Here is a 56,901-nt window from a genome sequence, read left to right on the forward strand (position 1 = left end):
TGGTCGGCGGCCTGTTCGGCGGCGGAGGCGGCACCGAGATGCAGTCGGCGCTGGTGCGCATCGCCGCCCGCGCCCGCTACGGCGCCGTCGAGGGCGACAAGGTGTGGCAGGGCTTCCGGGCCCAGAACGACCCGGAGGCCGTGCTCACCCTGCACGACGGGCAGAGCTTCCCGTACGGCGCCGCCGCACCGGACGCCGCCAGCGTGGTGCTCCCGGACGCCGGCACCGCCCGGGTGGAACCGGTGTTCACCGACCCCACCGGCTCGGCCGCCACCACGACCGCCGTCACCTCCCGCTCCGCGGAGCTGGCCGCCGCCCTGTCCGGGCTGACCCTCTCCCGGCAGCAGCGGGGCATGTCCAACGCGGTCGTGGTCAACGCCGCGCACTCCGCCACCGGCCACCCGATCGCCGTCTTCGGCCCGCAGACCGGCTACTTCTCGCCGCAGCTGCTGATGGTGCAGGAGTTGCAGGGCCCGGGGATCAGCGCCCGAGGCGCCGCGTTCGCCGGGCTCAACCTCTACGTGCTGCTCGGACGCGGGCAGGACTACGCCTGGAGCGCCACCTCCTCGGTCCACGACATCACCGACACGTACGCGCTGCCGCTGTGCACCACCGACGGCAGCGCGCCGACCCTGGCCAGCAACCGCTACCTGTACCGGGGCTCCTGCCTGCCCATGGAGGAGATCTCGCACGTCAACCGGTGGAGCCCGACCGTCGCCGACGGCACGCCCGCCGGGTCGTACAAGCTCGTCGCCCGGCGCACCAACCTCGGGCTGGTCGCCTGGCGGGGCACGGTGGGCGGCCGGCCGCACGCCTTCACCCAACTGCGCTCCACGTACCGGCACGAGGCCGACTCGGCGATCGGCTTCCAGATGTTCAACGACCCGGCGCAGATGGGCAGCGCCGACGCCTTCGTCACCGCCGCGCACCACGTCGAGTACGCCTTCAACTGGTTCTACGTCAACTCCACCCAGTCGGCGTACTTCAACTCCGGGCTCAACCCGGTACGCGCCGCCGGCGCCGACCCGAACCTGCCGATGCGGGCCGCGTACGAGTGGCAGGGCTACGACCCGGTGACGAACACCGCCGCGTACGCCCCGCTGGCCGCCCACCCCCGCTCGGTCGACCAGGACTACTACATCAGCTGGAACAACAAGCAGGCCAAGGACTTCGGCGCCGCCGACGGCAACTTCAGCTTCGGCGCGGTGCACCGCGGCGACCTGCTCGACCGGCCGATGAAGGCGGCCGTCGCGGCCGGACGCACCTTCGACCGGGCCTCGCTGACCGCGCTGGTGCAGCAGGCCGGCCTGACCGACCTGCGCGGCGCCGAGGTGCTCGACGAACTGATCCGGGTGCTGGAGAGCCAGCCCGTCGCCGACCCCGCGCTGGCCACCGAGATCAGCCGGCTCAAGGCGTGGCGGCAGGCCGGCGCGCTGCGGGTGGAGACCGCCCGGGGCAGCAAGGTCTACCGGCACGCGGAGGCGATCCGCACCTTCGACGCCTGGTGGCCGCTGCTGGTCCGGGGGATGTTCCGGGCGCCGCTCGGCGCGGACCTCTACCAGTCGCTGGTCAACGCCCTGCAGATCAACGAGTCCCCCTCCGGTCACCAGCAGGGCGACGTGTCGAACCTGCCCAGCTCCGCCAACGAGGCCCAGGCGCACAAGGGATCGGCGTTCCAGTACGGCTGGTGGGGCTACGTGGACAAGGACCTGCGCGCGGTGCTCGGCGACCCGGTCCGCGGCGGGCCCGGCCGGACCTTCTGCGGCGGCGGTGACCTGGCCGGCTGCCGGCAGATCCTGCTCGACACCCTGCGCGCCGCGGCGGGCACCCCGGCGAGCACGACGTACCCCGGCGACGCCTCCTGCGCGGCCGGCGACCAGTGGTGCGCCGACGCGATCGTCCAGTCCCCGCTGGGCGGCATCAGGCACGCCACGATCGCCTGGCAGAACCGGCCGACCTACCAGCAGGTGGTCTCGTTCCCGGCCCGCCGGGGCGACGACCTGACCAACCTCGCCGCCGGCCGGCCGGCCACGGCGTCCAGCAGCGAGTTCCTGCGCGGCCCCGGCCGGGCGGTCGACTCCGACCTCGGCACCCGCTGGGCGAGCGCCTGGTCCGACGACCAGTGGCTCACCGTCGACCTCGGCTCGGCCCGGCAGGTCGGCCGGGTGGTGCTGGCCTGGGAGGCGGCGTACGCCCGGTCGTACCGGATCGAGGTCTCCTCCGACGGCGGCGCCTGGCGCGCGGTCTGGTCGACCACCGCCGGCGACGGCGGCACCGACGCGGTGGCGTTCCCGGCCCAGAACGCCCGGTACGTCCGCGTGCGCGGGCTCACCCGGGCCACCTCGTACGGCTACTCGCTCTGGGAGCTGGCGGTGTACGCCCGCTGACCGGTGACCCCGGCCGGCGCGCTGACCCCGCGCCGGCCGGGCGCCGGTCAGGCGAGCAGGATCTGGTCGCCGTCCACCCTGATCTGCTTGGGCGCGAGCGGCTTGGTCGCCGGGCCCTTCTTCACCGCGCCGTCGGTGATGGCGAACTGGCTGCCGTGGCAGGTGCAGTTGATCGTGCCGCCGTCGATGTTCGACACCGGGCACGCCTTGTGGGTGCAGATCGGGTCGAAGGCCTTGAACTCCCCCGGGCTCGGCTGGGTGACCACCACGCCCCGCTCGGCGAAGATCGCGCCACCGCCGACCGGGATGTCGGTCGTCCTGGCCAGCGGCGCGGCGGCGGTGTCCCGGTTGCCGCCGGCGTCCGGCGCGTCCGTCACGCCCGGCCCGCCGCTGGTCGGCGCGGTGCTCGGCGCGCCACCGTCGTCGCCACCGCCGCAGGCGGCCAGCGCCACCGACGCCCCCACCGCGCCGGCGCCGGCGAGCAGGGCACGCCGTGTGCGCGCGGCGGACCCGGTCAGCACCTGATCGTCACTCATCTCCGGCCTCTCTCTCGACGTGCCGCCGCCGGTCCTGATCGCGGCCGCACTCGTGCACACGCACCACTGTGCCGCACGGTTCACCGGCGCACCGCCGGACCCGGGAACGACGACGGGCGGGCCGGTCGCCCGGCCCGCCCGTGGTACGCCCTGCTCAGCGCGCCCCGGCCGGCACCTTCCGGGTCCGCGGCTTCGCCGCGCCGCCGTTGGCCTTGGCCGCCCGGGTGGTGGCCGCCCTGGCCCCCTTCGCCGCGCCGTCGAGCTTCAGCATCGGCCGCAGGAACTGCCCGGTGTGGCTCTCGGGCACCTCGGCGACCTCCTCCGGGGTGCCGGTGGCGAGCACCGTGCCGCCCCGGTGGCCGCCCTCCGGGCCCATGTCGATGATCCAGTCGGCGGACTTGATCACGTCCAGGTTGTGCTCGATGGTGATCACCGTGTTGCCCTTGTCGACCAGGCCCTCCAGCACCATCAGCAGCTTGCGGATGTCCTCGAAGTGCAGGCCGGTGGTCGGCTCGTCGAGCACGTAGACCGTCCGGCCGGTGGAGCGCTTCTGCAGCTCGGAGGCGAGCTTGACCCGCTGCGCCTCACCGCCGGAGAGGGTCGGCGCGGGCTGGCCCAGCCGCACGTACCCGAGACCCACGTCGACCAGGGTCTTCAGGTGCCGGTGGATGGCCGGGATGGCGGAGAAGAACTCCGCCGCCTCCTCGATCGGCATCTCCAGCACGTCGGAGACGGTCTTGCCCTTGTAGTGCACCTCCAGCGTCTCCCGGTTGTACCGGGCGCCCTTGCAGACCTCGCACGGGACGTAGACGTCCGGCAGGAAGTTCATCTCGATCTTGATGGTGCCGTCGCCGGAGCACGCCTCGCAGCGGCCGCCCTTGACGTTGAACGAGAACCGGCCCGGCCCGTACCCCCGGACCTTGGCCTCGGTGGTCTCGGCGAAGAGCTTGCGGACGTGGTCCCACACCCCGGTGTAGGTGGCCGGGTTGGACCGGGGCGTCCGCCCGATCGGCGACTGGTCGACGCCGACGACCTTGTCCACGTGCTCCAGGCCGGTGACCCGGGTGTGCCGGCCCGGGACCAGCCGGGCGCCGTTGATCTGGTTGGCCAGCACCGCGTACAGGATGTCGTTGACCAGCGTCGACTTGCCGGAGCCGGAGACCCCGGTGACGGCGATGAGCTGGCCGAGCGGGAACGACACGGTGAGGTTGCGCAGGTTGTGCTCGCGCGCCCCGTGCACCACCAGCTCCCGGCCCGGGGTCTGCGGGCGGCGCTGCCCTGGCGTCGGGATCACCTTTCGCCCCGACAGGTACGCCCCGGTGACCGACTCGTCGTTCTCCAGCAGCGCCGGCACCGAGCCGCTGTGCACGATCTTCCCGCCGTGCTCGCCCGCGCCGGGACCGATGTCGACGATCCAGTCGGCGACCCGGATGGTGTCCTCGTCGTGCTCGACCACGATCAGGGTGTTGCCCAGGCCGCGCAGCCGCAGCAGCGTCTCGATCAGCCGGTGGTTGTCGCGCTGGTGCAGGCCGATCGAGGGCTCGTCGAGCACGTACAGCACACCGACCAGGCCGGAGCCGATCTGGGTGGCGAGCCGGATGCGCTGCGCCTCGCCGCCGGAGAGGGTGCCCGCCGCCCGGTCCAGGGAGAGGTAGTCCAGGCCGACGTCGAGCAGGAACCGCAGCCGGGCGTTGATCTCCTTGAGCACCCGCTCGGCGATCATCTTCTGCCGGTCGGTCAACTCGATGCCGGCCAGCAGGTCGGCGGCCTCGCCGACGGAGAGGTTGCACACCTCGGCGATGCTCTTGCCGGCCAGGGTCACCGCGAGCACCTCCGGCTTGAGCCGGGCGCCGCCGCAGGCCGCGCAGGGCACGTCGCGCATGTACCCCTCGTACTTCTCCCGCGACCACTCCGACTCGGTGTCGGAGTGCCGCCGCTCGATCCACTGCACCACGCCCTCGAAGCCGGTGTAGTAGGAGCGCTCGCGGCCGTACTTGTTGCGGTAGCGCACGTGCACCTGGTCGTCGGAGCCGTGCAGGATCGTCTTCTGCGCCCGCGACGGCAGCGCCCGCCACGGCGTGTCGACGTCGAAGTGCTGGGCCTCGCCGAGCGCCTCCAGCAGGCGCAGGAAGTACTCCAGGTTGTGCCCGGTCGCCCACGGCTGGATCGCGCCCTCGCGCAGGGTGCGCTCCGGGTCGGGGATGAGCAGCTCCGGGTCGACCTCCTTCTTGGTGCCCAGGCCGGTGCACTCCGGGCAGGCGCCGTACGGGGCGTTGAAGGAGAAGACCCGCGGCTCCAGGTCCTCGATCGCCAGCGGGTGGTCGTTCGGGCAGGCCAGGTGCTCGGAGTAGCGCCGCTCCCGCTCCGGGTCGTCCTCGGGCAGGTCGACGAAGTCGAGCAGGACCAGCCCGCCGGAGAGGCCGAGCGCGGCCTCGACCGAGTCGGTCAGCCGCTGCTTGGCGCCCGGCTTGACGCTGAGCCGGTCGATCACCACCTCGATGGTGTGCTTCTCCTGCTTCTTGAGCTTCGGCGGCTCGGTGAGCTGGTGCACCACGCCGTCGACCCGGGCCCGCGCGTAGCCCTTGGACTGCAGCTCGGCGAAGAGGTCGACGTACTCGCCCTTGCGGCCGCGAACCACCGGGGCGAGCACCATGAACCGGGTGCCCTCGGCCATCGCCAGGACCCGGTCGACGATCTGCTGCGGGCTCTGCCGGGAGATCCGCTCGCCGCAGACCGGGCAGTGCGGCTCGCCGATGCGGGCGAAGAGCAGCCGGAGGTAGTCGTAGACCTCGGTGATGGTGCCGACGGTGGAGCGCGGGTTGCGCGAGGTCGACTTCTGGTCGATGGAGACCGCCGGGCTCAGACCCTCGATGAAGTCCACGTCGGGCTTGTCCATCTGGCCGAGGAACTGCCGGGCGTACGACGACAGCGACTCGACGTAGCGGCGCTGCCCCTCGGCGAAGATCGTGTCGAAGGCCAGGCTCGACTTGCCCGACCCGGAGAGCCCGGTGAAGACGATCAGAGCGTCCCGGGGCAGGTCGAGACTGACGTCACGCAGGTTGTGCTCGCGCGCGCCACGGATGATCAGTCGGTCGGCCACGGTGCGTGTGCTCCCGGAAGAAGAGAGTGAGGCGGATCTGTCCGCTCCGAGCGGGGTCTGAGCGGTTTTGACAGGCGCAGGAAGGCGCCTCGGCAACTCTAGCCCCGAGGTACGACAACTTCCCGCGCGCGCACATTCCCCCAGCTCACCCCGGTCGCGCCGGCCCGGGTGGGGTCGACGCGACCGCGCAGCGGCTCAGTGTCCGCCGGGTGACGGCGGCGACGACGGACGCGCCGTGCGACGCCGTCCGCCCCGCCAGCCGCCGCGCCGCTCGGCGGCGAGCCGGGTCTCCCGGCGGCGGCTCTCGAAAACCACCTCCCGCTGCAACCGACGCCAGCTCTCCCAGCGCCGGGCGGGCAGTTCCCCGCTCTCCAGCGCCTCGCGCACCGCACAGGCCGGCTCGGCCTCGTGCGCGCAGTCGGCGTACCGGCAGCCGGTGGCGAGGTCGGCGATGTCGGCGAACGCCCGGTCCAGCCCGGCGGCGCCGTCGAGCAGGCCCACCGCGCGTACCCCCGGGGTGTCCAGCACCGCGCCCCCGCCGGGGACCGGCACCAGCGCCCGCCAGGTGGTGGTGTGCCGGCCCTTGCCGTCGGAGCGGCGGATCGCCTGGGTCGGCATGACGACCGCCCCGGCCAGGGCGTTGACCAGGCTCGACTTGCCCGCCCCGGAGGGACCGAGCAGGCCGAGGGTGCGCCCCGGCGCGACGAACGGCCGCAGCGCCTGGAGGCCGACGCCCCGCTCGGCGCTGACCGGCAGCACCGGCACCCCGGGCGCCACGGCGGCGAGCTGCCGGGCCACCTGGGCGGGGTCGGCGGCCAGGTCGACCTTGGTGAGCACGACCAGCGGACGCGCCCCGGACTCGTGGGCCAGCGAGAGCAGCCGCTCGATCCGGGCGACGTCCGGCTCGGGGTGCACCGGCTCGACCACCGCGGCGGCGTCGAGGTTGGCGGCGAGCACCTGCCCGCTGGCGTCCTTGCCCGCCGTGCGGCGCACCAGCGCGCTGCGGCGCGGCAGCACCACGTCGACGGTCACCGGCCCGTCGGGCCAGGTGGCGAGCAGCACCCAGTCGCCCGCGCAGGGCAGGGCGGTCAGGTCACGGGCCGCGGCGGCCAGCACCGCCGGGCCGAGGCTGGCGCGGACGGGCCCGTCCGCGCAGAGCACGGTGCAGACGCCGCGGTCCACCCGGGCCACCCGGCCCGGTCGGCGGTCGGGGCGGCGCCGCGCGTACGCCGCCCGCTCGGCGTCGAGGCCGAGGGCGGCAAGGTCGATGGTCATCGCATCCTCATCGGTGTCGGAAGGGGGTGTGACGGTGCACGCGTGCCACGACCGGCATGCTCACCACCTCCGTCCGTCGTCTGCGGCGCCCGCGTTGCGCGACGACATCGGCCCGGCGCGTCCGACACCGCGCCGCGACCGAAAGCCGTCGGGCCGACGGTAGGGGGCCCGGCGACGCGCCGAAAGCGATTTCCCCGGCGACGCGGCGGCCCCGGTGCCGCTAGGGTCGGTGCGTGACCACGGATCCGCTGCTGCTGGCCGGCGAGGTGGACGACGCCACGGCCCGGCTGCTGCGTACCGTCGATTCCCTCGACGCCGCGGCCGTCGCGGCGCCCTCCCTGCTGCCCGGCTGGACCCGCGGCCACGTCCTAGCCCACCTGGCCCGCAACGCCGACGGCTTCGTCAACCTGCTCACCTCGGCCCGCACCGGCGAGCAGCTGCCGATGTACGCCAGCCCCACCGCCCGCGCCGCCGACATCGAGGCCGGCGCGGCCCGGTCGCCGGAGGCCCACCTGGACGACCTGCGTCGCTCCGCGCAGCGCTTCGCCGAGGCGGTCGCCGCCGTGCCGGCGCAGGCGTGGTCGGCGACGGTCGAGACGCGCCGCGGCCCGTGGCCGGCGGCGATGCTGGTCTGGGGCCGGCTGCGCGAGATCGAGGTGCACCACGTGGACCTGGCCGCCGGCTACCGGCCGGCCGACTGGCCACCGGCGTTCGCCGGGCACCTGCTGCACGAGGTCGCGGGCGGGCTCGCCGAGCGGGCCGACGCGCCGGCGATGGTGCTGCGGTACGACGGCAGCCGGCACGAGCTGGCGATCGGCGAGCGCACGAACGCGCCCCTGGTCACCGGTCCCCCGGCCGAGCTGGCCGCCTGGTTGATCGGCCGCAGCAGCGGCGACGGGCTGACCGTCACCCCGGACGGCGCCCTGCCGACCCCACCGGAATGGATATAGACACCGTCATGAGCTACACCGGAGACGTCACCGCGGGCGGCGCACCCGCCGTCCGCGAGCTGGGCGGGCTCACCGTCACCAAGATCTCGGTCGGCCCGATGGACAACAACGCCTACCTGCTGCGGTGCCGCGACACCGGCGAGCAGGTGCTGATCGACGCGGCGAACGAGGCGCCCCGCCTGCTGGAGCTGATCGGCGACGGCGGCCTGGCCGCCGTGGTCACCACGCACCGGCACATGGACCACTGGGTGGCGCTGGAGGAGGTCGTGGCCAAGACCGGCGCCCGCGCGCTGGTGCACGCCGACGACGCCGAGGGGCTGCCCATCGAGGCGGAGACCCTCACCGACGGCGACACCGTGCCGGTCGGTGACTGCGCCCTGGAGGTGATCCACCTGCAGGGCCACACCCCGGGCTCCATCGCGCTGCTGTACCGGGACCCGGCCGGCACCCCGCACCTGTTCACCGGGGACTCGCTCTTCCCCGGCGGGGTGGGCAACACCGAGCAGGACCCGCAGCGCTTCGGCCGGCTCATCGACGACGTGGAGCACAAGATCTTCGACCGGCTGCCCGACGAGACCTGGTTCTACCCGGGGCACGGCCGGGACAGCACCCTCGGCGCCGAGCGCCCGTCGCTGCCGCAGTGGCGCGCCCGCGGCTGGTGAGACGTCGCGGCGCCGGTCAGCCGGCCTGACCGGCGCCGATCACCGCCCGCAACCGCCGCCGGGTGCCCACCAGCACCACGCCGGCCAGCGCCAGCCCGACCGCCGTGGTGACGAGCACCGGGCTGCCGTCGCCGGGCAGCAGCCCGGCCAGCGACCGCGACGCCGTGCCCAGCGCCAGGTACAGGCCGGCCCAGAGCACCGCGCCCGCCGTGGCGCAGGCGGCGAACCGGCGGTACGACATGCGCAGCCCGCCGGCGGCCAGGGGCAGCAGGGCGTTGAACACCGGCAGGAACGGCGCGACCAGCACCATCCGCCCGCCTCCGGTACGCAGGATGTCCTCGGCGGCGGCCCAGCGGACCTCGCCGATCCAGCCGCCGACGCGGCTGCGCCGCAGCCGCTCGCCGTAGACCCGGCCGGCGGCGAAGCTCAACGACCATCCGCCGACGCAGCCGGCCACCACCGCCACGAGGGTCGGCGCGCCGGCCGCCGGGGAGCCCAGGCCCACCGCCGCGAGGATCGCCACGTCGCCGGGGACCAGCACGCCGAGCAGGGGTACGGCGTCGGCGAGCATCACCAGCCCCAGCACCCCCATCAGCAGTGCGGTGGGCAGTTCCCCGATCTGGGTCACGACATCCGGCATGGCCACGACGCTACGGTCGGGCCGGGCGGCGCACATCCGGCCCGATCCCCCACCCTGCCCTGATCCCGGCTCGGGGTCACCCCTGAGCCACCCGCCCGTCCGCCCACCCGCCGCGCCGCCGTCCGGCGCTCTGCCGACGTCTGCGGCGTGTCGCGGTGTCGGCGCGTGCCGAGCCCGCAACACGCCGCAACGGGTGGCCGCCCGGTGGCCGCCCGGTGCGGGGCGGGGCGGGTCAGCGGGGGCGGAGCACCTGGACCCGGCGCACCGGTGAGTCGACGGACGGCTCGGTGGTGGGCACCGGGTAGCTCGCCACCACCTCCAGGGCGTCGGTGGGCAGGTGACCCCGGTCGGGGTCGCCGACCAGCACGAGCGCGCCGGCGGACGCCGCGCGGCGCAGGAACGGCAGCACCCGGCCGGCGAGTTCACGGTCGTAGAGGGCGTCCCCGGCGACGAGCAGGTCGACGTCGGTCCCGTCGCCGTCGAGCAGGTCACCCCCGGAGGCCGTCACGACCACCCCGTTGGCCCGCGCGTTGACCGTGACCGCGGCCACCGCGTACGGGTCGATGTCGTTGGCGGCGACCCGGTCGGCGCCGGCCAGCGCGGCGGCGATGGCCACCAGCCCGGAGCCGGCGGCCAGGTCCAGCACCCGCCGTCCGGCGGCCAGCTCGGGATGGTCGAGCAGGTGGCGGGCGAGCGCCTGGCCCCCCGCCCACGCCGACGCCCAGTACGGCGGCGGCAGGGCGCGGCCGGCCGCCGCCTCCATCCGGGCCCACCAGACGATGGCGTCCTCGGCGAGCAGCAGCGACACCTCGGGGACGAACGGGGTGGGGACCAGCCGGAGGCGGTCCAGCCCGTCGCCGGGAGCGGCGATCTCGCGCTCCAGGACGGCCAGCGCCGCCGTGCTCGGTCCGCTCACCGGTCGAGCGTGCCGGACCCGACGGGCCGCCGGGCCGATTTCCACCGCGACCCGCGATGTTTTCTCCCGACGCCCTTGCGGCACTTCAGCCGGCAAAAGGGGGATCGGCCGGTTACTGTCGGGGTGGCACAGGGCGATCATCCGCCACGGCGGAGGTCTCCCGTCTTGAACAGGGAGAGATGCATGGCAACCGGCACGGTCAAGTGGTTCAACTCGGAAAAGGGCTTCGGCTTCATCGAGCAGGACGGCGGGGGACCCGACGTCTTCGTCCACTACTCAGCGATCGCGAGCAGCGGTTACCGCGAACTGCAGGAGGCCCAGAAGGTCGAGTTCGAGGTGACCCAGGGGCAGAAGGGCCCGCAGGCGGACAACGTCCGTCCGCTGTAGGTCCGTGCCGGTGGCGGCGGCCGTCGGGCCGCCGCCACTGCGCGTTCTGCGGCGTACGCGTGGCTCGCGCGCGCCGCTCGTGGCCGGTCAGGCCACCAGCCGCCGGGCCAGTTCGTCGGCGACCTGCTTGGCGACCGTCGGCGGGATCGCCGCGGCGATGTCCTCCGGCTTGAGCCCGGCGAGCACGCCCTGCACGATCGCCGGTTCGTCGGTGAAGTCCTTGTTCGACAGCGCGGTCAACGCGGTCTGCAGGGCGGTGAGCTGCGCGGCCAGCGACTTCAACGTCGGGTGCTGGACGACGAACGACGGGTTCGTGTGGTCCTCGCCCATGGACATGCGGGTGTAGATCTGGCCGATCGGGTTGCGTCCGTCCAGCACGGTCAGGTTCTTGTGGACGGTTTCCAGCCAGGCGTGCTCTTCGGGGGTCATGTCGTCGTCCTCCAGGAGTCCGATGGTGCTCAGGTAGCGGCGGAACAGCGGGGTCTGGTCCCGCTGCGCCTTGGTCGAGTCGCGGAAGAAGCTGAAGTGGGTGTGCCACAGGTGCGAGTCGTCGCCGGAGGTGCGCCTGCCGAGCCGGTCCCACCGGCGCACCGTGCGCCCGTCGGGTGAGTAGATGATCTCGCGGATGTCGCGGCTGTCCGGGGTGTTCGCCACGCACTGGGCCACGCACCAGGTGGAGAACGTGCGCAGGTCGTGGGTACGACCCGCCGAGCTGACCTGGAACAGACCGACGTCCAGCGCGGAGGCGTCGAGGGTCAACCCCGAGGAGTCCCGGGGGGACTCGACGACCGAGTAGTCGTTGGTCACCACCCGGTCCGAGCCGCAGTGGTAGCCACCGCGGTGTGCGGAGTCGCCGACGATGCCGACCTCACCCGGTTCGAGGTCGTCGGCGCGCACGGTGTCGGGGTCGACGTTCAGGTGGTCGAGCAACAGCCGGCGGACGGCCAGCAGGTTGGCCGGGGCCGTGGTCATGGGGTCCCCTTTCCGCAGCCGGCCCCGTCCTCGCCGGCTGCATCAGCATCAGTCAGGGGTCGGGCACGACGGTGACTCCACGTAGGTGCCGCGGGGTGGTGGTGCAGTCCCGACCGCTGGTGCACGTCGTCGGGCGATGGTCGAACGATATCCATGGAATCCCGGGAATCCCCAGGTCAGAGGCCCATTCTTCAGATGGCAGAAACCTGTGAGGCAGCTGGGACGCACGGTGTCGCCCGTGACGGGAGGGCAGCGACGACGGGACGAGAGCGACACAATCCGGTGCGGACAGTGACCGCACCGCCGGAGGGCACCGCGGCGGCGGATCAGTTCGCCGGACGGCGGGGCGGCTCCGGGCGGGCGGCCCGGACGGAGTCCCGGTGCTCCCGCATCGAGGCGACCATGGTGGCCATGAAGCGGTGCACCACCGCCAGTTCCTCGTCGCTGAAGCGGGCCATCACCTCGTCGGTGCGCCGGCCGAGGGGCCCGAAGAAGCTCATCGCCAGGGCGGCGCCCTGGTCGGCGTAGTGCAGCAGGACCTTGCGCCGGTCGGCGGTGTCCCGGTCGCGGCGGATGTGCCCGGCGCGCTCCAGCCGGTCGATCAGGGCGGTGACCGAGCCCGAGGAGAGGTTGAGCTGCTCGCCCAGGCGGCCCGGGGTGATCGGGTCGCCGGTCAGCTCGGCGTCCATCACCGCGATCAGGGCGTGCAGATCGGTCGGGTTGAGCCCGTGCAGGTTGGCGAAGGCGTGCCCGATGTGCTGGGCGTCCACCGAGTAGCGCCGCAGGTCGTTCGCGATGTCCGCGATCATCTGCTGGCGCGGGTCGTCCCGCCGCCGGTACATGCCGTGCGATGCCACGTCTGGTCGCTTCCCCCTGATCTGCTCGCCCGCAGGCAGCATAGTGCAGCCGGCAACAATCTCGCCTGTCGAGATACTCGACGAGTTGCCATACTATCCTTGCTGAGCGAGACTCTTGAGAGTCGAGATTTCAACGTCGAGGACCGTGAGGGCAGCCGATGTCTCTGTTCACCCGCGTCGCCCGTAGCCGGCTGGCCGCCTGGCTCACCGTGGTGGCCGCGATCGTCTTCGGGGCGGTCGTCTTCGGGCTGCCCAAGCCCGACAACCCCGCCCCCGTCTCCAGCACCGGCCTCTCCGTCGAGTGGCAGTCGACCCAGGTCGAGAAGCTCCAGGAACGGCTGCCGTCGAGCGACGCCCAACCGGCGATCGTCGTGGTCAGCCGCGACGACGCCGGCCCGCTGACCGAGGCGGACCGGGCCGCCCTCGCGGCCTCCACCGGCGACCTGGCCCGGCTGGCCGTCGGCGGGCAGGTCAGCCCCCCACAGGTCTCCCCCGACAGCACCGTCGCCCTGGTCGCCGTGCCGCTCTCCACCGCCGGCGGGCAGGAGCAGGTCGCCGAGCGGGTCGACCAGCTCCGCAGCGCGCTGGCGGAGCTGCCCGACGGGCTCACCGCCGAGGTGACCGGCGGGCCCGCCTTCACCGCCGACCTCACCAAGGTCTTCGCCGGCGCCGACACCACCCTGCTCATCGTCACCGCCGCCGTGGTGGCGGTGCTGCTGCTGATCACCTACCGCAGCCCGTTCCTGTGGATCGTGCCGCTGGTCATCGTGGCGGCCACCGAGCAGCTGACGCTGCGGGCCCTCGACACGATCGTCCCGGCCTTCGGCATCAACCTGGCCGGCGGCGCCGTCACCGGCATCGCGAGCGTCCTGGTCTTCGGCGCGGCCACCGACTACGCCCTGCTGCTCATCGCCCGCTACCGGGAGGAGCTGCGCCGCGAGGAGGACCGCTTCGTCGCCATGCGGGCCGCCCTGCGGCGCACCGCCGAACCCATCCTCGCCAGCGGCTTCACCGTGGTCCTCGGCGTGCTCACCCTGCTGCTGTCCGAGCAGGAGCTCAACCGTGCCCTCGCGGTGGCCTGCGCCACCGGCGTGATCCTCGCCATGCTCTCGGCGCTCTTCGTCCTCCCGGCGGCCCTGGTGATCTTCGGCCGCGGCCTGTTCTGGCCGTTCGTGCCCCGGGTCGGCGGCGCGGTGCGGGAGGGCCGGCTCTGGGGCCGCCTCGGCGCCGCCGTGGTCCGCCGCCCGGCGCCGGTCGCGCTGCTCGCCACCCTGCTGCTGGCCGGGCTCGCCGTCGGCGGGCTCGGGATCCGCACCGGTCTGTCCGAGACCGAGCAGTTCCGGGTCAAGCCCGAGGCGGTCGCCGGCGCCGAGACCCTCGCCAAGGCGTTCCCCGCCGGCACCACCCAGCCGGTCGCCGTGCTCACCGCCCCGTCGGCGGTCCGGGCCGTCACCGACGCCGCCACCGCCGTGCCCGGGGTGGCCTCCGCCCGTCCCGGCGAGGCCGGCTCGGGTGTCGCGCAGGTCGACGTCGTGCTGGAGGCCGAGCCGGGCACCCCCGCCTCGGACCGGACGATCGAGGCGCTGCGCGACGCCGTGGCCGCCGTACCCGGCTCGGCCCCGCCCGCCCTCGACGGCGTCGAGGCATTCGACGGCGCCGTGGTCGGCGGCACCGTCGCCGCCACGTACGACTCGGACGAGGCCAACGGCAAGGACCTGCGGCTGATCCTGCCGATCATCCTGCTGCTGGTCGGCGCCGTCCTGGTGCTGCTGCTGCGCGGACTGGTCGCGCCGGTGCTGCTCGTGCTCACCGTCATCGCGTCCTTCTTCGCCAGCCTGGGCGCGGCGTGGCTGCTCTTCGACCACGTGCTCGGCTTCCCGGCGCTGGACAGCGGGGTGCTGCTGCTCGCGTTCGTCTTCCTGGTGGCCCTCGGCGTCGACTACAACATCTTCCTGGTCACCCGGGCCCGGGAGGACGCCCGCACCGCCGGCACCCGGGACGGGATGCTCTCCGCGCTGCGGGTCACCGGTGGGGTCATCACCAGCGCGGGTGTCCTGCTCGCCGCGGTCTTCGCCGTCCTCGGCGTCCTGCCGCTGATCACCCTGACCCAGATCGGGATCATCGTCTGCATCGGCGTGCTGCTCGACACCCTGCTGGTGCGTACCGTGCTCGTGCCGGCGCTGGCGTTCCTGCTCGGCGACCGCTTCTGGTGGCCGGGCCGGATCGCCCGGGAGCCGGTGGCGGACGTCACGCCCGAACGGGAGCCGGTCGCCGCACGCGACTGACCGGTTCCACCGGGCGGCCGGGGCCGGGGGCGCGACGCGCCCCCGGCCCTTCGGCGTCGCGGGGGCCGGCGCCCCGCCGGTCGGTCACTGCCCGGTGCTGCTCCCGGCGCCCGAGCAGCCGGTGGCCGGGGCGTGGGGTTGCGCGGGGGCGGGCCCGGCCGCACCCGTGGAGGGCGGGCCGGCCGCCACCGCCCGGTCCCGGGTGACCCAGGCGATCACGAAGACGGCGGTCCAGGCGACCCCGAGCAGGACCGAGGTGGCCGTCCCGCTGGCCGTGCTCCAGCCCAGGTAGAGGCGGGCCCCGCCGACCACCGCGATGCCGGCCGCCGCCGCGGTCCAGGCGGCCACCGCCAGCGGCCAGCGGGCGTCGCGGGACAGCAGCCAGGCCAGCGTGCACAGGCTCGCCGCCGCCACCGCGTTCTGGGTCGGGAACACCACGGCGGGCCGGCCGGACGCGGTCGCGTCGGCCACCACGGCGAGCACCACCAGCGGCAGGAACGCCCCGGCCGTGCCGAGGACGCTGAGCAGGTCCGCCCGCCAGGGCCGGTGCCGCCAGGCGAGCCCGGCGGCGACCACCGTCACCAGCACGATGAGGAACGACCCACGCAGCACCGAGACCGTCGTGAAGGCCACCTCCACCGCCCCCGGGGTACGGCGGTCGGCGAACCAGTCGGCGATCACGCCGTCGACCACGGCCAGCCCGCTCCAACGCACCACCGCCTCCAGCAGCCAGGCGACGGCGAACCCGGCGGCCGAGAGCAGCAGCAGGCCGGTGGCGAGGTTGACCAGCAGCGCCCCGCCGGGGCCGACCTGCATGGCGATCAGGAAGAACAGCACGCCGTACCGCCCGGTGACCCAGCGCACCGGCGGTAGCGCGGCCGCCCGGGACAGCAGCGCCCGCACCGGGTCCGGGTGGCGTCCCAACCAACGGCCGGCCAGCACGATCGCCACCAGCACCACCAGCAGCGCCAGCACCACGCCGGTGGCCCGCCCGAGCAGCCGGGAGACCGTCTCGTACGACTCGCCGGCGAGGTAGCCCAGCAGCACCGAGCCGCCCACCCAGCTGACCACCCCGGCCACGTTCCACGGCGCGAAGCGCCGGTACGGCATCCCGGCGGCGCCGGCCAGCCGGGGCACCAGGGTGCGGGCGAAGGCCACCCAGCGGGCGGCGTACACGCCCCGTCCGCCCAGCCGGTCCAGCATCGCGTCGGCGCGTGACCAGCGGTGCGGGCCGACCCGCGCGCCCAGCCCGGAGGCGCGCAGCCGGGGCCCGTACCGGCGGCCGGAACGGAAGGCGAGTGTGTCCCCGATCACGGCAGCCCCGGTCATCACCAGCAGCGCCGGGGCGAGCCGTAGCGTCCCCGCGTACGCTAGGAAGCCGACCAGCAGCAGGGTCGCCTCTCCCGGCACCAGCAGACCGAAGATCACCGCGGTCTCGCCCGCGACGATCGTCGCGGCGACCAGGTAGATCACCAGGGTCGGCAGGCCCTGCAGCGACGTCAGCAGGTCATGCATCCGGTCCCCAGCACCACGGGGGCCAGCATGCCAGCCGTTGGAACGGTCGGGACAGCAGTTTCGGCAGAGATCCGGGCGATCTCGGGGGTGACCCCGACACGTGTCCCGGCAACCGCAGACAGGAGTATGGAGGGTATGCAGCTTCGCACCGACCTCCGCAACGTCGCCATCATCGCCCACGTCGACCACGGCAAGACGACCCTGGTCGACGCCATGTTGCGGCAGGCCGGCGCCTACGGCGCCCGTGGTGAGACCACCGAGCGGGTCATGGACTCGATGGACCTCGAACGGGAAAAGGGCATCACCATCCTCGCCAAGAACACCGGCGTGCGGTACATGCCGGCCGACGGGTCCGAGCCGGTCACCATCAACATCATCGACACCCCCGGCCACGCCGACTTCGGCGGCGAGGTCGAGCGGGGCCTGACCATGGTCGACGGGGTGGTGCTGCTGGTCGACGCCAGCGAGGGCCCGCTGCCGCAGACCCGGTTCGTGCTGCGCAAGGCGCTGCGCGCCCGGATGCCGATCATCCTGGTGATCAACAAGGTGGACCGTCCGGACGCCCGGATCAAGGAGGTCGTGGACGACACCTACGAGCTCTTCCTCGACCTGGACGCCGACGAGGAGCAGATCGACTTCCCGATCGTCTACGCCTGCGCCCGCGACGGCATCGCCTCGCTGACCCAGCCCGCCGACGGCGCGGTCCCCGGCGACAGCCACAACCTGGAGCCGCTGTTCCGCACCCTGCTCGACACCATCCCGCCGCCCGCGTACGAGGAGGACGCGCCGCTGCAGGCGCACGTCACCAACCTCGACGCCTCGCCGTTCCTCGGCCGGCTCGCGCTGTGCCGGGTCCGGCAGGGCACCATCAGCAAGGGCCAGACCGTGGCCTGGTGCCGCACCGACGGCAGCACCCAGCGGGTACGCATCTCCGAGATGCTGATGACCGAGGGCCTGGAGCGCAAGCCGGCGGAGACCGCCGGCCCCGGTGACATCATCGCCGTCGCCGGCATCCCGGAGATCATGATCGGTGAGACCCTGGCGGACGCGGAGAACCCGGTCCCGCTGCCGCTGATCACCGTGGACGAGCCGGCCATCTCGATGACCATCGGCACCAACACCTCGCCGCTGGTGGGCCGGGTCAAGGGCGCCAAGGTCACCGCCCGGATGGTCAAGGACCGGCTCGACAAGGAGCTGGTCGGCAACGTGTCGCTGCGGGTCCTGCCGACCGAGCGTCCGGACGCCTGGGAGGTGCAGGGCCGTGGTGAGCTGGCCCTGGCCATCCTGGTCGAGCAGATGCGCCGCGAGTCGTACGAGCTGACCGTCGGCAAGCCGCAGGTCGTCACCAAGGAGATCGACGGCAAGACCTGCGAGCCGGTCGAGCGGCTGACCATCGACGCCCCGGAGGAGTACCTGGGCGCGATCACCCAGCTCCTGGCCACCCGCAAGGGCCGGATGGAGCAGCTGGTCAACCACGGCACCGGCTGGATCCGGATGGAGTGGCTGGTCCCGGCGCGCGGCCTGATCGGCTTCCGCACCGAGTTCCTGACCGAGACCCGGGGCACCGGCATCCTGCACCACGTCTTCGAGTCCTACGAGCCGTGGTTCGGCGAGCTGCGTACCCGCAACAACGGCTCGCTGGTCGCCGACCGGGCGGGCGCGGTCACCGCGTTCGCGATGACCAACCTCCAGGAGCGCGGCCAGCTCTTCGTGGAGCCGGGCACCGAGGTGTACGAGGGCATGATCGTCGGGGAGAACTCCCGCTCCGACGACATGGACGTCAACATCACCAAGGAGAAGAAGCTCACCAACATGCGCTCGTCGACGGCCGACGAGACCGAGAAGCTGATCCCGCCGCGCAAGCTGTCGCTGGAGCAGGCGCTCGAGTTCTGCCGCGAGGACGAGTGCGTCGAGGTCACCCCGGCCGCGGTGCGCATCCGCAAGGTGGTGCTGGACCAGACCCAGCGCGGCCGGATGGCGGCCCGCCGCAAGCACGCCGGCTGACCACCACCCCGCCGCACCGGAGCCCCGGCCGTCCCCGACGGCCGGGGCTCCGCCGTTCCCCGACCGCGCCGCTGCGGCCTGATCCGGCCGACCCGTCGACCGGATCACCCCGCCTCCGTACCGGCCGCTGCCGGGGCGGGTCAGGCCGGCCTGGTGGCCCGGAGGGCGAAGAGGTCGGGGATCGGACCGGAGCCCGATTCGGTGGTACGGGTGAGGGCGAGGCCGGCGCCGGTGACCGCGTCGAGCAACTCGGCCAGGGGGACGTGCCAGGCACCCACGCGGGAGCGCACGCCGTGCACCGACCAGGCGCGGAAGCTGCGTTCCCGCTCGGCGTACCCGCCGTCGACGACGATCCGCTCCGGGTCGGACCGGTCGGCGAACGGGCCGATGAAACAGGGGTGCACCCCGACGTGGACGAAGCACCCGCCGGGCGCCAGCACCCGGGCCGCCTCGGCGACCACCGCCCGGTAGTCGGGGACGTCGGTGTGGGCGAGCACGCAGACCACCGCCGGCAGCGAGGCGTCGGCGACCGGCAACGCGGCGGCCTCACCGCGGGCCACGGGCAGCCGGGCGCGGGCGTGCCGCAACTGGCCGCCGGAGAGGTCCACGCCGACCGGGTCCCAGCCCAGCCGGCGCAGCTCGGCGGCGTGCGCCCCGGTGCCGCAGCACAGGTCGAGGCAGCGGCCCGACCCGTCGCCCAGCAGCTCGGCGAGCTGCCGGCGGACCCGGTCCATGTAGTCGGCGGAGGTGTCGGTGGCGAACTGCTCGTACCAGTCGGCGTGGGCGTCGTACGCGGCAACCGTCATGTCCGCACGCTAGACCCTCGGGTACCCTCGCGCCGCCCCGTCGCCGGCGGGATCGGCTACGGTCACCGGCATGATCTGGGACCACCTCGACGCCCGCCTGGACCGGGTGCCCGGCACCGTCTCCGCGTACGTGGGGCGGCTCGACGCGCCGCCCACCTGGACCCGGCAGGCCGGGGCCACCCACTACGCGGCCAGCACCATGAAGGTGGCGGTGCTGCTCGCGCTGCACCGCGCCGCCGAGGCCGGCGAACTGGACCTGGACGCCCCGGTCGCCGTGGCCAACGAGTTCGACTCCGCCCTGCCCGGCGCGCCCCGGTTCTGCTGCGCCCGGCACTACGACAACGACGAGGCGGTCTGGGAGCGGCTCGGCGACACCGCCCCGCTGCGCTGGCTCGCCCACCGGATGATCGTCCGGTCGAGCAACCTGGCCACCAACATCGTCATCGGGCACGTGGGCCTGCCCGCCGTGGCCCGGGCGTGGGGGCTGGCCGGCGCGCGGCACAGCGTCACCGGCCGCGGCATCGAGGACTTCGCCGCCCGCGACGCTGGCATCACCAACCTGGTCACCGCCGCCGACCTGGCCGCGCTGCTCGCCGGCCTGGCCGGCGGGGCCCACCGGCCCGGACCGCTGGCCTCACCGGCCGGCTGCGCCGCCATGCTGGACGTGCTGCTCGCCCAGGAGCACCGCGAGGACCTGGCCGCCGGGCTGCCCGAGGGCACCCGCATCGCCCACAAGAACGGCTGGGTACGCGGGGTGCGCCACGGCAGCGGAGTGGTCTTCCCCGACGACGCCCCGCCGTACGTGATCGCCGTCTGCACCACCACCGACCTGGCCGACGGCGGCCCGAGCGGCGAGGAGGTCGAGGACGACGCCTGCCGGCTGATTGCCGACGTGTCGGCCACGGTCTGGGCGGCCCGGCACGACCTCGCCGGCTGACCCGCCGCCGGCCGGGTCACTCCAGCAGGTTGTCCCGCAGCGCGGCGCGCACCTCGTCGGTGACGCCCAGCCCGTCGCGCAGGTACGCCTCGAACGACCCGTGCACCCGGCGCACCTCGTCGTACGCCGCGTCCAGGTACTCCGGGCGCACCTCCAGCACCGGCCGCACCGTCTCCGGGTCCAGCGTCGGGTGCCGTCGCACCATCGCCTCCAGCAGCACCTCGCGCAGGCTGCCGGTCAACTCGTTGTTGCGCAGGTAGTCGGCCCGGATCTCGGCGTCGTCGACGCCCAGCGCGGTCAGCAGCACCACCGCCAGCCAGCCGGTGCGGTCCTTGCCCGCCGAGCAGTGGAACAGCAGCGGCAGGTTGCCCGCCTCGGCGGCCAGCCGCACCGCCGCGGAGAACCCGGCCCGGGCCGACTCCCCGGTGACGAACCAGCGGTAGATCGCCGCCATCGCCGCCGGCGTCCCCTCCCCGGCCAACTCGTCGTACGCCTCCAGGTCGTGGCCGAGCAGCACCGCCGAGACGTACGTGAAGACCGGGTGCGCCGGGTCGTGCACCGGCAGGTGCACCACCCGTGGCTCCCCCACCAACCGGTCCGCCGGGGCGACCGCCATCTCGGAGGTGTCCCGCAGGTCCACCACGCAGGCCGGCGCCAGCTTGCCGAGCACCGGCAGGTCCTCGTCGGTCAACCGGCCCAGCGCCGGGGTGCGCAGCAGCCGGCCGGCGCGTACCCGGCGGCCGTCGGTGGTGCGCAGCCCACCCAGGTCGCGCGCGTTGGGCGCGCCCACCAGTTCCCAGTCCCGCCCGTCCATCTTCGGTACCCCTCCCCCAGTCCGGCTCCGTATAGGGTGCCGCACATGACGATCGCCGCGGTACGCACCCACCGGCTTTCCGCCCCCTTACACACGCCGTTCGTCACCGCGCTGCGGCGCACCACCACCGTGGACACCCTGGTGGTGGAGGTGCTCGACGACGACGGGCGCTCCGGGTTCGGCGAGGCGCCGCAGGTCTGGCAGGTCACCGGGGCGTCGGTGACCGGGGCCGAGGCGTGCGTACGCGACATGCTGGGCCCCGCCGTCGTGGGTCGGGACGCCGACGACCTGATGGCCCGCTGCGCGCAGGTGCAGGCGGCCGTCGTCGGCAACGAGTCGGCGAAGGCGGCGCTGGACGTCGCGCTGCACGACCTGGCGGCGCGGCGGCTCGGCGTACCCCTGGTGCGGCTGCTCGGCGGCACGGCGCTGCGCGTCCCCACCGACGTCACGCTGGCCGCCGGCGACGCGGTGGAGTTGGCGGCGGCGGCCCGGCAGCGCCGCGCCGAGGGCTTCGACGTGCTCAAGCTCAAGGTGGGCACGGACGCCGCGAGCGACCTGGACCGGGTCCGCGCGGTGCGGGCGGCCGTCGGTCCGGGTGTGCGCGTGCGGCTGGACGCCAACCAGGGCTGGACGCCCCGCGAGGCGGTCCGGGTGATCCGCGGCATCGAGGACGCCGGGCTCGACGTGGAACTGGTCGAGCAGCCGGTGTCCCGGTGGGACCTGGACGGGCTGGCCTGGGTCAGCGACCGGGTGAGCGTGCCGATCCTGGCCGACGAGTCCGTCTTCGGCGTGCGCGACCTGGTCGAGGTGATCCGCCGGCGGGCCGCCGACATGGTGAACGTGAAGCTGGCCAAGTGCGGTGGGCTGCACCCCGCGCGCACGCTGCTGGACCTCGCCCGGGCGCACGGCATGGGCACCGTCGTCGGTTCGATGATGGAGAGCGCGGTCGGCGTCGGGGCCGCCGCCAGCCTGGTCGCCGCGTACCGCACCAGCGCCGTGTCCGATCTCGACGCCGCGTGGTGGCTGGCCTGGTCGCCGGTGCGCGGCGGCATCCGGTACGACGGCGCGAGCGTCGTGCTGCCCGACGCCCCCGGCCTCGGCATCTCCTCGGTGACTGAAGTTAAAGTGCAGCAGCATGGTTGATGGTTGTTGGTTTCTTTCATAGGGTCGGGTAGGCGCCCGCAACCGGAGGTCGACGTGAAGCTGCAACCCGGCCGCGAGGCCGTCGTCCAGGTCTCCGTCGCCACACTGTGGGCCGACCCCGGCGCGGTACGTCCCGTCGACGGCCCCGCCCTCGCCGCGCACCCCGACATCCCCGCCTGGATCGCCGGGATGGACGCCGACCAGCGGGTCGGCGACTGCGTGCTCACCCAGCTCCTGCTCGGCGAACGGGTGCTCGTCACCGCGCTGCGCCCGGACGGCTGGGCGCAGGTGGTCGCCCTCGGCCAGCCGTCCGCGAAGCTCGATCCGCGCGGCTACCCCGGCTGGCTGCCCGCCGCCCAGCTCGCCCCCGCCGACGAGGCGTCCCCGGCCGGCGCCCCGCTGGTCGTCGACGCGACCGCCACCACGCTGCACACCGCGCCGGGCGGCCCGGCGGCGCTCGCCGGACTCGTGCCGGGCACCCGGCTCGATCCCGCCGGCCCGCCCACCGGCGGCTGGCAACCGGTACGCGTACCCGGACATCCGGATCCGCGCTGGGCGCCCGAGGCGGACCTGGTCGGGCTGCCGACCGGGCAGCCGAAGCCGACCGAGGTGCTGGCCCTGGCCGAGCGGCTGCGCGACGTGGTCTACATCTGGGGCGGGCTCACCGGCCACGGCATCGACTGCTCCGGGCTGGTGCACCTGGCGTGGCGCCGGTTCGGGGTGACCCTGCCCCGGGACGCCGACGACCAGGCCGGCGCGACCACTGCCGTGCCGTTGGGCGAGGAACGCCCCGGCGACCTCTACTTCTTCGCCCGGCCCGGCCGGCCCATCCACCACGTCGGCATCGTCACCGCCGCGCCCACCGCCGAGGAGCGGCGGATGCTGCACGCCTGCTACCGGCAGCGCCGGGTCCTGGAGGAGGCGCTGCCACCCGAGCGGGTGGCCACCCTGGTGGCCGTCCGCCGGGTCTGACCGGGACGACGCAAGGGGCGCCCTCCTGCTGGAGGGCGCCCCTTGCCGTCGGTGGCGTGGGTCAGCGGCGGGCGTCGGCCAGTTCCCGACGACGGTCCCGGGAGGACTTGACCAGGCTCGCCGCGGTGGCCGCGGCCAGGGTGCCGAGGATGACCGTCAGCGACAGCCAGATCGGGATGTGCGGAGCCCAGCCGACGTGCTCGCCGCCGTTGATGAACGGCACCTGGTTGTCGGCCAGCGCCTCCAGCACCAGCTTCACGCCGATGAAGCCGAGCACCACGGCCAGGCCGTAGCTGAGGTAGATCAGCCGGTCCAGCAGGCCGCCGAGCAGGAAGTAGAGCTGGCGCAGACCCATCAGCGCGAAGACGTTCGCGGTGAAGACCAGGTACGGCTCCTGGGTGATGCCGAAGATCGCGGGGATGGAGTCCAGCGCGAAGATCAGGTCGGTGGTGCCGATGGCGATCATCACGATCAGCATCGGGGTGAACAGCCGCTTGCCGGCCTGGTACGTGGTCAGCTTCGCGCCGTCGTAGTCCTTGGAGATCGGCAGCGCCTTGCGGCTCCACCGGATCAGCACGTTCTCGCTGAACTCGTCCTCGTCCGGCTCGCCCTGACGGGCCAGGTTGACCGCGGTGTAGATCAGGAACGCGCCGAAGATGTAGAAGACCCAGGAGAACTGGGAGATCAGCGCCGCGCCGGCGGCGATGAAGCCACCGCGCATGACCAGGGCCAGCACGATGCCGATGAGCAGCACCTTCTGCTGGTACTGCCGGGGCACCCCGAACCGGGCCATGATGATGACGAAGACGAAGAGGTTGTCCACCGAGAGGCTGTACTCGGTGAGCCAACCGGTGTAGAACTGCCCGGCCACGCTCGCGCCGGAGGTGAGCCACAGTCCCGCGCCGAAGAGCAGGGCCAGGCCCACGTAGAAGCCGACCCAGATGCTCGACTCACGGATGCTGGGCTCGTGTGGGCGTCGGCCGACGATGAAGAGGTCGACCAGGAGCATCGCCGTCATCGCGACGAGCGTTGCCGCCCACACCATTCCGGACACGTTCAATCCATTCCTCCGGCAGACACGCGGCGTCGGGCACACCGTACGCCCCGGTCGGGGCGGCGCGGGTGGCGACGCGGACTCTGGTGACTGTCGGAGGTCTCTTCCGCCGACGGCCCGGGGCGGGACGTCGACCGACGGAGCCGGGTCGGGTGCCGGGGGTTGGCGGTCGACCGTGCTGACGACTCCGTCGCGAGGGAATACTCCCCTCCTCGGCCGCCATTGTTCACCATCCGGGCGCGCAGGCGCATCTTCAGGCTCCCTCATTGCCGGCAGCATCACGTTCCGACACCGCGAGTCCGGCCATATCCCCTACGGCTTCCTAGGAGGATAGGCCAGGAACTCGGTTCGGTGGCGCGGCGCTGCGGGACCCGACGAACGCCGGAAACGGGACGCCGGCACCCACCCCGCCCGCCGCCTCCGTGGACGTGCGAGGCTTCGGACATGGTGCTTGAGGTCGCGCTCATCGACGTACTGCCCGGACACGAGGACGAATTCGCCGCCGCCTACGCGAAGGCGCACGCCGTCATCACGGCGGCCGAGGGCTGCCGGTCGGTCCGGATGACCCGGGGCATCGAGACCCCGACCCGCTTCGTGCTGCTGGTCGAGTGGGACTCGGTGCAGGCGCACGAGGAGAACTTCCGGGCCACCGAGGCGTTCGGGAAGTGGCGCGCGCTGATCGGCCCGCACTTCGCCGGCCCGCCCCACGTCGAGCACTTCGTCGACGTCCCCGCCTGAGCCGGAGTCGATCCACACCGGTCTTTGTCGGACCCCCGGGATACCGTGCGGCGCACGCGCGGCACACCGGCCCCGACGCGTTCGGGGGTGCCGGGTCCGGTGGCCCGCGCGTCGTGCAGCGGGCAGCCAGGCCCGGTGGCCTGCGCGACCGTGCAGCGGGCCGCCAGGTCCGGTGGTTTGTGCGGCCGTGCAGCGGGCCGCCGGATCCGATGGCCCGCGCGGTCGTGTGGTAGGTAGCCGGGTCCGGTGGCCCGCGCGGCCGTGTGGTGGGCCGCCTCAGCCGATCGACGGGGCGGAGGCGGCGTCGGGATCGGCGGACAGGTCCACCGCGTGATGTCCGTTGACCACCTCGGCCGCCCGCTCACGCAGCAGCGCCAGCGTCTCGTCGGCGCCGAGGGCGACCGACGCCAGCCACTCGCTCATCCGCTCGTAGCGGTCGACGTCGGCGTCGGAGACCAGCCGCACGTCGGCGGTCAGCGTCTCCAGCATGACCGTGCGCGGATCCGCCGGGTCGGGGAACGCGTAGCTGGTGTAGCCGGTCAGCGGATGCAGCCCGGCGCGGGGCGCGGCGGCGCGGGGCACCACCCGGACCGTGACGTGCGGCAGGTCGGCCACCGCGATCAGGTGCGCCAACTGCTCCCGCCACACCTCGGGCGGCAGGCCGCCCTGGTCGCAGACCCGCTCGTCGAGCAGCGCCGTGTAGCGGGGCGGGTCGGCGCGGCGCAGCACCTCCTGACGCAGCAGCCGGGCCCGGACGTCGGCCTCGACGTCGACCTCCGGGTGCAGCAGCCGGCCGGCGGCGATGCGCCGGCGGGCGTACCCGGGCGACTGGAGCAGACCGGGCACGACGGCCGGCTGGTACTCCACGATGACCGCCGCGCCCGCCTCCAGCTCGGCGTACGTGCGCTGCCGCTCGTGCATCTCGCCGAGGGAACGCCACCAGCCGCGGCTGGTCGCCGCGTCCCGGGCGATGACGATCAGCGCGTCCCGCTGCGGCGGCGGGACCTGGTAGACGTCCAGCAGGTCGAGCACGTCGGCGAGGTCGGGCCGGCTCTGCCCCAACTCGATGCGGGACAGTTTGGAGGTGGAGGCCCACCCGAGCAGGCCGCAGACCTGCTCCAGGGTGAGCGACCTCCGCCTGCGCAACTGGCGCAACTCGGCGCCGAGTCGCGCACGTCGAATGACCGGACTCGATGACAACGGCATCCCCGCCTCCCCACGACGGAGGGTACGCAGGACCGTCACACACTGCAATAGCTCGCTTGCGGATAGCGACCGTCCATCGTGTCCGGCGCCGGGTACCGGGTCCCGGGCGCCCGCCGCCGGCTCGTCGGCGTCCGGCCCACGACCGACGGCCGCGCCGGACGGACCCGCCGCCACCGACGGCACCGGACGGACCCGCCGCCACCGACGGCACCGGACGGACCTGCCGCGACCGGCGGCAGCGCCGGACGGACCCGCGCGACCGGCGACCGGCGCCGCCGCGCGGGGCCGGGTCAGGGCCGGTACGTGCCGAACGACCAGACGTTGCCGGCGAGGTCCCGGGCGGCGTAGTCGCGGGAGCCGTAGTCGGTGTCGAACGGCTCCCGGACGATCTCGGCGCCCGCTGCCCGGGCGCGCGCGCAGTGCGCGTCGACCTCGTCGAGCGCCACGTAGACCGTCCAGTCGTCGTCGGCCGGGCGTGGTCGGCGCCCGGCCCGCTCGCCGAGCATGATCATTCCGCTGCCGAGGACGAGTTCGGCGTGCGCCACCGCGCCGTCCGGGGCGTCGTGCACCGCGTGCACCTGGAAGCCGAAGGCGGCGCAGAGCCAGTCCATGGCGGCGCGGGCGTCGGGATAGCTGAGGACCGGATAGATGGTTCGCATCCGCCCACTGTGCCGCTCCGACGGTCAGCCGGGATTGGACGGATGTGACGTGGCCAGGCGCAGCGGGGTCGCGCCGGCGAACTCGTGGAACTCGCGGATCAGGTGCGACTGGTCGTAGTAGCCGTACTCGGCGGCCACCTCGGCGCCGCCGGGCGGCGGCGCACCCGCCGGCCGCTCACCGGTGAGCGCCGCGTGGGCCCGGGCGAAGCGCAGCAGGCGTGCCGTCGTCTTCGGGGGAAGCCCGACCTCGCGCCGGAACACGGTGGCCAGGTGACGACGGCTCCAGCCCAGCTCGGCGGCGAGCGCGCCGACGCCCACCCGCCCGGCGCTGTCGGCCAACCGGTCCCAGGCCCACGCCACGCGGGGATCGACCGGTGCGGTGGCGGCCAGCCGGGCGGTCAGCGCGGCGTCGAGCAACCGGAACCGCCCGGGCCACTGCGGCGTCTCGGCCAACCGGCGGCGCAGCCGGTCGAGCCAGCCGTCGGCGAGCCGGTCCACCGCCACCGCGCGGTTCGCCAGCTCGACCAGGGGCACGCCGAGGATCCGGCGAGCGGCCAGCGGGGCGAGCAACAGTTCCACGCCCGTGCCCACCCCCACGGTGCGGGTGGTGCACCAGCCGTCGAACGTGCCGGCCACGAACGAGTCCACCCCGTACGCGCCGCGCTCGGCGCACCGCGGGTCGACCACGTCCAGGGGCGCACCCCAGCCGAGGACCAGCACCACGAAGGCGCCGGCGGCCTCCCGGCGTACCAGGGGCAGCGCGGTCACCTCCCGATAGCCGAGGTACCGGTCGACGAAGGGGCGCAGCCGGATGTCGGGACGGCCGACGACCAGCCCCGGCTCGGCTCCGCCCCCGGCCGTCACTTCACGCCTGCGGCGTCCATCCCGCGCAGCTCCTTCTTGAGCTCGGCCACCTCGTCGCGGATCCGCGCGGCGAGTTCGAACTGCAACTCCCGGGCGGCGGCCAGCATCTGGTCGTTGAGCTCCTGGATGAGCTGCGCCAGGTCGGCGCGGGCCATCCCCTCCCGCGACGGGCCGGCGGTCGCCCGGCTGCGGCTGCGGGTCTCCTTGACCGGCGCCTTGCCCCGGGAGAGCTGCCGCACCGCGCCGCCGATCCGCGAGTTCTCGGTGTCCTCCGCCTCGCGGTAGATGTCGTCGAGGATGTCGTGGATCTTCTTGCGCAGCGGCTCCGGGCTGATGCCGTGCGCCTCGTTGTGCGCGATCTGCTTGGCCCGCCGGCGGTTGGTCTCGTCGATCGCGTCCGCCATCGACGGGGTGATCTTGTCGGCGTACATGTGGACCTGGCCGGAGACGTTCCGGGCGGCCCGGCCGATGGTCTGGATCAGCGACCGGCCGCTGCGCAGGAAACCCTCCTTGTCGGCGTCGAGGATCGCGACCAGGGAGACCTCGGGCAGGTCCAGACCCTCGCGGAGCAGGTTGATGCCGACCAGCACGTCGTAGTCGCCCTTGCGCAGCTCGCGCAGCAGCTCGACCCGGCGCAGGGTGTCGACCTCGGAGTGCAGGTAGCGCACCCGGATGCCGTTCTCCAGCAGGTAGTCCGACAGGTCCTCGGCCATCTTCTTGGTCAACGTGGTGACCAGCACCCGCTCGTCCCGCTCGGTGCGCAGCTTGATCTCGTGCATCAGGTCGTCGATCTGGCCCTTGGTGGGCTTGACCACCACCTCCGGGTCGATCAGGCCGGTCGGCCGGATCACCTGCTCGACGTACTCGCCCTGGGCCCGCTCCAGCTCCCAGGAGCCGGGGGTGGCCGAGAGGTAGACCATCTGGCCCACCCGCTCCAGGAACTCGTCGAAGCGCAGCGGCCGGTTGTCGGCGGCGCTGGGCAGCCGGAAGCCGTGGTCGATCAGCATCCGCTTGCGGGACGCGTCGCCCTCGTACATGCCGCCGATCTGCGGGATGGTCACGTGCGACTCGTCGACCACGGTGAGGAAGTCGTCGGGGAAGTAGTCGAGCAGGCAGTGCGGCGGGCTGCCGGGCAGCCGGCCGTCCATGTGCATCGAGTAGTTCTCGATGCCGGAGCAGAAGCCGACCTGCCGCATCATCTCGATGTCGTAGGTGGTGCGCATCCGCAGCCGCTGCGCCTCCAGCAGCTTGCCCTGCCGCTCCAGCTCGGCCAGCCGCTCCGCCAGCTCGGCCTCGATGTCGCGGATGGCCCGCTCCATCCGCTCCGGGCCGGCCGCGTAGTGGGTGGCCGGGAAGATCACCAGCCCGTCGACCTCCTTGACCACGTCACCGGTGAGCGGGTTGAGGTAGTAGAGCTTCTCCACCTCGTCGCCGAACAGCTCGATCCGGACGGCCAGCTCCTCGTACGCCGGGATGATCTCCAGCGTGTCGCCGCGGACCCGGAACGTCCCCCGCTGGAAGGCCATGTCGTTGCGGGTGTACTGGATGTCGACCAGCCGGCGCAGCAGTTGGTCGCGGTCGAGCTCCTGCCCGACGGCGACCCGCACCGCCCGGTCGAGGTACTCCTCCGGCGTGCCCAGACCGTAGATCGCGGAGACCGTGGCCACCACGATCACGTCGCGGCGGGTGAGCAGCGACATGGTCGCCGAGTGCCGCAGCCGCTCGACCTCCTCGTTGATCGAGGAGTCCTTCTCGATGTAGGTGTCGGTCTGCGGGATGTACGCCTCGGGCTGGTAGTAGTCGTAGTACGAGACGAAGTACTCCACCGCGTTGTGCGGCAGCAGCTCGCTGAACTCCTTGGCCAGCTGGGCGCAGAGCGTCTTGTTGGGGGCGAGCACCAGGGTCGGCCGTTGCAGCCGCTCGACCAGCCACGCCGTGGTGGCGCTCTTGCCGGTGCCGGTCGCGCCGAGCAGCACCGTGTCCCGGTCGCCGCGCCGCACCCGGCGCTCCAGCTCGTCGATCGCGGCCGGCTGGTCACCGGCGGGCTGGAACTCACTGACGACCTGGAAGCGGCCGTCCAGCCGGGGAATGTCGAGCGCCATGACCTCAACGGTACGCCGGGGGTCCGACACCGCGCGGCCACTACGGTGGGTCCGTGATCGGCTTCGATATTCGCGTTGTGTGGCACATCCCACCCGCGCTAGCCTGGATGCCGTAGGCCGCTCGCGGCGGCCGACCGGGCCGGTGGCCGGGCCCTCATCGGGCTCCCACCCCCGGCACGCGGGGTCGCAGCACCCGGACATCACCGGCGTGCGCACCCGAGCGTGGTCGCGCCCACGGCGCAGACCGGCCGCCGCGAGCGCCCCTGCGTCGTCACCCTCCGCCCCCGCCGGGCGTTTCTCCCTCGTGGAAACCTCTCCCGACCCACGTCGCCGTGGGCGCGGCCGGCGCCGCCGCGACCCGGGCCTGCGCGCCGCCCCGATCCCGCCCGACGTCTCCGCCGGCGAGCCGCCCGGCGACGAGGCGGGACGCCGCCGCACCACCCTGCTCGCCCTGGCCGTGGTCGCCACCGCCTCCGCCGCGGCCCTGGTGGCCGGGCTGCCGACCTGGGCCCCCGCCCCGGCGGGACCGGCCCGGGCGCTGACCGGGAGCGAGTCCGAACGGCTCGCCGCGACCCGGGTCACCAACTACCGCGACATCCGGGCCGGGGTACACCTCGTCGTCGGCGCCGGGCGGGCCCGCACCGACCTCGTCGGCTGGATCGACTGGGCCCGCCCGCTGGCCTACCTGGACGTGGCCGGGCCGGGCGCCGGGGCGGACCGGGGACTGCTCCAGGCGACCCCCTCCGTCGTCGTGCTCCGCCCCGACCCGGCGGCGGGACCGGCGTCGACTCCCCCGCCCCTGGACCCGCCGTCCGACCGCTGGCGGCTGCGCGACCTGCCCCCCGGGCGAGGACTGGCCGGCGCGCTCGACCTGCTCTTCCGCCTCGGCGCCCGGCACGCCGACCCGGTCGAGCCGCTGCGCCGCGGCGGGGGGCGCTGGGTGGGGCGGGAGACCGTCGGCGGCGAGCCGGTCGACGTGCTCCAGGCCGCGCTGCCCGCGCCCGCCCCGGCCACCCCCACCACCGGCGCACCCGCCCCGCCGACGGCCGGGGACGGCGATCCGCGCTGGTGGGTCGACCGCGACTCCCGGCTGCACCGGTGGCAGGGACGGCTGCCCGACGGCGCCCCGGTCACCGTCGAGCTGACCCGCCTCGACCGGCCCACGCTGCGGCCGGTCGAGGCGCTGGGCGGACGGGCGGCACTGCCCCGGACCCTCACCGACGAGGAGGGCGAGCGGCTGGCCGGGGTGCCCGACCGGTTGCGCGCCGAGGCGGGAGCCGCCGTCACCGTGACCGCCCCGCTCGGCGCCGCCGCGAACCTGCGCGGCTCCGGCTGGCTGAGCTGGTCCGCCGCGACGGCGTACCTGTCGGTGGCCGAACTGGACACCCTCGGCCGGCGTACCCTGCTGCGCCGCGACCCGGCCGGCTTCGCCCGGGCCGAGGTGCCGGTCGGGCCCGGCGCCGGCAGCGCCACCGCGCCGACCGGACCGCCGCTGCCCCCGCCGCCGGACGCCGGCTGGCGCCGGAGCGTTCGCCCCGGCGACGACCTCGACCTGCTGGTCGACACCGCCGTACGGGCGAGCGGTACGCCGCTGCGCCCCGGCGCCGCCGTGCGACTGCGCGCGGACCGGGTCGCCGGACGGGTGGTGGACGTGGTCGAGCTGCGCGTGCAGGGGCTCCGGCTGCGCTACTGGCTGGACCGGACGGGCCTGCCGCGCCGGCTGGAGCTGCGCACCCGCGCCGGGAGCTGGGCGCAGCTGGACCTGGTCCCCGGCCCGGTGCCGGCCGGCGTCGCACCGCCCCGGCCGGAGCCGTCCACCGCGCGGGCGACCACCGGGAAGCCCACCGCCTCGCCCCGCCCGCCCGCTCGGGCGCGCCGCTGACCGGTCCGGTGCCGGCCGTGCCCGGTCAGGGGCGCCAGCCGGTCCGGGCGGCCCACTCCTCGGCCCGCAGGTGCTCCTCGTCGAACCAGGGGTCCTTCGCGGTCGCGTACGCGCCGTTGTCCGGGGCGGCCGCCGCCAGCTCCCGCTTCACCATCAGGTAGGCGGCCCGCTGGTCGGGATCGGCGCGCAGGTGGTCGCGCATCAGCAGGGCGTACCGCCAGCCGGGCGAGCCGGCCACCCGCAGGTGCAGGTACGCCGGACGGGCTGGGTCGGCGCTGCCGTGCAGCCGCTTCTCCCACCGCCCCTCGCCGGCCGGACGGGGGTTGTCCCACCACTCGCCGGGCAGCCGGGGGAACCCGGCCCGGGCCAGGCGCTCGGCGAGCGGCCCGTCCGCCTCCTCGATCGAGTCGACGGTGAGCTGGATGTCGATCACGTCCTTGGCGGCGAGCCCGGGTACGGCGGTCGAGCCGATGTGGTCGACGCGCGGGTCCGCCGGGGCGGCGGCGTGCCGGATCCGGGCGGCGAGCCGGGCGTACTGCTGGGGCCAGGTGGGGTCCGGTCCGGTGAGCACCACCTGCTCGGGGCGCACCGCGCACCCGTGCCGCACGTTGTGCTCGTAGGGCAGCAGGCGGTCCTGCCAGAGGGCGTCGACCGCGGCGTGCAACTCGTCCAGGGTGCCGTCGTTGTGCAGCACCACGTCGGCCACCGCCTGCCGGCGGGCGTCGTCGGCCTGCGCGGCGATCCGCCGCTCCGCCTCGGTCCGGGACATGCCCCGGTGCCGGGCCAGTCGCCGTACCCGGGTGGCGACCTCCGTCTGCACGACCACGACCAGGTGGAACGTCGGGGCGAGCCCCACCTCCACCAGCAGCGGCACGTCGTTGACGACCACCGCGTCGGCCGGGGCGGCGGCGACGAGTTCGGCGGAGCGGGCCCGGACCCGGGGATGGGTGATCGCCTCCAGCCGGCGGCGGGCCGTGTCGTCACCGAAGACCAGGGCGCCCAGCGCCGCCCGGTCCAGCGCGCCCTGGGCGTCGAGCACCCGGTCGGAGAAGGCGGCGACGATCTCGGCCAGCCCCTCGGTGCCCGGAGCGACCACCTCGCGGGCGATCCGGTCGGAGTCCACGATCACCGCGCCCCGCTCGGCGAGCCGGGCGGCCACCGCGCTCTTGCCGGACCCGATCCCACCGGTCAAACCCACCATCAACACCCGACCAGTCAACCGGATCACCGCGCCCACCACAAACCACGCCCGCCGGGCTTCGCCGCTGCGGTTTGCGACGTGTCGCGGTGTCCAGGGTCGTGGGACACCGCGACACGCCGCACGTGGAGTGGATCAGGCGGCGGTCCGGGACAGGACGAGGGCCCCGTCCCCGCGGTCCGGTGGAACCGGATCGCGGGGACGGGGCCCGTCGTCGTCAGTGGCCGCTCCCGGCGCGGCGCGGCGTCAGCCGTGCCGGGCCGGAGTCGTCACCGGCTCACTTGCCGCCGGCGAGCTTCTCCCGCAGGGCGGCGAGCGCCTCGTCGGTGGCCAGGGTGCCGGCCGGCTCCTCGGCCTGCCGGCTCGGGGCCGTGCTGGTCGAGGTGGTGGTGCCGGCGGACACGGCCGGAGCCGGGTTGGCAGCGGCCTCGGCGTCGGCGGCACGGGAGGTCTGCACCTGCTTGGTGTGGGCCTCCCAGCGCTGACGCGCCTCGGCGTACTGCTGCTCCCAGGTCTCGCGCTGCTTCTCGTACCCCTCGAGCCACTCGCCCGTCTCCGGGTCGAAGCCCTCCGGGTAGATGTAGTTGCCCTCGGCGTCGTAGGTCGCGGCCATGCCGTAGAGGGTCGGGTCGAAGTGCTCCTCGCCCTCGACGAAGCCCTCGTTGGCCTGCTTGAGCGACAGCGAGATGCGGCGGCGCTCCAGGTCGATGTCGATGACCTTGACCATGACCTCGGAGCCGACCTGCACGACCTGCTCCGGGATCTCCACGTGGCGCTCGGCCAGCTCGGAGATGTGGACCAGGCCCTCGATGCCGTCGTCCACCCGGACGAAGGCGCCGAACGGCACCAGCTTGGTGACCTTACCCGGCACGATCTGCTGGATCGCGTGGGTGCGGGCGAACTGACGCCACGGGTCCTCCTGGGTCGCCTTCAGCGACAGCGAGACCCGCTCGCGGTCCAGGTCGACGTCCAGGACCTCGACCTCGACCTCCTGGCCGACCTCGACGACCTCGGACGGGTGGTCGATGTGCTTCCAGGACAGCTCGGAGACGTGCACGAGGCCGTCCACGCCGCCCAGGTCGACGAACGCGCCGAAGTTGACGATCGAGGAGACGACGCCCTTGCGGACCTGCCCCTTCTGCAGCTTGTTGAGGAACTCGGTGCGCACCTCGGACTGCGTCTGCTCCAGCCAGGCCCGGCGGGACAGGACCACGTTGTTGCGGTTCTTGTCCAGCTCGATGATCTTGGCCTCGAGCTCGCGGCCGACGTACGGCTGCAGGTCGCGCACCCGCCGCATCTCGACCAGGGAGGCGGGCAGGAAGCCGCGCAGCCCGATGTCGAGGATGAGGCCACCCTTGACCACCTCGATGACCGAACCGCGGACGACGCCGTCCTCGTCCTTGATCTTCTCGATCGTGCCCCAGGCCCGCTCGTACTGCGCCCGCTTCTTGGAGAGGATCAGACGACCCTCCTTGTCCTCCTTCTGGAGGACGAGGGCCTCGATGTGGTCACCGACCGAGACGACCTCGGCGGGGTCCACGTCGTGCTTGATCGACAACTCCCGAGAGGGGATGACACCCTCGGTCTTGTAGCCGATGTCGAGCAGGACCTCGTCCCGATCGACCTTGACGACGGTGCCTTCGACAATGTCGCCGTCGTTGAAGTACTTGATGGTCTCGTCGATCGCGGCGAGGAAAGCCTCCTCAGAGCCGAGATCGTCGTGGGTGACCCGGGTGGCGCTCGAGGGGGCCTCGATGCTGCTCGTCATGTGGGCGGTTGCTCCGGTCGGATGGGTTGTCACAGCAGGCGTGGTGTCGCAGTGACCATTTCGCGCCAACGGATCCGCCGCCGGGCACACCGAACGATCGCCAAGTGAAGATCATTAGTGGCTCCGGTGACCGCGCACCTGCTCCCTGCCGAGGCACACGATCCGCGAGCGCATCGTCTAGCCTACCCGCTGCATTACCACAGCGTGCAAGGCCTCCCGTCTCCTCGCGACCTCGCCACCTGCGAAAGCGGAGATATCGGCGGAAAAGCGTCACGACTGTCTCGTGCGTCACATCCGCCCCGGGAGGGACAAGGTAGCGCACCGCCGGCGCGGCCGCCGTCCGAGGTGCGCGGGGCAGGGCCTAGCGTGGACCGGGTGGATGACGACCGGGTGACCCGACGGCGGGTCGGCGACGCGGAGGCGCGCCGGGCCAACCGCGGCTGGTGGGACGCCGACGCCGACGACTACCAGGCCGAGCACGGCGCGTTCCTCGGTGACGTGGACTTCGTCTGGTGCCCGGAGGGGCTGCGCGAGGCCGACGCCCGGCTGCTGGGCGACGTCGCCGGGCGGCGGGTGCTGGAGGTCGGCTGCGGCGCCGCAGCCTGCGCCCGCTGGCTGGCCCGGCAGGGGGCCCGACCGGTCGCCTTCGACCTCTCCGCGGGGATGCTGCGCCACGCCGCGCACGCCGCCGCGACCACCGGGGTACGCGTACCGCTGGTGCAGGCCGACGCGCTGGCGCTGCCCTTCGCCGACGCCGCCTTCGACATCGCCTGCACGGCGTTCGGCGCGATTCCCTTCGTCGACGACTCCGCCGCCCTGATGGCCGAGGTGCACCGGGTGCTGCGCCCCGGCGGGCGCTGGGTCTTCTCGGTGACCCACCCGATGCGCTGGATCTTCCTGGACGACCCGGGCGAGGGCGGGCTCGTCGCCACCCACTCGTACTTCGACCGCTCCCCGTACGTGGAGCAGGACTCCCACGGCGTGGCCACCTACGTCGAGCAGCACCGCACCCTCGGCGACCGGATCCGCGAGCTGGTCGGGGCGGGCTTCCGCCTGCTCGACCTGGTGGAGCCGGAGTGGCCGGCGGGGCACGACGGGACCTGGGGGCAGTGGAGCCCGCTGCGCGGGCGACTCTTCCCCGGCACCGCCGTCTTCGTCACCGAGAAGCCGGCCTGACCCTCGACCGCACCGGTGGTCCGGCTCCGCGGTTCACGCCCCGGCGTGGAGTGAGCCGTTCGAGATCACGCTCCCGGTCGCCGAGATCACCCCGTAGCGACGGGAGCGCCGTTTCGGCCCACCGGACCCGGGTACGCGTCGACCATGGCCGAGAAGGAGTTCCGCAGGGGCGACCACGTCTCCTGGGCCAGCCACAGCGGCCGGGCGTACGGCGTGGTCAAGGAGAAGATCACCGAGCGGACGCACGTACGCGGACACGCCGTGAACGCGTCGCCGGACGACCCGCAGTACCGGATCCGCAACGACGACTCGGGCCGGGACGTCGCCCACCGACCGGAGGCGCTGCGTCATGAGCAGGAGTGAGGATCCCGAGCAGACCTACCGGGAGTTCACCGACGCGGTGAACATGAAGCCGGGCGAGCTGCGGACGTGGTTGGAGACCGACGAGTCGAAGCACGTCGGCTGGCGGAAGAAGGGCACCAAGGGCGGTGAGTCCGTCGGGCACGAGTCCGGCCGGAAGATCATCGACCTGTTGCGCCGCAAGCGGGCGGAGCTGACCGCCGCCGACTACAAGCACATGCGCAAGGTCGTCGGGTACGTGCACCGGCACATGGCGCAGCGCCCCTCCGGCGACGTCCGGGACACCAGGTGGCGCTGGTCGCTGATGAACTGGGGCCACGACCCGCTCAAGGACTGAGCCGCTCGACGTTCGCCGCGTGTTGTTACCGTGCCGGCGGTGACGACAGACACTCCGGCGCCACACCGTCACCCGCGAGCCGGACGGGTCGTCCTCGTGGCGGGCCTGGGTGCCGTCCTCGCCGCCGCCCTCTGGCTGGCCGCCACCGGGAACGGCGGCATCCGGTACAGCGCCGACCACGGGGACACCGTGCCGATGTGGACCAGGTGGATCCCGGCCCTGGTCGGGATCGCGCTGATCCGGCTGGTCCCGCCGCGTACCGACCCACGGTGGCCGGACCCGGTCGCGCCGTACCGCGAGGCGGTACCGCTGCTGCTGGCCGGGATCGCGTTCGCCGCCGTCCTGCCGCTGCTCGGCGGCGAACCGGCGTACACCGTGGGCAAGCTCGCCCTGCTGCTCGGCGTACCGGCCGTGGTGTTCCTGGCCGCCCGTCGGCGCCCGCCGCGCTGGCGCCCCGGGCCGGACCCGACCGGCGCCGCCTACCGGTGGGGTCCGGCGCTGCCGGTGGCCGGGTGGCTGGTGCTCAGCTACGCGACCCCGCTGGCGGTGCCGGCCAGCGACTGGGGGCGGACCGTCACGCCGGCGGAGCTGATCGCCACGATCCTGGTGGCGTTCGCCGTGAACGCCCTGCTGGAGGAGGTCTTCTACCGGCGGTGGCTGCAGACCCGGTGGGAGTCCCTGCTGGGCCGGTGGCCGGCCGTCGTGCTGGCGTCCCTGGTCTGGGCGGTCTGGCACGTGACCATCCAGGGCACCGGCCGGCTCGGCACCGACCTCGCCGCCGTGGTGGTCAACCAGGGCGTGCTCGGGCTCTTCCTCGGCTACCTGTGGTCCCGGTACCGCAGGATGTGGCCGTTGTTGGTCGTGCACGGGGCGGTCAACGCGGTGCCGATCCTGCTCGGCCTGTAGCCCGGTCACCCGTCCCGCCGCCGCTCCGACCGCCGCCGGCCCGGCAGCTCGACGGGCACGCGGTCGAGCGGAGACGGCCGCCCCACTGCCGAACGATCCGGGGCGGCGTGGACACCAGCCGTGGCCAGCAGGCCGGCCGCCCCGGCGCCGTCGTCAGTGGTCGGCGCTGTTCCAGTCCCGGCCTTCGCCGACCGACACCTCCAGCGGCACCGACAGCGGGTACGCCCCACCCATCTCCCGCCGCACCAGCGCCTCCACCGTCTCCCGCTCCCCGGGTGCGACCTCGAAGACCAGCTCGTCGTGCACCTGCAACAGCATCCGCGAGCGCAGGCCGGCGTCGCGCAGCGCGGTGTCGACGTGCAGCATGGCGACCTTGATGATGTCGGCCGCCGAACCCTGGATCGGGGCGTTGAGCGCCATCCGCTCGGCCATCTCCCGGCGCTGGCGGTTGTCGCTGACCAGGTCCGGCAGGTAGCGGCGGCGGCCCAGGATGGTGGAGGTGTAGCCGTCCTGGCGGGCCCGGGCCACCACCTCGTGCAGGTAGTCGCGCACCCCGCCGAAGCCGGCGAAGTAGTTCTCCATCAGCCCGCGCGCCTCCTCGGCGCTGATGCCGAGCTGCTGGGACAGGCCGAACGCGCTCAGGCCGTACGCCAGGCCGTAGTTCATCGCCTTGATCTTGCGTCGCTGGTCGGCGGTGACCTCGTCGACCGGCACCCCGAAGACCGACGAGGCGGTCGCGGCGTGGAAGTCCGCGCCGGAGTTGAACGCCTCGATCAGCGCGTCGTCCGACGACAGGTGCGCCATGATCCGCATCTCGATCTGGCTGTAGTCGGCGGTGAGCAGGCACTCGTACCCCTCCCCCACCACGAAGGCGCGCCGGATGCGCCGCCCTTCCTCGGTGCGGATGGGGATGTTCTGCAGGTTCGGCTCGGTCGAGGAGAGCCGGCCGGTGGCCGCCACGGTCTGGTTGAAGGTGGTGTGGATGCGGGCGTCGTCCGAGACCGACTTCAGCAGCCCGTCCACCGTGGACTTCAGCTTGGCCACGTCCCGGTGGCGCAGCAGGTGCTCCAGCACCGGGTGCGGGTTCTGCGCGTACAGCCACTGCAGGGCGTCGGCGTCGGTGGTGTAGCCCGTCTTGATCTTCTTGGTCTTGGGCAGGCCCAGCTCACCGAAGAGGATCTCCTGCAGCTGCTTGGGCGAGCCGAGGTTGAACTCCCGCCCGACCGCCTCGTACGCGCCCTGCGCCGCGGCCTTCACCTCGGCGGCGAAGTGCGCCTCCAGCTCCGACAGGTACTGCGTGTCGGCGGCGATGCCGATCCGCTCCATGTCGGCGAGCACCCGCATCAGCGGCAGCTCCACCCCGGCCATCAGCCGGGCGGACTGCTCGCCGTCGCGGGACAGCTCGGCGTCGATCGCGTCGGCCAGGTCGAGGGTGGCCCGGGCCTGGAGCATCAGGTTCTGCTCGGCCACGCCGTCGTCGCCCAGCCCGTCCAGGGTGAGCTGCCCGGTCTCCGGCGCGTCGACCCGCAACTCCCGGTGCAGGTAGCGCAGCGCCAGGTCGGTCAGGTCGTACGAGCGCTGGTCGGGGCGGGCCAGGTAGGCGGCGATCTGGGTGTCCCGGGCGATGCCGTCGAGGGCCCAGCCGTGCGCGGCGAAGGCGAGCACCGCCGGCTTGCTGTCGTGCAGCACCTTGGGCCGGGCCGCATCGGCCAGCCAGGCCGCGAGGGCCGACTCGTCGGCCGGCTCCAGCCGGGCCGGGTCGAACCAGGCCGCCGCCCCGCCGGAGGTGGCCAGCGCCATGCCGGTCACCGAGGCGGTGTGCCGCCGGTTGGGGCCGGTGTCGAGCTTGACCGCCAGCCCGACGGCGGTGCCGGTGGGGGCGTGTGTCGCCAACCAGCCGGCCAGCGCGCCGGGCGCGGTGAGCACCTCGCCGTCCAGGTCGAAGCCGGCCTCGGCCTCCGGCTCGACCGCCTCCAGGTACTGGTAGAGCCGGTCGCGCAGGATGCGGAACTGGAGAGTGTCGAAGACCTGGTGCACGGCCTCGCGGTCCCAGCCCTGCCAGCGGGTGTCCTCCGGGCGCACCGGCAGGTCCAGGTCGGAGACCAGGCAGTTGATCTCGTAGTTGCGGATCACGTCGGCCAGCCGCTCGCGCAGGCTGTCGCCCGCCTTGCCCTTGATCTCGTCGGCCCGGGCGATGACCCCGTCGACCCCGCCGTACGTGTTGATCCACTTCGCGGCGGTCTTCGGCCCCACGCCGGGGATGCCGGGCAGATTGTCGCTGGTCTCCCCGACCAGGGCGGCCAGGTCGCGGTAGCGCTGCGGGCCGACGCCGTACTTCGCCTCGACGGCGGCCGGATCCATCCGGGCCAGGTCGGAGACGCCCTTGCGCGGGTAGAGCACGGTGACGTCGTCGCCGACGAGCTGGAAGGCGTCCCGGTCGCCGGTGGTGATCAGCACCTTCATGCCCTGGTCACGGGCCTGGCAGGCGAGGGTGGCGATGACGTCGTCGGCCTCGTAGCCCTCCTTCTCCACCACCGGGATCCGCAGCGCGGCCAGCACCTCCTTGACCAGGCTGACCTGGCCCTTGAAGTCGGTCGGGGTCTCGCTGCGGCCGGCCTTGTACTCCGCGTACTTCTCGGTGCGGAAGGAGCGGCGGGAGACGTCGAAGGCCACGATGATGTGGGTCGGCTGCTCGTCGCGCAGCACGTTGATCAGCATCGAGGTGAAGCCGTACACCGCGTTGGTCGGCTGACCCGTCGTGGTGGAGAAGTTCTCCACCGGCAGGGCGAAGAAGGCCCGGTATGCCAGGGAGTGTCCGTCGACGAGAAGCAGGCGCGGCGTCGTAGCTGTCACGGCAGCGACTCTAGTCCGTACCGCCGACATCCCCACGACGGCGGCACCGCGCCACGGGACGGAAACCGACGGCGGACGCGGCCGGGCCGGAACGCCGCGCGGCCGCCCACCCCACCGGGGTGGACGGCCGCGACGGCACGACGACCTCAGGCCACGCCGAGGTACGCCTCCTTGACCGCCGGGTCGTGCAGCAGGTCCTGCCCGGACCCCTCCTTGACGATCCGACCGGTCTCCAGCACGTAGCCCCGGTGGGCGCGGGAGAGCGCCTGCTGGGCGTTCTGCTCCACCAGCAGGATCGTGGTGCCCTGCTGGTTGATCTCCGTGATGATGTCGAAGATCTGCCGGATCACCATCGGGGCCAGGCCCATCGACGGCTCGTCCAGAAGCAGCAGCTTCGGCCGGCTCATCAGCGCCCGGCCGACGGCCAGCATCTGCTGCTCACCGCCGGAGAGCGTGCCGCCGGGCTGCTTGCGCCGCTCGCGCAGCCGCGGGAACAGCTCCAGCACCTTCTCCAGGTCGGCGGCGATGCCGGCGGAGTCCCGCCGGGTGTACGCCCCCATGTCGAGGTTCTCCAGCACCGTCATGCCGGGGAAGATCTGCCGGCCCTCGGGCGACTGGCACAGACCCCGGACCACCCGCAGGTCGGCGCGGAGCTTGCTGATGTCCTCGCCGTTGAAGGTGATCCGGCCACCGGCGAGCGACCGGATCCCGGAGATCGCCCGCATGGTGGTGGTCTTGCCGGCGCCGTTCGCGCCGATCAGGGCCACCACCTCGCCCTCGTTGACGGTCAGGCTGATGCCGTGCAGGGCCTCGATGCGGCCGTACGACACCGTGACGTTGTCCAACTCAAGCAGCGTCATCAGCGGACTCCCCCAGGTACGCGGCGATCACCTTCGGGTCCCGGCTGACGTCGGCCGGTGCCCCTTCGGCGATCTTCCGGCCGAACTCCAGCACCACGATCCGGTCGGTCACGCCCATGACCAGGCGCATGTCGTGCTCGATGAGCAGCACGGTCAGCCCCATGTCGCGGATCCTGCGGATCAGCCCGAGCAGCTCCTCCTTCTCCGCCGGGTTGAAGCCGGCGGCCGGCTCGTCCAGGCAGATCAGCTTCGGCTCGGTCGCGAGGGCCCGGGCGATCTCCAGGCGGCGCTGGTAGCCGTACGGCAGGTTGCGCGCCGCGTCGTTCGCCCGGTCGGCGATGCCGACGAAGCGCAGCAGCTCCATCGCCTTCGCCTCGGCCGCCCGCTCCTCCAGGACGTGCCGGGACAGGCCGAAGGTCTTGGCGAACGACCGCCGGATCTGCTGCCACGTCCGGAAGGGTTCGGAAGTGGCGGTGACCTGGGGCAGCTCGTGCGGCTTGGGCTTGAGCCGGGGCACCCGGAACAGCGCCCCCGGCACGCTGGTCCTGTGCCGGGAGTCGGTCCCGACGATGACGTTCTCCAACGCCGTCATCTCCGGGAACAGGCGGATGTTCTGGAAGGTCCGGGAGATGCCCATCCGGCTGATCTGGTGCGGCTTGCGGCCGGTGACCCGCTCGCCGCGGAACCGGACCGCCCCGGAGGTCGGCCGGTACACCCCGGTCATCACGTTGAAGCTGGTGGTCTTGCCCGCGCCGTTCGGCCCGATCAAGCCCAGGATCTCACCCTCGTAGATCTGGAAATTGATCTTGTCGAGGGCGACCACACCGCCGAAGCGGAGAGTCACGTCGTCGACCTCGAGCAGCACGGGGCGGGGCCCCGGCTGGGTCGGGATCTTCGGCGCCACGGTGCCGGTGGTCTGGTCAGACATGAGCGGGCGCCTCCTCTGCCTCCGCCGCACGGTCCTTCAACTCGCGGGTGCGTCGCCGGCTGGGGATCAGGCCCTGCGGACGCAGGATCATCACCAGCACCATGGCCAGGCCGAAGGCCAGCCACCGGTAGTCGGCGATCTCCCGGAACCGCTCGGGCAGGTAGGCCAGCAGCACCGCGCCGAGCGAGACGCCGACCATGTTCCCCGAGCCGCCGACCACGACCATCGCCACGAAGAGGATGGACAGGTTGACGTTGAACTGGGTCGGGTCGATGAACGCGTTGCGGCTGGCGAACAGGAACCCGGACAGGCCGCCCAGGGCCGCGCCGATGGCGAACGCCCAGAGCTTGAACTTGAACGGGTAGACCCCCATCACCGCGGCGGCGTCCTCGTCCTCGCGGACCGCCAGCCAGGCCCGGCCGACCCGGCTGTGCTCCAGCCGGCGTACCGCGAAGACCATCAGCAGCACCACCGTGATGGCCAGCCAGTACCACGGCTTGGCGTCGATCAGGCCGAAGACCTGGTTGTCCGCCGACGGCGGGCCCTCCGGGCCCGGGATGGCGGAGATGCCCTGCGGGCCGTTGGTGAGCGAGTTGGAGTTGCGGGCGACGATGCGGATGATCTCGCCGAAGCCGAGGGTCACGATGGCCAGGTAGTCACCGCGCAGCCGCAGCGTCGGCCAGCCCAGCAGCACCCCGGAGATCAGCGTCAGCACGATCGCGATGAACAGGCAGATCGCCCAGGTCACCGCCCAGGTCGACGGCAGGTCGAACTCCCGCTGGATCCACTTCACCACCGGCGAGTTGACCGAGCCGAAGAGCGCGACACTGTACGCCCCGATGGCGAAGAAGCCGATGTAGCCGAGGTCGAGCAGGCCGGCCAGGCCGACCACCACGTTCAGGCCGATGGCCACCAGCACGTAGATGGCGCAGACGAAGAGCACGCCGGCCCAGTTGTTGCCACCGGCGATCGAGTCGGTGCGCAGCCAGGTGAGGCCCGGGATGCCGAGCAGCGGCAGGTAGTAGAGGAACGCCACGAACGCGAGGAACGCGGCGATCCGCTGCCACTTCGGCAACGCCCGGAACCGGTCGCCGACGGAGTTCAGCAGGCCGACCCGCCGTTGGTCCGCGTTACGGATCTTGTCGATCATGCGCGTGCCCTTCCCAGCGACTCACCCAACAGGCCGGTCGGACGGAACATCAGCACCACGACCAGCACCACGAAGGCGATGACGTCCTCCCAGTTGGACGCGAAGAGCGTGGCGCCGTAGACCTCGACGATGCCGAGGAACAGGCCACCCACCAGCGCGCCACGCAGGTTGCCGATACCGCCGAGCACGGCCGCCGTGAACGCCTTGAGGCCCAGCACGAAGCCGATGCTGTTCTGGGTGAAGCCGAACCGCATGCTCCACAGCAGCGCGGCCGCGCCCGCCATGATGCCGCCGAGCACGAAGATCAGCATGATCACGCGCTCCTGGTTGACACCCATCAGGGCGGCCGTCTCCGGGTTCTGGGCCACCGCGCGCACGCCCCGGCCGTACCGGGTGCGGTTGATGAACCAGTCCAGCAGCGCCATCATGACCACGGCGGAGACGAAGACGATCACCTGGATGTTGGTGATCTGCGTGCCGCCGATCTCGAACAGGGTCTCCTGCTTCAGGATCGTCGGCATGCCGACGATCTGCCGTGCCCGGCCGAACATCGACGGCAGCGCGCCGCCGGCCACGTCGGGCAGGAGCAGGCCGAAGACCTCGACCAGCACCAGAGAGAGGCCGATCGCGGTGATCAGGAAGATCAGCGGCGGGGCGTTCTTGCGCCGCAGCGGGCGGTAGGCGATCCGCTCGATCGCCAGGGCCGTGCCGCCCGAGGCAGCCGCCGCGACGACCAGACCGATGACCAGGAAGAGGATGGCCTGGCCGATCGGCGGGTTATTTTCCACCCCGAGCGCGGTCCACACGCCCAGCACCGCGAAGGTGCCGACCATGAAGACCTCGGAGTGGGCGAAGTTGATCAGACGCAGCACGCCGTAGACGAGGGTGTAGCCCAGAGCGATCAGGGCGTAGATCGCCCCCTTGGACAGCCCGTCGACGGTGTGCTGGCCGAGGTGGCCGAAGAGTTCGTCGAAATTCACCGGGGTCTCCTTGCATCGAGTGCGGCCGGGGACGACACCCCGGCCGCACTCCAGCGCCGTGTCGTCAGCTGAGCTTGAGCTCCTGCAGAGCAGCGATCTCCGTGCCCTTGATCTGGTAGGCCCAGATGACGACCTTCGACGGGTCGACGTCACCCTTGTCGTCGAACTTGATGTACTTCGACACACCCTGCTTGTCGTAGGACTTCACGTACGCCAGGATGTCGGCCCGGGTCTTCTTGCCGTCCTTGAACGCGTCCAGGTAGATCTGGGCGCCGTCGAAGCCCTCCGCGCCGTAGGAGCCCGGCGCCTGGCCGTACTCCTTCTGGTAGTCGGCGGAGAAGGTGCCGCCGGCCTTGTCGGCCGGGAGGCAGGGGCAGGTGATGATGGCGCCCTCGGCGCCGCCCGAGGCGCCCTGCGGGAACGCCGGGTCGTACAGACCGTCCGGGCCGACGAACTTGGCCTGGACGCCGGCGGCACGCATCTGCTTCACCAGCGGCGCGGCCTCACGGGTGTACCCGCCGTAGAAGACGAAGTCCGCCTGCGCCGCCTTGATCTTGGAGATGGTCGCGTCGAACTGCGACTGCTTCTCCTGGATCTTGTCGGTGCCGGCCAGCGTCGCGCCGAGGTTCTTGCCCAGCTCGGCGGTGATGCCCGCGCCGTAGGCGCTGCCGTCGTCGATCAGGAAGACCTTCGCGGCGTTCTGCGCCTTGAGGTAGGTCGCCACGGCGCCCGCCTGGGTGCCGTCGTTGCCGACCACCCGGAAGAAGGACGTGTTGCCCTTCTGGGTCAGGTCGGTCCGGGTCGCCGACGGGCTGACCATCGCCAGGCCGGCGGCCTGGTAGATCGGCATCGTCGCGTCGGACTCACCGGAGAAGTGACCGCCGATGACACCGAGGAACGAGTTGTCCCCGGCGATCTGGTTCGCGAACGGGGTCGCCACCGCCGGGTCACCCTGGGTGTCGAACTCCTGCAGGGTGACCTTGCAGTCCGGGTTCTTCTCGTTGTGCTGCTTGACGGCGAGCTTCGCGCCGTTCAGCGACGGCAGGACCAGACCGGCGTTGTCACCGGTGAACGCGCCGAAGATAGCGATCTTGCCACCGCAGTCGCCGGACGCGGTGCTGTCGCCACCGCCCGAGTCCTGGCAACCCGCGGCACCGACCATCGCCGCGGCGATCGCGGCGGCTCCCAGCACCCGTACATAGCTACGCCTCACGGCTTCCTGACCTCCTCCAGAGGCAGAAGGCGACTGCACCGAGGGAGCGTCGGCAGCACAGCCCGCACCACCACCCACCCGGCAGGGACGCCCCTGCGTTACGGCTCGTGATGGCGGAGCGTACCGACACTCATACGGCCGGGGAAGGGCTCGGCGCGGGGTCTGCTAAACCGTTACGAAGACGTGCGGGATCGATACGGACCCCGTAACAGGCCGATCCCTGACCGGTCCTTAAACCCCCGATACGCCCTCATCGCGGGACGCCGGACACCGATCCGGACCACACCGCCGACCGCTCGCCGTCGTCGGCGAAGAGCCAGCTCCGCTCCCCCACCGCCAGCACCGCCACGTCCCGCTGCGCCCCGGCGGCCACCGGCAGCGGCAACGCCACCGGCTGCCAGGAGTCACCCCGGTCGGTCGACGTCCACACCGACCGGGCCGCGCCGTCGGACACCGCGGCCAGCAGCCGGGACCCCGCCGCGACCAGTCCGTCCACCGACGGCGCCCCGGCCGCCCGGACGCCGGAGCCGACGCCCGCCGCGGCGCCGGCGAAACCGCCCGCCGCGACCCAGTCGTCGCCGGTGCGCCGCCACGCGCCGAACCCGTCGCCGCGCAGGCCGACGGCCACCGGGACACCGTCGAGCAGCGCCACCCGCTGCGCCTCCTCGTAGCGCTCCGTGCCGGGCAGCACCGCGCGCCGCCAGGAGCGTCCGTCCGCCGACGACCACACCGCCGGGTCCCGGTCGATCCGGCCCGCCGGCAGCACCCCGCCCACCGCCAGCCAACCCTCGGGTACGCCCACCGCGTCGAACGCCCAGGTCGCCCCGCGCCCGTCACCGGCCAACTCCGGCGCGCCCTCCACCAGCGCGAAGTCCGCCGCGTCCGGCGACACCCAGGCCGCCGCGCCGCTGGAACGGTTGCCCACGATCAGCCAGCCCCGCGGACCTCCCGCCAGCCGGGACACGTTCACCGCCTTCGGCCCGCCGTACGTCTCGAAGGACGCCGACACCTCGACCAGCCCACCGTCGGCGCGCTGCCGCCAGGTGCTCACCCGGGGATAGCCGTGCGCGCCACCGACCTTCGCGCCGATCGCGGCCAGCACACCGTCCCGACAGCCCGCCGCGTAGAGCACGTTCTGCCGGCCGTAGAAGGAATCCGCGGCGATCGGCAGCGCCGTCCAGGTCGTACCGTCCAGGCTGGACCAGGCCGCCGGGCGGGTGCCGCCGGCGGTGTCGGCGAGCCCGCCCACCGCGTACCACCGGCCCGCACAGGCCGTCGCGTCGCGCAGCAGCGCGCGGCCGGGCGGACCGGGCGGCGCGGGCAGGACGAGCGGCCGCCACCCGGGGTTCACCGGCGCCGCGGCGACCTCCCGCCGGGGCGCCGGGTCGCAACCGGCCGCCGCCAGCACGGCGAGGACGCCGAGCAGCGCGAGGACCCGTCGGGTGGACACGCGTCGATGCTAGCCACGGACGGGGCGTCGCGGGAGCCCGCGACGCATGGCGGCTGCCGGCACGGTCACCGGCACCCGGACGCCGGCCGCCCTCGGTCGACGCGGGTCACGGCCGGTGGGCGGCGAGCCGCCACTGCCGTGCCGCGCCGCCGACGACGCCGAGCCCGTCCCGAAGTCAGGCGGTGGGCTGGGTGACCTCGCCGCCGGCGGTCTCGGCGAGGATCCGCTCGGCGACCTCCTTCATGGTCATCCGGTGGTCCATCGCGGTGCGCTGGATCCACTTGAACGCCTGCGGCTCGGTCATGCCGTACGTGGTCATCAGCGCGCCCTTGGCCCGCTCGACGGTCTTGCGGATCTCCAGCCGGTCGGTGAGGCCGGCGACCTCCGCCTCCAGCGCGGCGATCTCCGAGTACCGGGAGAGGGCGATCTCCACCGCCGGCACCAGGTCGCTCTTCTGGAACGGCTTGACCAGGTACGCCATCGCGCCGGCCGCCCGGGCCCGCTCGACGAGGTCACGCTGGCTGAACGCGGTCAGGATGATCACCGGGGCGATCCGGGCGCCGGCGATCCGCTCGGCGGCGGCCAGCCCGTCCATGATCGGCATCTTGATGTCGAGGATGACCAGGTCCGGCTTGAGCTCCTCGGCCAGCCGGACGGCGGTCTCGCCGTCGCCGGCCTCACCGACGACCTCGTAGCCCTCCTCGACCAGCATCTCGGCCAGGTCCAGTCGGATGAGCGCCTCGTCCTCGGCGATCAGTACGCGCCTGCGCTCGGCATCCGTCTGCGTCTCGGCCACGAGCCACTCCCACCAGTCTGTGCCCCCGACACCCGCCGTGCCGGGTGTCGCCGCCCCTAGCCTAGTGGGTAACCTATTGGAGCCGAACTACAGAAGCCCCTGTAGCCCAACCGGCAGAGGCGCGATTCTCAAAAGATCGACAGTGTGGGTTCGAATCCCACCGGGGGCACAAAGTTGTCATACACCCGTTCGAAGATGGCGGGGTGCATCCGCCCGAAATCCGCGCCCGCGCACGAAGCCTGTACCTCGCCGGGGCGACCGTCGCCGAGGTGTCTCGGACTGTAGGCCTGCCCTACCCGACGGTCCGACACTGGTGCAAGGACCGACCAGAACCGAAGCGACGAGCCAGCGCCCTCCGCTGCTTCCGCTGTCGGTCCGAAGCCGGGGATCCGAGCGATCGCAGTCAGTTTGCCTACCTGCTCGGCCTATACCTGGGTGACGGGCACCTGGTCGTGGGCCGGGTGCCGGTGCTCCGCATCTTCTGCGCCGACGCCTGGCCGGACCTGATAGCCGCCTGCGAGGACGCGATGCGCGATGTCATGGCCGCCTCGGTGCAGCGAGTGCAGAAGCAGGGCTGCGTCGCCGTTCAGAGCTACGGCAAGCACTGGCCGTGTCTGTTCCCACAGCACGGGCCAGGCAGGAAGCACGAACGCGCGATCGTCCTGGCCGACTGGCAACGGGAGATCGTGGAAGCGCATCCGGGCGACTTCCTACGCGGCCTCTTCCACTCCGACGGCTGCCGCGTGAGCAACCGGGTCACGGTACGGGGCAGGCGATACGTCTACCCGCGCTACATGTTCGTCAACGAGTCCGCCGACATCATGGGCCTCTGCCAGTGGGCCCTCGACCTGCTCGGCATCGCCTGGCGGATGAACCGACGCAACTCGCTCTCGGTCGCCCGCCGCGACGCGGTCGCCGCTCTCGACAGGCACGTGGGCCCGAAGTCGTGACCCCCGGCGCGAGGTGCCGGCACGTCGGCCGGCTGCGCGCCCGGGCGGGGCGGGGAGGGCCGGCGCTGGCCCCGGGTCGAGCCGCCCGGCTCGTGGGATCGTCCCCTGCCCGCGAGGCGGGGTCAGATCACCGACAGCGCCCGCTCCAGGTCCGCCCGCAGGTCCTCCGGGTCCTCCAGCCCGACGGAGATCCGCAGCAGCCCACCGCACGGCTTGGCCTCCCCCTCGACCGGCCGGTGGGTGAGCGAGGCCGGGTGCTGGATCAGCGTGTCCACGCCGCCGAGCGACACCGCGTGGGTGATCAGCTCGCAGGCTCCGGCGACGGTGGCCGCGGCGGTGGCCCCGCCGCGTACCTCGAAGGCGAGCAGGCTGCCGGGGCCGGACATCTGCCGGCCGATGAGCCCGGCCGGGTCGTGGACCGACGGGTGGTGCACGCGGACCACGGCCGGGTGGCCGGCGAGCCAACCGGCCAGCTTCTCCGCGCCGGCCTGCTGGGCGCGGACCCGCAGCGGCAGCGTCTGCAGGCCCCGGTGCAGCAGGTAGGCACCGAGCGGGTGCAGCACCGCCCCGGTGACGGCGCGGACCTGGCGCAGCCGGGCGGCCCAGCCGGCGTCGCAGGCGACGGCGCCGGCGAGCACGTCGCCGTGGCCGCCGATGCTCTTGGTGGCGCTGTGCAGGACGAGCGCGGCGCCGTGCCGGGCGGGCTGCTGGAGCACCGGGGTGGCGACGGTGTTGTCGACCAGCAGCGGCACGTTGCCGGCGGCGTCGGCGAGGGCGGCGATGTCGACCAGGTCGAGGGTGGGGTTGGCCGGGGTCTCGACGACGACCAGGGCGGTGTCGGGGCGGACGGCGGCGGCGACCTCGTCCGGCCGCGCCCAGGTGACCTCGGTGCCGAGCAGGCCGGTGGCGAGCACGTGGTCGGTGCCGCCGTAGAGGGGGCGGACGGCCACGACGTGCCGGCTGCCGTCGCGGGTGGCGGCGAGCAGGGCGGCGGTGAGGGCGGCCATGCCGCTGGCGAAGGCGACGGCTTCGGCGGTGCCCTCCAGTTCGGCCAGCGCGGTCTCGAAGCGGGCCACGGTGGGGTTCCAGAGCCGCTGGTAGACGGCGCTGGCGCCGGGCGGGAGGGTGCCGCCGGTGGCGAGCAGCTCGTACGCGTCGCCGCCGCCGTCGACCGAGGGCAGTGGGCTGGTGGTGGAGAGGTCGATCGGCGGCACGTGGACGCCGAGGGCTGCCAGATCGTCGCGGCCGGCGTGCACGGCCCGGGTGTCCACCGTCGTCATGGCGGAAGCGTCGAACATCCGCACACCGATGGGCAATAGATTCGAAGATGATTCTGCGAGTCGGGCTAGGCATGCCGTGAGATTCGGGGAAGGATGTTCACATGCCTGCTGCGCCGAATGATGTGCGGCGGTTCGCCGCGCTGGACGAGGTCGACCGCGCCATCCTGACCGAGCTGGCCGCCGACGGCCGGCTGCCGAACAACGCGCTCGCCGAGCGGGTGGGGGTGGCGCCCTCGACCTGTCTGACCCGTACCCGCGCGTTGCGCGAGTCGGGGGCCATCCGCGGCTTCCACGCCGAGGTCGATCCGGCGGCGGTGGGGCTGCCGTTGCAGGCGCTGGTCTCGGTCCGACTCACCGCGCACGAGCGGGCCGCGGTGGACGCCTTCCGGGCCCGGTCGGTGCGGCTGCCCGGGGTGGTGTCGGTGTTCCACGTGGCCGGCGCGGAGGACTACGTGCTGCACGTGCGGGCCGCGTCCGGGGACGCGCTGCGCGACTTCGTGCTGGACCATCTGGCGGTGGATCCGGTGGTGCAGCACACCCAGACCAGCCTGATCTTCGAGCAGGCCCGGGGTATGGGATAGGGCACGATCCGGAACACCCGGGGCGTCGGGCCGGTTGGTCCCCGACGTGATCGACGTACCGATGTCTGTTCTTGATCTTGCTCCGGTGGCCCGTGGGGCGACCGCCGGGGAGGCCCTGCGGCACACCACCGAGCTGGCCCGGCGCACCGAGGAGCTGGGCTACCGCCGGTTCTGGGTGGCCGAGCACCACAACATGCCGGCGATCGCCAGCTCCGCCCCGGCGGTGCTGCTGGCGCACCTGGCGGCGCACACCTCGACGATCCGGCTCGGCTCGGGCGGGGTGATGCTGCCCAACCACGCGCCGCTGGTGGTGGCCGAGCAGTTCGGCACCCTGGAGGCGCTGCACCCGGGCCGGATCGACCTGGGCATCGGGCGGGCGCCCGGCACCGACCAGGTGACCGCGCTGGCGCTGCGCCGCACCATGGAGGGCCTGTCGGCGGAGGGCTTCCCGCGCGAGCTGGCGGACCTGATGAACTACTTCAGCGGGGACGAGCCGGGACCGATCACCGCGACGCCGGGGCTCGGCCAGTCCCCCACGGTCTGGCTGCTCGGCTCCAGCGGGTTCAGCGCCCAACTGGCCGGGCTGCTCGGGCTGCCGTTCTCGTTCGCGCACCACTTCAGCGCGCAGCACACGCTGCCGGCGCTGCAGCTCTACCGGCAGCACTTCCGGCCGTCGCGCTGGCTTCAGCGGCCGTACGCGATGGTGGCGGTGAACGTGGTCTGCGCGGAGACCGACGAGCGGGCGCAGTGGCTGGCCGGGCCGAGCTCGCTGTCGTTCCTCAAGCTGCGCTCGGGACGGCCGGAGCCGCTGGCCACGCCCGAGGAGGCGGCGGCGTACCCGTACACCGAGTTCGAGCGGGAGTTCGTGCGGCAGCGTCGGGAGGGTCAGGCGATGGGTTCGCCGGAGACGGTCGGCCGGCAGCTCGGCGAGCTGTTGGCGCGCACCGGCGCGGACGAGTTGATGCTCACCACGATGGTGTACGACGTGGCCGACCGGGTGCGCTCCTTCGAGCTGGTCGCCGAGAAGGTCGCCGGCGGGCTCACGCGGAATGCCTGAAACACGCTCTTCATACCCACGTCACCCCACCGTCGCGCGCTGCCCCTAGCGTAGTGACCGGTGGTGGTACGGCACTCCCGGTCGGGACGGGTCGGGGGTGCTGCGGTGTGGTGCACCGGGTCGCCAGCTGTGCGGATTCCGCGGCTGGCGACCCGGTGCCTGCTTTCCGAGCCGGTCCGGGTCAGCGCCGCCCCGGGCCGGGGAGAGCGCCGTCACGCTCGCCCCGGCGCGGGCAGCTCAGCGCAGGTAGATGTTCGGCGTCGGCACCGGGCCCATCCGGTCGCCGATGAAGAAGCCCGGGTGCGGCGGCTGGTTGTAGGCGGTGTTCTGCCAGGCGATCGCCGTGCGGTACTGCGGGTCGTGCATCAGCGTGTGGATCCGCAGGCCGGTCGGCGTCGGGGTGCTGTAGATCCGCAGCGCCCTGCTGTCGCTGGTGCGCCAGACGACCTCCTCCCGCCAGTCACCCAGGATGTCGCCGGAGAGCGCCGGGGTGGACTTGGTCCCGTTGTTGGCGGACACCCCGCTGCCGGTGAGCAGCCGGGTCTCCCCGGCGGTGCCGTACTTGTCGATCCTGGTGCCGTCGAGCAGTTCGCGCACCGGGTCGCCGTCCCACCAGGCGAGGAAGTTCATCGAGGACGGCTTGCGGCCGACGTTCTGCCCCCGGGTGTCGGCCAGGCCGGCGACGGCGGCGGACCAGGACTCGGCGCCGGGGCTGCCCGACCAGATGTCGGCGGAGACGCCCCGGCCGTTGTCGCCGGACGCGGGGGTGGACCAGAGGACCTGGCCGGTGCGGGCGTCGGCGAACCACGAGCTGGGCTTGCTGGCGTCCTCGCTGACCTTGAAGTACTCCAACCCGGCCCGGGACGGGTCGAGGTCGCCGACGTGCCCGGCGTCGCCGTGGCCGTAGCCGGTGGACCAGAGCAGGCGGCCGTTGTCGTCGATGGTGGCGGCGCCGTAGACGATCTCCTGGCGGCCGTCGGCGTCGACGTCGGCGACGGAGAGGCTGTGGTTGCCCTGCCCGGCGGCGGCGGAGTTGCCGGAGGCGCTGGAGTCGAAGGTCCACCGCCGGGTCAGGGCGCCGTTGCGGAAGTCCCAGGCGGCGACGACCGCGCGGGTGTAGTAGCCCCGCGCCATGATCAGTGAGGGGCGCTGGCCGTCGAGGTACGCGGTGCCGGCGAGGAAGCGGTCGACCCGGTTGCCGTACGAGTCGCCCCAGGAGGAGACGGTGCCGCGCGGCGGGTCGTAGGTGACGGTGGAGAGGGCGGCGCCGGTGCGGCCGTCGAACATGGTCAGGAACTCCGGACCGGCGAGGACGTAGCCGCTGGAGTTGCGGTGGTCGGCCGACGCCGAGCCGATCACCTGACCGGTGCCCGAGCGGGTGCCGTCGGCGGTCTTCATCGCCACCTCGGCGTCGCCGTCGCCGTCGTAGTCGTACACCTGGAACTGGGTGTAGTGCGCGCCGGCGCGGATGTTGCGGCCCAGGTCGATGCGCCACAGCCGGGTGCCGGTGAGGGTGTACGCGTCGACGTACACGGTGCCGGTGTAGCCGGATTGCGAGTTGTCCTTGGCGTTGGACGGGTCCCACTTGAGCACGAACTCGTAGTCGCCGTCCCCGTCGAGGTCGCCGACGCTGGCGTCGTTCGCGGCGTAGCCGTACGCCTCGCCGCTCGGCGTGGTGCCACCCGGCGGCACCTGCAACGGCACGTCCAGGTAGCCGTTGGCGAACTGCAGCGCCGGCGCGGACGCCGGCTGCTCGGCGCCGTTGACCACGGCCCGCACCGTGTACGACGACCCGGCCGCCGCCCCGGCGTCGAGGTAGCTGGTGGCGCCGGTGATCGGGCTGCCGTTGACCTTCGTGGCGCCCCGGTAGAGGTTGAACGCCACCGAGGTCTCGGTGCCCAGCAGCCGCCAGGACACCAGGTTGCCGCTGCCCGAGCGGACGCTGACCAGCCCCCGGTCCAGGTCCTCCAGCTGCTTCGCGCCGGCCGGCGGTGTGCTGGGCGGCGGGGTCGTCGGCGGAGGCGGGGTGGTCGGTGGCGGGGTCGTCGGTGGCGGAGTGGTGGTCGGCGGGGTGGTGGCGCCGGTGCAGGTGGTGCCGTTGAGCGCGAAGCTGGTCGGCGCGGGGTTGCTGGAGTTGTTCCACGAGCCGTTGAAGCCGAAGCCGGCGGTGCCGTTGGTGCCGATCGCGGCGTTGTAGCCGGCGTCGCGGGCGGTGACCCGGTCGCCGGACTGGGTGACGGTGGCGTTCCACGCCTGGGTGACCTGCTGGCCGGCGGTGTAGGACCAGGTGAGCGTCCAGCCGTCGACCGGGTCGCCGAGGTTGGTGACGGTGACGTCGGCGCCGAAGCCGCCGCCCCACTGGTTGGTGATCCGGTAGTCGACACGGCAGCCGGCCGCGGCCGCCGAGGCGGTCACGGCGGTCAGGGCGCCGGCGACGAGGGTGGTGGCCGTGGCGGCGGCGAGCAGCGCGGCACGGCGGGACGGGACGGGGCGCACGGGCGGTTCCTCCACTGGAGGGGCGCGCGGCGAGGTCGACCGCGCCGGCCTGCCCTGGGCCGGCGGGGGGGGTACGCCGCGCTGACGGCGATGGATGGACGCATCTCGGCGTCCGCAGTTCGGCTCCGCGCACGCCGATGCTAGGACAACGCTTTCCGGCCGCACAACCACCCCGGCCTTGATCGCGGCCGGCGCGCCTGATCGACTCGTCGGATGGATGGGCACATGGACCCGGAGGAGTTCCGCCGCGCCGGGTACGCCGTGGTGGACTGGATCGCCGACTACTGGACGACGCTCGGTGAGCGGCCGGTGACCTCACAGGACCCGCCCGGCACGGTCGCGGCCGCGCTGCCGCCGGCCCCGCCCGCGCACGGCGAGCCGGTCGAGGCCGTCCTGGCCGACCTGGACTCGCTGATCGCGCCCCGGCTCACCCACTGGCAGCACCCCGGCTGGTTCGGGTACTTCCCGGCCAACACCAGCGGCCCGAGCGTCCTCGGCGACCTGGTCAGCGCCGGGCTGGGCGTGCAGGGGATGCTCTGGGCCACCGGGCCGGCCTGCACCGAGCTGGAGACGGTGATGCTGGACTGGCTGGCCGGCCTGCTGGACCTGCCGGAGAAGTTCCGCTCCACCGGGCGCGGCGGCGGGGTGATCCAGGACTCCGCCTCGTCGGCGACCCTGGTCGCCACCCTGGTCGCGCTGCACCGGGCCGGCGAGGGCAGGTGGCGGCAGTCCGGCGTGGACCGCCGCTACCGCGCGTACACCTCCACGCAGGGGCACTCCTCGATCGACAAGGCGGCCCGGATCGCCGGGCTGGGCGCCGACGGCGTACGGCCGGTCGAGGTGGACCCGGTGACCCAGGCGATGCGACCCGAGGCGTTGCGCGCGGCGATCGAGGCCGACCGGGCCGCCGGCGTCGTGCCGGCCATCGTGGTCGCCACCATCGGCACGACCTCCACCACCGCCGTCGACCCGCTGCCGGAGATCGGCGCGATCTGCGCCGAGTACGGCGTCTGGCTGCACGTCGACGCGGCGTACGCGGGCGCGGCGGCGGTCTGCCCCGAGCTGCGCTGGACGCACGCCGGCCTGGCGCACGCCGACTCGTACTGCTTCGACCCGCACAAGTGGCTGCTCACCGGCTTCGACTGCGACGCGTTCTGGGTGGCCGACGCCGGCGAGCTGATCGAGGCGCTGACGGTGCTGCCCGAGTACCTGCGCAACGCCGCGACCGAGTCCGGCGCGGTGATCGACTACCGGGACTGGCAGGTGCCGCTGGGCCGCCGCTTCCGCGCCCTCAAGCTCTGGTTCGTGCTGCGCTGGTACGGCGTCGAGGGGCTGCGCGCGCACATCCGCTCCGGGGTGGCCCTCGCCGACCGGTTCGCCGAGCGGGTGGCCGCGGACGCCCGCTTCGAACTGGTCGCGCCGCACCCGTTCTCGCTGGTCTGTTTCCGGCTGCGGGCCGGGGACGAGGCGAGCGCCGAGCTGCTCGCCCGGGTCAACGCCACCGGACGGGTGCACCTGACGCACACCCGGGTCGAGGGCCGGTACACGCTGCGCCTGGCGGTCGGCGCACCGCAGACCCGGCAGGAGCACACCGACGAGGCGTGGGAGCTGCTGGCGTCCGCCGCGACCGAGATCCTCACCGACTGACCCGCCCCTGCCACCCACCCCGCCCTCGCGCCGCCGGCCCGGCAGCCAGGCCGCCACCACGCCGCCCGCCCGGCGGTCAGGCCGCCACCACGCCGCCCGCCCGGCAGCCAGGCCGCCACCGCACCGCCCGCCGCCCGGCGGTCAGGCCGCCCGCCGCCGAGGAGGGGCGAGGGCGTGACGATCACGCTGGATCCGGGAAGCAGGGGCGTGGGTCGCGGACCGACACCACGACGTCCCGGGTCGAGCGGGATCTCGCAGGGCGTCGGCGGCGTACCCGGGGAGGGTCAACGCTCGGCGGCGGCCAGCCGGGCCTCGGCCTCTACCGACCCGGGCGCCGCGTCCTCGGCGGCGGCAACGCCGGGCGGGGTGGCGGCGGCGAGGACGGCGGTGGTCCGGGCGTGGCGGGCGCGGCGCAGCGCCCGCACCGACAGCGTCAGGGCGACGACCCAGCCGACGACGAGCAGCGTGTAGACCACCGGGGTCAGCGCCGCGCCGGCGTCGCCGGCGCGCAGCAGGGTGCGGGCGTTGGTCAGCACGATCACGCCGCCGATGGTGGCGCCGAGCAGCTGCGCCGGGACGATGCGCACCAGCCAGGCGGCGATCGGCGCGGCGATCAGGCCGCCGACCAGCAGCGCGGCGACGGTGGGCAGCAGGAAGCCCTCGGTGCCCAGGCCGATCAGGAAGCCGACGCTGGCCGCGCCGGCCACCATGAACTCGGCAGTGTCGACCGAGCCGATCACCTTGCGCGGTTCGAGGCGGCCGGAGACCAGCAGCGCGGGGGTGGCCACCGGCCCCCAGCCCCCGCCGCCGGTGGCGTCGACGAAGCCGGCGAACAGGCCGAGCGGGCCGAGGAACCGGCCGCGCAGCCGCCCGGCGGCCGGGCGGGGGCGCAGCGGCCGGGAGAAGCGGACCAGCAGGTACGCGCCGAGGCCGAACAGGATGGCGGCCATCCAGGGCGCGGCGGACTCGGTGGAGATGGCGCTGAGGAAGGTCGCGCCGGCGAAGGCCCCGATCGCGCCGGGGACGGCGATCCGGGCCACCACCCGCCAGTCGACGTTGCCGAAGCGCCAGTGCGCCACCCCCGCCGCGAGGGTGGTGCCGATCTCGGCCAGGTGCACCGAGGCGGAGGCGGCGGCCGGGGCGACCCCGGCGAAGAGCAGCAGGGTCGACGAGGTCAACCCGTACGCCATGCCGAGCGCACCGTCGACGAGTTGGGCGGCCAGCCCGACGAGGGCGAGGACCAGAAGCTTGC

The 56,901-nt window shown here is 73.4% G+C and carries 47 protein-coding genes and 1 tRNA gene (2 of these 48 cut by a window edge); 20 read left to right on the forward strand and 28 right to left on the reverse strand.

The window, feature by feature from the left end; genetic code table 11:
* Positions 1-2,387, forward strand: partial view of a penicillin acylase family protein gene (locus tag GA0070614_RS06755; protein ID WP_088975140.1) — the 3' portion only. Its footprint begins 844 nt before the window's first position; only the last 2,387 of its 3,231 coding nucleotides appear in the window; its start codon lies beyond the left edge, outside the window; the stop codon is at positions 2,385-2,387.
* Positions 2,388-2,434: 47 nt separating this feature from the next.
* Here the strand turns inward: GA0070614_RS06755 and GA0070614_RS06760 are convergent, their stop codons facing one another.
* The 3 genes from GA0070614_RS06760 to rsgA all read right to left on the reverse strand — a co-directional run bounded on the left by GA0070614_RS06760 (position 2,435) and on the right by rsgA (position 7,298).
* Positions 2,435-2,923 (reverse strand): Rieske (2Fe-2S) protein, encoded by a 489-nt coding sequence (locus GA0070614_RS06760; RefSeq protein ID WP_088975141.1) that lies wholly within the window; start codon positions 2,921-2,923, stop codon positions 2,435-2,437.
* Between the two features lie 154 nt (positions 2,924-3,077).
* The gene (uvrA, locus tag GA0070614_RS06765; RefSeq protein ID WP_088975142.1) at positions 3,078-6,023 is read right to left on the reverse strand and encodes an excinuclease ABC subunit UvrA; all 2,946 of its coding nucleotides are present in this window, start codon (positions 6,021-6,023) and stop codon (positions 3,078-3,080) included.
* Positions 6,024-6,218: 195 nt separating this feature from the next.
* Positions 6,219-7,298, reverse strand: coding sequence for a ribosome small subunit-dependent GTPase A (gene rsgA / locus GA0070614_RS06770; RefSeq protein ID WP_088975143.1), 1,080 nt, complete (start codon positions 7,296-7,298; stop codon positions 6,219-6,221).
* A 233-nt stretch (positions 7,299-7,531) separates the two neighbouring features.
* Between rsgA and GA0070614_RS06775 the strand changes: the two genes are divergently transcribed.
* Together GA0070614_RS06775 and GA0070614_RS06780 are read left to right on the forward strand one after the other, a co-directional pair.
* The gene (locus tag GA0070614_RS06775; RefSeq protein WP_088975144.1) at positions 7,532-8,248 is read left to right on the forward strand and encodes a maleylpyruvate isomerase family mycothiol-dependent enzyme; all 717 of its coding nucleotides are present in this window, start codon (positions 7,532-7,534) and stop codon (positions 8,246-8,248) included.
* Between the two features lie 8 nt (positions 8,249-8,256).
* A complete protein-coding gene (locus GA0070614_RS06780; protein ID WP_088975145.1) occupies positions 8,257-8,910 on the forward strand; it encodes an MBL fold metallo-hydrolase in 654 nt (217 codons plus the stop codon).
* 16 nt (positions 8,911-8,926) lie between these two features.
* On the opposite strand, the gene GA0070614_RS06785 is transcribed toward GA0070614_RS06780, so the two are convergent.
* Both GA0070614_RS06785 and GA0070614_RS06790 read right to left on the reverse strand, forming a co-directional pair.
* Positions 8,927-9,550, reverse strand: a complete 624-nt coding sequence (locus GA0070614_RS06785; RefSeq protein WP_088979281.1) for a DedA family protein — start codon at positions 9,548-9,550, stop codon at positions 8,927-8,929.
* A gap of 232 nt (positions 9,551-9,782) precedes the next feature.
* The gene (locus GA0070614_RS06790; protein ID WP_231933565.1) at positions 9,783-10,466 is read right to left on the reverse strand and encodes a class I SAM-dependent methyltransferase; all 684 of its coding nucleotides are present in this window, start codon (positions 10,464-10,466) and stop codon (positions 9,783-9,785) included.
* A gap of 183 nt (positions 10,467-10,649) precedes the next feature.
* Here GA0070614_RS06790 and GA0070614_RS06795 point away from each other — a divergent pair, with 183 nt between their 5' ends.
* Complete coding sequence (locus tag GA0070614_RS06795) at positions 10,650-10,853, forward strand: cold-shock protein (RefSeq protein WP_088975147.1); 204 nt, start codon at positions 10,650-10,652, stop codon at positions 10,851-10,853.
* An 87-nt stretch (positions 10,854-10,940) separates the two neighbouring features.
* Here GA0070614_RS06795 and GA0070614_RS06800 read toward each other — a convergent pair whose 3' ends face one another.
* Positions 10,941-11,825, reverse strand: coding sequence for a hypothetical protein (locus GA0070614_RS06800; RefSeq protein ID WP_088975148.1), 885 nt, complete (start codon positions 11,823-11,825; stop codon positions 10,941-10,943).
* A gap of 326 nt (positions 11,826-12,151) precedes the next feature.
* Entirely contained in the window at positions 12,152-12,667 is a 516-nt protein-coding gene (locus GA0070614_RS06805) for a MarR family winged helix-turn-helix transcriptional regulator (RefSeq protein ID WP_088975149.1), read from the reverse strand.
* 173 nt (positions 12,668-12,840) lie between these two features.
* Here GA0070614_RS06805 and GA0070614_RS06810 point away from each other — a divergent pair, with 173 nt between their 5' ends.
* Positions 12,841-14,967, forward strand: a complete 2,127-nt coding sequence (locus tag GA0070614_RS06810) for an MMPL family transporter (protein WP_088975150.1) — start codon at positions 12,841-12,843, stop codon at positions 14,965-14,967.
* Positions 14,968-15,051: 84 nt separating this feature from the next.
* Here GA0070614_RS06810 and GA0070614_RS06815 read toward each other — a convergent pair whose 3' ends face one another.
* Positions 15,052-16,482 carry a DedA family protein gene (locus GA0070614_RS06815; RefSeq protein WP_088975151.1) on the reverse strand — a complete coding sequence of 477 codons (1,431 nt, stop codon included), beginning with the start codon at positions 16,480-16,482 and terminating at the stop codon, positions 15,052-15,054.
* Positions 16,483-16,617: 135 nt separating this feature from the next.
* Between GA0070614_RS06815 and typA the strand changes: the two genes are divergently transcribed.
* A complete protein-coding gene (typA, locus tag GA0070614_RS06820) occupies positions 16,618-18,486 on the forward strand; it encodes a translational GTPase TypA (protein ID WP_088975152.1) in 1,869 nt (622 codons plus the stop codon).
* Between the two features lie 140 nt (positions 18,487-18,626).
* Here the strand turns inward: typA and GA0070614_RS06825 are convergent, their stop codons facing one another.
* Positions 18,627-19,292 carry a class I SAM-dependent methyltransferase gene (locus tag GA0070614_RS06825; RefSeq protein WP_088975153.1) on the reverse strand — a complete coding sequence of 222 codons (666 nt, stop codon included), beginning with the start codon at positions 19,290-19,292 and terminating at the stop codon, positions 18,627-18,629.
* A gap of 70 nt (positions 19,293-19,362) precedes the next feature.
* On the opposite strand from GA0070614_RS06825, the gene GA0070614_RS06830 reads away from it, so the two are divergent.
* Complete coding sequence (locus tag GA0070614_RS06830; protein WP_088975154.1) at positions 19,363-20,229, forward strand: serine hydrolase; 867 nt, start codon at positions 19,363-19,365, stop codon at positions 20,227-20,229.
* A gap of 16 nt (positions 20,230-20,245) precedes the next feature.
* Here GA0070614_RS06830 and GA0070614_RS06835 read toward each other — a convergent pair whose 3' ends face one another.
* A complete protein-coding gene (locus tag GA0070614_RS06835) occupies positions 20,246-21,043 on the reverse strand; it encodes a tyrosine-protein phosphatase (protein WP_088975155.1) in 798 nt (265 codons plus the stop codon).
* A 45-nt stretch (positions 21,044-21,088) separates the two neighbouring features.
* Here GA0070614_RS06835 and GA0070614_RS06840 point away from each other — a divergent pair, with 45 nt between their 5' ends.
* Entirely contained in the window at positions 21,089-22,186 is a 1,098-nt protein-coding gene (locus GA0070614_RS06840) for a mandelate racemase/muconate lactonizing enzyme family protein (RefSeq protein WP_088975156.1), read from the forward strand.
* A gap of 54 nt (positions 22,187-22,240) precedes the next feature.
* Complete coding sequence (locus tag GA0070614_RS06845; protein WP_088975157.1) at positions 22,241-23,158, forward strand: C40 family peptidase; 918 nt, start codon at positions 22,241-22,243, stop codon at positions 23,156-23,158.
* Between the two features lie 61 nt (positions 23,159-23,219).
* On the opposite strand, the gene GA0070614_RS06850 is transcribed toward GA0070614_RS06845, so the two are convergent.
* On the reverse strand, positions 23,220-24,218 hold the full coding sequence (locus GA0070614_RS06850) for a TerC family protein (RefSeq protein WP_088975158.1): 999 nt from the start codon (positions 24,216-24,218) through the stop codon (positions 23,220-23,222).
* A gap of 438 nt (positions 24,219-24,656) precedes the next feature.
* Here GA0070614_RS06850 and GA0070614_RS06855 point away from each other — a divergent pair, with 438 nt between their 5' ends.
* Positions 24,657-24,950 (forward strand): antibiotic biosynthesis monooxygenase family protein, encoded by a 294-nt coding sequence (locus tag GA0070614_RS06855; RefSeq protein WP_088975159.1) that lies wholly within the window; start codon positions 24,657-24,659, stop codon positions 24,948-24,950.
* Between the two features lie 276 nt (positions 24,951-25,226).
* Here the strand turns inward: GA0070614_RS06855 and GA0070614_RS06860 are convergent, their stop codons facing one another.
* The 4 genes from GA0070614_RS06860 to uvrB form a co-directional block, all read right to left on the reverse strand.
* On the reverse strand, positions 25,227-26,156 hold the full coding sequence (locus GA0070614_RS06860; RefSeq protein ID WP_088975160.1) for a DUF5753 domain-containing protein: 930 nt from the start codon (positions 26,154-26,156) through the stop codon (positions 25,227-25,229).
* 290 nt (positions 26,157-26,446) lie between these two features.
* Positions 26,447-26,815, reverse strand: a complete 369-nt coding sequence (locus GA0070614_RS06865; protein WP_088975161.1) for a VOC family protein — start codon at positions 26,813-26,815, stop codon at positions 26,447-26,449.
* Between the two features lie 24 nt (positions 26,816-26,839).
* Entirely contained in the window at positions 26,840-27,679 is an 840-nt protein-coding gene (locus tag GA0070614_RS06870) for a helix-turn-helix domain-containing protein (protein WP_231933566.1), read from the reverse strand.
* On the reverse strand, positions 27,676-29,781 hold the full coding sequence (uvrB, locus tag GA0070614_RS06875; protein ID WP_088975162.1) for an excinuclease ABC subunit UvrB: 2,106 nt from the start codon (positions 29,779-29,781) through the stop codon (positions 27,676-27,678). Before uvrB ends, GA0070614_RS06870 begins: the two co-directional genes overlap by 4 nt.
* A 304-nt stretch (positions 29,782-30,085) precedes the next feature.
* Here uvrB and GA0070614_RS06880 point away from each other — a divergent pair, with 304 nt between their 5' ends.
* Complete coding sequence (locus GA0070614_RS06880) at positions 30,086-31,663, forward strand: hypothetical protein (protein ID WP_197701429.1); 1,578 nt, start codon at positions 30,086-30,088, stop codon at positions 31,661-31,663.
* Between the two features lie 25 nt (positions 31,664-31,688).
* Here the strand turns inward: GA0070614_RS06880 and coaE are convergent, their stop codons facing one another.
* The gene (coaE, locus tag GA0070614_RS06885) at positions 31,689-32,870 is read right to left on the reverse strand and encodes a dephospho-CoA kinase (RefSeq protein ID WP_088975163.1); all 1,182 of its coding nucleotides are present in this window, start codon (positions 32,868-32,870) and stop codon (positions 31,689-31,691) included.
* Between the two features lie 268 nt (positions 32,871-33,138).
* Positions 33,139-34,629 carry a 30S ribosomal protein S1 gene (rpsA, locus tag GA0070614_RS06890; RefSeq protein ID WP_088975164.1) on the reverse strand — a complete coding sequence of 497 codons (1,491 nt, stop codon included), beginning with the start codon at positions 34,627-34,629 and terminating at the stop codon, positions 33,139-33,141.
* A gap of 366 nt (positions 34,630-34,995) precedes the next feature.
* Here rpsA and GA0070614_RS06895 point away from each other — a divergent pair, with 366 nt between their 5' ends.
* The 4 genes from GA0070614_RS06895 (at position 34,996) to GA0070614_RS06910 (ending at position 37,408) form a co-directional block, all read left to right on the forward strand.
* Positions 34,996-35,805, forward strand: a complete 810-nt coding sequence (locus tag GA0070614_RS06895; RefSeq protein ID WP_408630738.1) for a class I SAM-dependent methyltransferase — start codon at positions 34,996-34,998, stop codon at positions 35,803-35,805.
* 144 nt (positions 35,806-35,949) lie between these two features.
* Positions 35,950-36,168, forward strand: coding sequence for a hypervirulence associated TUDOR domain-containing protein (locus GA0070614_RS06900; RefSeq protein ID WP_088975165.1), 219 nt, complete (start codon positions 35,950-35,952; stop codon positions 36,166-36,168).
* Positions 36,155-36,502, forward strand: coding sequence for a DUF3140 domain-containing protein (locus tag GA0070614_RS06905; RefSeq protein ID WP_088975166.1), 348 nt, complete (start codon positions 36,155-36,157; stop codon positions 36,500-36,502). The genes GA0070614_RS06900 and GA0070614_RS06905 overlap by 14 nt, the downstream gene beginning before the upstream one ends.
* 96 nt (positions 36,503-36,598) lie before the next feature.
* Complete coding sequence (locus tag GA0070614_RS06910; protein ID WP_231933567.1) at positions 36,599-37,408, forward strand: CPBP family intramembrane glutamic endopeptidase; 810 nt, start codon at positions 36,599-36,601, stop codon at positions 37,406-37,408.
* A gap of 153 nt (positions 37,409-37,561) precedes the next feature.
* Here the strand turns inward: GA0070614_RS06910 and polA are convergent, their stop codons facing one another.
* The 8 genes from polA to GA0070614_RS06950 all read right to left on the reverse strand — a co-directional run bounded on the left by polA (position 37,562) and on the right by GA0070614_RS06950 (position 47,638).
* Positions 37,562-40,261, reverse strand: coding sequence for a DNA polymerase I (gene polA, locus GA0070614_RS06915; RefSeq protein ID WP_088975167.1), 2,700 nt, complete (start codon positions 40,259-40,261; stop codon positions 37,562-37,564).
* 146 nt (positions 40,262-40,407) lie between these two features.
* Positions 40,408-41,121, reverse strand: coding sequence for an ABC transporter ATP-binding protein (locus tag GA0070614_RS06920; RefSeq protein ID WP_088975168.1), 714 nt, complete (start codon positions 41,119-41,121; stop codon positions 40,408-40,410).
* The gene (locus tag GA0070614_RS06925) at positions 41,108-42,049 is read right to left on the reverse strand and encodes an ABC transporter ATP-binding protein (protein WP_088975169.1); all 942 of its coding nucleotides are present in this window, start codon (positions 42,047-42,049) and stop codon (positions 41,108-41,110) included. The genes GA0070614_RS06920 and GA0070614_RS06925 overlap by 14 nt, the downstream gene beginning before the upstream one ends.
* The gene (locus tag GA0070614_RS06930) at positions 42,042-43,199 is read right to left on the reverse strand and encodes a branched-chain amino acid ABC transporter permease (protein ID WP_088975170.1); all 1,158 of its coding nucleotides are present in this window, start codon (positions 43,197-43,199) and stop codon (positions 42,042-42,044) included. The genes GA0070614_RS06925 and GA0070614_RS06930 overlap by 8 nt, the downstream gene beginning before the upstream one ends.
* Positions 43,196-44,179 carry a branched-chain amino acid ABC transporter permease gene (locus GA0070614_RS06935; RefSeq protein ID WP_088975171.1) on the reverse strand — a complete coding sequence of 328 codons (984 nt, stop codon included), beginning with the start codon at positions 44,177-44,179 and terminating at the stop codon, positions 43,196-43,198. The genes GA0070614_RS06930 and GA0070614_RS06935 overlap by 4 nt, the downstream gene beginning before the upstream one ends.
* Positions 44,180-44,243: 64 nt before the next feature.
* Positions 44,244-45,392: a branched-chain amino acid ABC transporter substrate-binding protein gene (locus tag GA0070614_RS06940; protein ID WP_088975172.1), complete on the reverse strand. Its 1,149-nt coding sequence runs from the start codon at positions 45,390-45,392 to the stop codon at positions 44,244-44,246.
* 250 nt (positions 45,393-45,642) lie between these two features.
* Positions 45,643-46,842 carry a hypothetical protein gene (locus GA0070614_RS06945; protein WP_088975173.1) on the reverse strand — a complete coding sequence of 400 codons (1,200 nt, stop codon included), beginning with the start codon at positions 46,840-46,842 and terminating at the stop codon, positions 45,643-45,645.
* Positions 46,843-47,017: 175 nt separating this feature from the next.
* Positions 47,018-47,638 (reverse strand): ANTAR domain-containing response regulator, encoded by a 621-nt coding sequence (locus tag GA0070614_RS06950; protein ID WP_088975174.1) that lies wholly within the window; start codon positions 47,636-47,638, stop codon positions 47,018-47,020.
* A 95-nt stretch (positions 47,639-47,733) separates the two neighbouring features.
* Between GA0070614_RS06950 and GA0070614_RS06955 the strand changes: the two genes are divergently transcribed.
* Positions 47,734-47,807 (forward strand) — tRNA-Leu (locus GA0070614_RS06955).
* 34 nt (positions 47,808-47,841) lie between these two features.
* A complete protein-coding gene (locus GA0070614_RS06960) occupies positions 47,842-48,588 on the forward strand; it encodes a terminase gpP N-terminus-related DNA-binding protein (protein ID WP_088975175.1) in 747 nt (248 codons plus the stop codon).
* A gap of 122 nt (positions 48,589-48,710) precedes the next feature.
* Here the strand turns inward: GA0070614_RS06960 and GA0070614_RS06965 are convergent, their stop codons facing one another.
* A complete protein-coding gene (locus GA0070614_RS06965) occupies positions 48,711-49,886 on the reverse strand; it encodes a trans-sulfuration enzyme family protein (RefSeq protein ID WP_088975176.1) in 1,176 nt (391 codons plus the stop codon).
* 83 nt (positions 49,887-49,969) lie between these two features.
* Between GA0070614_RS06965 and GA0070614_RS06970 the strand changes: the two genes are divergently transcribed.
* Complete coding sequence (locus GA0070614_RS06970; protein ID WP_088975177.1) at positions 49,970-50,449, forward strand: Lrp/AsnC family transcriptional regulator; 480 nt, start codon at positions 49,970-49,972, stop codon at positions 50,447-50,449.
* Positions 50,450-50,510: 61 nt separating this feature from the next.
* The gene (locus GA0070614_RS06975; RefSeq protein ID WP_172892568.1) at positions 50,511-51,506 is read left to right on the forward strand and encodes an LLM class flavin-dependent oxidoreductase; all 996 of its coding nucleotides are present in this window, start codon (positions 50,511-50,513) and stop codon (positions 51,504-51,506) included.
* A 237-nt stretch (positions 51,507-51,743) separates the two neighbouring features.
* Here GA0070614_RS06975 and GA0070614_RS06980 read toward each other — a convergent pair whose 3' ends face one another.
* Complete coding sequence (locus tag GA0070614_RS06980; protein ID WP_088979285.1) at positions 51,744-54,002, reverse strand: rhamnogalacturonan lyase family protein; 2,259 nt, start codon at positions 54,000-54,002, stop codon at positions 51,744-51,746.
* Positions 54,003-54,215: 213 nt separating this feature from the next.
* Between GA0070614_RS06980 and GA0070614_RS06985 the strand changes: the two genes are divergently transcribed.
* A complete protein-coding gene (locus GA0070614_RS06985; RefSeq protein ID WP_231933569.1) occupies positions 54,216-55,649 on the forward strand; it encodes a pyridoxal-dependent decarboxylase in 1,434 nt (477 codons plus the stop codon).
* A 284-nt stretch (positions 55,650-55,933) separates the two neighbouring features.
* On the opposite strand, the gene GA0070614_RS06990 is transcribed toward GA0070614_RS06985, so the two are convergent.
* On the reverse strand, positions 55,934-56,901 hold the 3' portion of the coding sequence (locus tag GA0070614_RS06990) for a sulfite exporter TauE/SafE family protein (RefSeq protein WP_088975180.1). The gene runs 4 nt beyond the window's last position; only the last 968 of its 972 coding nucleotides appear in the window; the start codon falls outside the window, past its right edge; its stop codon occupies positions 55,934-55,936.

The organism is Micromonospora coxensis (assembly GCF_900090295.1).
GTDB classification, from domain to species: domain Bacteria; phylum Actinomycetota; class Actinomycetes; order Mycobacteriales; family Micromonosporaceae; genus Micromonospora; species Micromonospora coxensis.

What these genes read in the sequence shown, in the direction of transcription:
- GA0070614_RS06760 (WP_088975141.1), bottom strand. Translation starts at nt 2,923, where the DNA reads ATGAGTGACGATCAGGTGCTGACCGGGTCCGCCGCGCGCACACGGCGT.
- rsgA (WP_088975143.1), bottom strand. Translation starts at nt 7,298, where the DNA reads ATGACCATCGACCTTGCCGCCCTCGGCCTCGACGCCGAGCGGGCGGCG.
- GA0070614_RS06780 (WP_088975145.1), top strand. Translation starts at nt 8,257, where the DNA reads ATGAGCTACACCGGAGACGTCACCGCGGGCGGCGCACCCGCCGTCCGC.
- GA0070614_RS06785 (WP_088979281.1), bottom strand. Translation starts at nt 9,550, where the DNA reads ATGCCGGATGTCGTGACCCAGATCGGGGAACTGCCCACCGCACTGCTG.
- GA0070614_RS06795 (WP_088975147.1), top strand. Translation starts at nt 10,650, where the DNA reads ATGGCAACCGGCACGGTCAAGTGGTTCAACTCGGAAAAGGGCTTCGGC.
- GA0070614_RS06800 (WP_088975148.1), bottom strand. Translation starts at nt 11,825, where the DNA reads ATGACCACGGCCCCGGCCAACCTGCTGGCCGTCCGCCGGCTGTTGCTC.
- GA0070614_RS06805 (WP_088975149.1), bottom strand. Translation starts at nt 12,667, where the DNA reads ATGTACCGGCGGCGGGACGACCCGCGCCAGCAGATGATCGCGGACATC.
- GA0070614_RS06810 (WP_088975150.1), top strand. Translation starts at nt 12,841, where the DNA reads ATGTCTCTGTTCACCCGCGTCGCCCGTAGCCGGCTGGCCGCCTGGCTC.
- GA0070614_RS06815 (WP_088975151.1), bottom strand. Translation starts at nt 16,482, where the DNA reads ATGCATGACCTGCTGACGTCGCTGCAGGGCCTGCCGACCCTGGTGATC.
- typA (WP_088975152.1), top strand. Translation starts at nt 16,618, where the DNA reads ATGCAGCTTCGCACCGACCTCCGCAACGTCGCCATCATCGCCCACGTC.
- GA0070614_RS06825 (WP_088975153.1), bottom strand. Translation starts at nt 19,292, where the DNA reads ATGACGGTTGCCGCGTACGACGCCCACGCCGACTGGTACGAGCAGTTC.
- GA0070614_RS06830 (WP_088975154.1), top strand. Translation starts at nt 19,363, where the DNA reads ATGATCTGGGACCACCTCGACGCCCGCCTGGACCGGGTGCCCGGCACC.
- GA0070614_RS06835 (WP_088975155.1), bottom strand. Translation starts at nt 21,043, where the DNA reads ATGGACGGGCGGGACTGGGAACTGGTGGGCGCGCCCAACGCGCGCGAC.
- GA0070614_RS06840 (WP_088975156.1), top strand. Translation starts at nt 21,089, where the DNA reads ATGACGATCGCCGCGGTACGCACCCACCGGCTTTCCGCCCCCTTACAC.
- GA0070614_RS06855 (WP_088975159.1), top strand. Translation starts at nt 24,657, where the DNA reads ATGGTGCTTGAGGTCGCGCTCATCGACGTACTGCCCGGACACGAGGAC.
- GA0070614_RS06860 (WP_088975160.1), bottom strand. Translation starts at nt 26,156, where the DNA reads ATGCCGTTGTCATCGAGTCCGGTCATTCGACGTGCGCGACTCGGCGCC.
- GA0070614_RS06865 (WP_088975161.1), bottom strand. Translation starts at nt 26,815, where the DNA reads ATGCGAACCATCTATCCGGTCCTCAGCTATCCCGACGCCCGCGCCGCC.
- uvrB (WP_088975162.1), bottom strand. Translation starts at nt 29,781, where the DNA reads ATGGCGCTCGACATTCCCCGGCTGGACGGCCGCTTCCAGGTCGTCAGT.
- rpsA (WP_088975164.1), bottom strand. Translation starts at nt 34,629, where the DNA reads ATGACGAGCAGCATCGAGGCCCCCTCGAGCGCCACCCGGGTCACCCAC.
- GA0070614_RS06900 (WP_088975165.1), top strand. Translation starts at nt 35,950, where the DNA reads ATGGCCGAGAAGGAGTTCCGCAGGGGCGACCACGTCTCCTGGGCCAGC.
- GA0070614_RS06905 (WP_088975166.1), top strand. Translation starts at nt 36,155, where the DNA reads ATGAGCAGGAGTGAGGATCCCGAGCAGACCTACCGGGAGTTCACCGAC.
- GA0070614_RS06920 (WP_088975168.1), bottom strand. Translation starts at nt 41,121, where the DNA reads ATGACGCTGCTTGAGTTGGACAACGTCACGGTGTCGTACGGCCGCATC.
- GA0070614_RS06925 (WP_088975169.1), bottom strand. Translation starts at nt 42,049, where the DNA reads ATGTCTGACCAGACCACCGGCACCGTGGCGCCGAAGATCCCGACCCAG.
- GA0070614_RS06930 (WP_088975170.1), bottom strand. Translation starts at nt 43,199, where the DNA reads ATGATCGACAAGATCCGTAACGCGGACCAACGGCGGGTCGGCCTGCTG.
- GA0070614_RS06965 (WP_088975176.1), bottom strand. Translation starts at nt 49,886, where the DNA reads ATGTTCGACGCTTCCGCCATGACGACGGTGGACACCCGGGCCGTGCAC.
- GA0070614_RS06970 (WP_088975177.1), top strand. Translation starts at nt 49,970, where the DNA reads ATGCCTGCTGCGCCGAATGATGTGCGGCGGTTCGCCGCGCTGGACGAG.
- GA0070614_RS06975 (WP_172892568.1), top strand. Translation starts at nt 50,511, where the DNA reads ATGTCTGTTCTTGATCTTGCTCCGGTGGCCCGTGGGGCGACCGCCGGG.
- GA0070614_RS06985 (WP_231933569.1), top strand. Translation starts at nt 54,216, where the DNA reads ATGGATGGGCACATGGACCCGGAGGAGTTCCGCCGCGCCGGGTACGCC.